We start from the raw sequence: 55,306 nt of genomic DNA, 5'->3' as shown, positions 1-55,306 counted from the left end.
AGTATTTGAAGCTGTACGCCTGAGCGTAGCGGACTTCGTCGACCAGCTTGAGCGTGTCTTCAAACTCGGCATCGGTCTCGCCGGGAAAACCAACGATAAAATCGCCTGACAGAGCGATGTCAGGGCGCACTTTGCGAAACCGCTCGAGCAGTTTGAGATAGCTCTCGGCGGTGTGCGAGCGGTTCATCGCCTTTAGCACGCGGTCATTGCCCGATTGCACGGGCAGATGCAGATACGGCATCAGCTTTGCGACTTCGCCGTGCGCCTCGATCAGAGCGTCATCCATGTCGTTGGGGTGCGATGTGGTATAGCGAATGCGCTCAAGCCCATCGATCCGCGCGATATCGTGGATCAGCCCGGCCAGACCAACCGCCCTGCCCGCATCATCCTCTCCGCTCCAAGCGTTCACATTCTGCCCCAGCAGCGTGATCTCGCGCGCTCCGGCATCAACCAGCTTGCGCGCTTCCTCGGTCAGATCGCTAAACGGGCGCGAAATTTCCGCGCCGCGGGTGTAGGGGACCACGCAATAGGTGCAGAATTTGTCGCAACCTTCCTGCACAGTCAGGAACGCATTGGGCGCGGTCCGCCGGCGCTTTGGCAAAGCGCCAAATTTCGCAATCGCGGGCATATCGGTGTCGGTCGCGCGCTCGCCCTTAACCGCCTTGTCCAGCATGTCTGGCAAGCGGTGATAAGCCTGCGGGCCCACCACCATGGAAACCGCCGGCGCGCGCGCCATGATCTCTTCGCCCTCTGCCTGAGCGACGCAGCCAGCCACCGCGATCATCGGCGCTTTCTTCTGCGTCTTACCCTTGGTCAGGCGGCCGATGTCGGAATAGATCTTCTCCGCTGCCTTTTCGCGAATGTGGCACGTGTTGAGCACAACCAGATCGGCATCCTCGCCCTCTGGCGCGGGGGTGATGCCTTGTTCGCTCAGCAATTCGCCCATCCGATCGCCATCATAGACGTTCATCTGGCAACCGAAGTTTTTGACGCGGTACGTTTTGGGAGGGTTGGTCGGTTTCATCGCAGCGCGCTTTAGTTGGCCAATCGGTTTGTGTCGAGCAACGAAGTACGGCCGAGACAAACGAATTCGCGTGGACGTCCGCATCTGGGCTGCGGCTTCTCGTCACGCTCGAGGGCAACCCTTAATCCGAAAGAGTAAGCAAGGGTTCAATGATTTAAGGCAAGAAACACCTCCTCAACGAAAGTCTTTTCACTATCCATTAAACCAGCATTGTTAGGACTAACTCCTGATTTTCGGAGTAGTTTGATGAGTTTCTCGGAAATTGACCCCTTGGATGAGATGATTTCAAAGGAGGTCTTACTTGCCTGGGCCCTGACGATATCGTTTTGGATTTTGATGTATATCACAAGTATGTCTTACGTTATCGGTGCCATCCTTATCTTGCCAGTCGTGGCTGCACTGGCACCGTTTATCCCACATTCCATCAGTCTTGAAGCCAGCTTTGCAGCCCTGACTACCATTCTGATGATTTGCATGATTGCTGTGATGATCTTCAGTCAAAAAACAAAAAATAGAGCGCTTTTCTGCCTTAGCGGAATGGCCGGAATAAGTGCAGTCGGGATAATCCTGTCAATTTTGCAAGGAGGCAAGTTCTGGACAGAGTTTGCTTAACCTTAACAAGAGCGCCAGAACGCAATTAGCGGTTCGCTCTTTTACAAGAAGGGTCAGAAAAGTTGATGCCTTCACGCCGCTTGGCCCTAAAAAGCACTTTGGCCGCGCGTGTAGCGGGAATACGCGCTGCGTTCAATCACTCGTCGTCAGCATCCTCATCGCGGCGGGCGATATGCACGCATGGCTCGGTTTGCGCGGTGCCGGGGCCAGGGTGCTTTTTGCCGTCATCGCCGCACTCAACCGCCGGTTTGCGCACGTCGTTTGCTTTGACGACGCTTAGGGCATCCTTGCTCTCATAAGCGGCGATCCAGGTGATGCAGTCGGCTAGCGGGCGGATTTTATGCTTGGTGAAACGGCCCGCTTGCGGTGTGCAATTGATCACGAACAGATCGGATGCGGGGGCCGCGCGGAATTTGCGCAGGCTTCTGAGCGCCTCGCCGCGCTCGTTTATAACAGTGCGATTGCCGTCATTGACCATGGATTTGCCGCGATAAAATGGCGAGACGTTGAACATCCACGCCTTCACATCCGCGTGCCGGATCGAGATTTCCGCCGCCAATGCTCCCCCCAGCGAATGGCCCGTTGTGATCCACTTTGCGTCCGCGTCAAAACGCGCGCGCTCAAGGTCAAAATATTTGTGCGCCAGCTCCAGTTGGTCGTCGCGCACGGTGCCGTAGAAGATATCGGCCGGGCCATCGAAGTCCGTGCCGCGAAACGCCATGATATAGGCATCGGGTGCGCGCTTATCCGCATCGCTAGAGGCCTGACCCGGTGGAGGCGTGAACTGCGCAAAAACCTGATAATCAAATCCGGTGTCTGCATCGTCCTCGTCGATCGGCAGACGCTCCAATCGAACCAGAGAATTGCCCAGCTCAGCGTAGGTGTCGCTGTCGCCAACATAGGCATTGGTCGCGGCCAAAGCGTAAGGGTAGCTCACCTCCGCCGCTTCGCGCACAAAGCCGCACCACCCGCCCGGATCCATCCGGCACGGACTGCGCGATTGACTGATGTTGGGATAGGTGACGCAGCCGCTCAAAGTGAGCAGCAAAAGTGCCAATGCTGCGCGGCGTAGCGTCACCTGATCTCCTGTCTCGTGCTAGCTTAAGCGACCGTTGCTTTGACAATCTTACCCGGGCTCGCTGGCGGCTCACCCTTTGGCAGGGCGTCGACAAAGTCCATGCCTTCAGTCACTTGGCCCCAGACGGTGTATTGCCCGTCGAGGAATTCGGTGTCGCCAAAGCAGATGAAGAACTGGCTGTTCGCGCTGTCTGGCATTTGCGAGCGCGCCATTGAGCAGGTGCCGCGAACGTGCGGTTCTGAATTGAATTCTGCCTTCAGGTCAGGTTTGTCGCTGCCGCCCATGCCGGTGCCGGTTGGGTCGCCGCCTTGCGCCATAAAGCCATCGATTACGCGGTGGAAAATGACGCCGTCGTAAAAGCCTTCCGCCGCCAGCTCAGAAATGCGCTCAACGTGGCCAGGTGCCAGGTCCGCGCGCAATTTGATGACGACATCGCCGGTTTTGCCATCGCCGCAGTCGAGGGTGAATGTAAGTGTTTCGGCCATGTAATGTGTCTCCTGATGAATTTGGCCCTCGCTATACGCATATCTGAAACCGAGTCACCCCCCAGCATGGCGGTGGGCCAGCCGCCCCTACACGCTTGCTTTTGAAGCAGCGCAGCCTAGACCTTGCGTAAATGTCTGATGATGCACGCCTTGATGAAGACCTGTTGGTCGCCGATCTGCCGCAAGATGGCGGTGAGGATGGCGCGCACCCGGACGACCGGATCGATGATGAGCGGCACGATGAAGAAAACCGGCTGAAGCCGCGTTTTGTCCGCTCTGTGCGCCGCGCGTTTGAAGGCGGCGACAACACGGCTCTGCACGAGCTGGTTGAGCCGCTGCACCCGGCCGACGTTGCCGATTTGCTCGAGCTGTTCGATTCTGACGAACGGCAGGGCCTAGCGGGCGCGATGAGCGATCTGATGTCGAGCGAGGTGGTGGCCGAGCTCAACGATCACGTCCGCGAAGACATGATGGAAGCGCTCGAGCCGGAAGCGGTTGCGAGCATTGCCGAACAGCTTGAGACCGATGACGCCGTTCGGCTGCTCGAAGACCTGGACGAGGACGACCAGCGCGCCATCATCGCGGAACTGGAGCCGGAGACGCAGGCCGCCGTTACCAGCGCCCTGTCCTATCCTGAGGAAACCGCCGGGCGCCTGATGAACCGTCATTTCATGGCGGTGCCAGAACATATGACGGTCGGCGATCTCATCGATTTTCTGCGCGAAACCGGCGATCTGGAGCATGATTTCTGGGAGGTGTTCGTTGTCGATCAGCGCCACCATCCCGTGGGTACCTGCGCGCTCAATTGGATCCTCACCACCCCGCGCAATATCAAACTGACCGATCTGATGAAGCGCGACCAAACCCTGATCCCGGTGACGACGGATCAGGAAGAGGTCGCGCTCATGTTTCAGAAATACGCGCTGATTTCTGCCGCTGTTGTCGATGAGAGCGGGCGTTTGGTCGGCCAGGTGACGGTGGATGATATCGTCCACATTATCTCTGAGGAAGCGGGCGAGGACGCTCTGCTACTCTCCGGCGCGGGCGATGGCGACATCAACGAGCCGATCAGAGAGGCCTATTCCAGCCGGGTGCGCTGGCTGGTCGCGAACCTTGGCACCGCCGTCGTCGCGAGCGCGATTATCGCGTTCTTTGGAGCGGCGATTGAGAAGCTCGTGGCCCTCGCCATCCTCATGCCGATCGTCGCGAGCATTGGCGGCAATGCGGGCACACAGACGATGGCTGTGGCCGTGCGCGCGATTGCGACCAATCAGCTGACCCGAGCAAACACCTGGCGCACGGTGTGGCGCGAGGTTCGCGTTGCGATCCTCAATGGCGCGACAATCGCGGTGCTTATCGGAATTGCCGCCACCTTCCTGTTTAGCCCGATGATGGGCGCGGTGATCGGCGCGGCTATGATCATCAATATCGTGGTCGCTGGGCTGGCCGGTGTGCTGGTGCCGGTAATTTTCGAGCGCCTGCGCCAAGACCCGGCGGTGGCGAGCAGCGTGTTTGTGACAATGATCACCGACTCGATGGGCTTTTTGGCATTCCTCGGCCTCGCAGTTGTTAGCGGATTGGTGCCAGCCGCTTGAGCAATTCGCGCAGCGCCCTATCTTAGCCCTTATGCCGCTTCATATGACCAAGATCGCGTTCGGCGCGAAAAGCTGGGACGACCTTGCCGGTTGGTATGAGAATAGCCCCAATCCCAAATTGCTGACGACGAAATATCGCCCGACCCGCCATGCGGAAATGGTCGGCGGGTCACTGTTCTGGATTTTGAACCACTCGCTGGTCGCGCGCTCACCGATCATTTGCTTCTCTGAGACTGGCGATGGGCGCTGGAACATTGAGCTAGAGGCGAAGCTGATCCGCGTCCGCCAACAACGCAAGCGTGCGCACCAAGGCTGGCGCTACCTCAAAGAAGAAAACGCACCCGCCGATCTGGCTGAGGGCGAGGACGCTGGCGACGTTTTGCCGGGCAAACTCGCCGGTAAGCTGGAGCGGTTGGGCCTCATTTAAATGCGAAGTGAGTCAAGGACGCAAAATGCTCGCCTCAGAATATCTTTTCGACAAACAATTTGAGCCGTTTGAGGATGGCTACTTATACTACCCGTCGAGTAAATCAGGTGGGAAATTTGTGACTTCAGAAGAATATCAACTGCTTAAACAAGATGAAATTAGGCGCAATAGTGCAAAAGCTCACTGGAAGGTGATGCTCTTATGCCTATTTTTTGTATTCACTTACGTAGCACTGGAGGTGTATTTCCAGCTGCCAGAATGGACCATCTATCCAGCCACTTTAGCAATAATGGTTTTCATAGGCGCACCTATTTTTTGGCAAGCTTATGCACCCAATCGATTGGTCAGAGGAAGAGAGGAAGTTACCCCTCCGCGCAGCCCCTCCGAAGCTCGCAAAGCCGCAAGAGCATTAATGTCATGGACCTTCGTTGCTTCGGGTCTAGGCCTAGGCGCGATAGCCCTCTATTTCTCTCTGGCGAACCAACCTTCGACAATGGGGGATTGGGTCTTCGCCTTAGGCAGCGGAGCGATGTTCTGCTCATAATTGTGGACTGCATTTGCCAAACTCAAAGATAGCAAAAATTGAGTTTCAGCGCCCTACTCGGCAAACTAAATTGTTGTGACTGAAGTTAGTCAACTGGCTTTGGATAGCTTTGGCGGGCTCGGGATCAGCGCGGGCGTGTTCTTGCGGTATTCCTGATAGGCTGGATCATCGCCCCAGCGCTCTTTGGCTTGCTTTTCCTGCAGGTTTATACCGCTCACCTTGGTCAGCAATAGCGTCACGAAGATCGGTGAAATTACAACCAGCCAAGACCAGCCAGACAGCACCGGCAGGGCCATGATCAAAATGCCGGTCCAAAGGGTGATCTCGCCAAAATAATTGGGATGGCGCGACCACTTCCATAGGCCAACATTGATGAACTTGCCTTTGTTCGCGGGGTCTTTCTTAAACGCACTTTTCTGCGCATCGGCGACCGTTTCAAACGTTATGCCCAGCAGCCAAACCGCAGCGCCCAGCCAGAAGAACACACCGATTGGCGCGCGCTCCATTGCCGTGATCGCCGCCAGCGCCGCAGACGCGGTCAGCAGCACCCAAAGTCCCTGCAGCGTCCATGCAGCGAGGAATCGCGCAGGATTGACCTTGATCTTCTCGAACCGGCTGTCAGTCCCGCCCATGGCGTGAATGCGGATATAGAGGAAACTGCCCAGCCGGATGCACCAGATCGCGACCATTACGGCGATCACAATGCCGCGCCAATCAAGTGGCCACGCAGCCCAAGCGGCAAATGCGGTGACCGACAGATAGGTAAGCGCACCGGTCGTATCGTAAAACTTGTCGGATTTTGCCGCGGCGGACGGGATGAAAACCAGCCAGTTCACCGCCATCGCAAGGACCGCGCATAGGAAAAAGGCGGAAATTCCAAACGCCCCGGCACTGCCCGTTCCCGCTAAGGCGGCGAAACCAAATGCAAAGACCGCGACGACGATGACGACTAGAATGCTTTTCATAAGGTTTCCGAACGGCTTAGGACGAACTCGGTTCCACGGCGGCTTCGCGCTCTTTCATCGCCACTCGGCGCAGCGCGTTGACATAAACATCCGGCGCCTGCGCGCCGGGGATCATGAACTTCCCGTTCACGATCATTGCCGGGACGCCTGAAATGTTGAGATCCCAAGCTTGGCGTTCTTCTGCCTCAACCGCCGCGATCAGCGCCTCGTCGCCCAGAGCCGCCTTGGCAGCTTCCCGGTGCAGGCCGACGCTGGCAGCGATGTCGAGCAGGACATCACGATCAGACAGATTGCGGCGCTGGTTAAAATGGGCGGCAAACAAGGCGAGTTTCAATTCGGTTTGCACCTTAGGCCCGGCTTGCTCCAACGCCCAGGTCAGCAGCACATGGCAGGCGCGCGTGTTCCACATCATGGCCGGCGGCGCGTTGTCCGGGTCCTCGCCTTCATAAGCGAGGGAGACCCCTGCCTTTTCGGCAATCGCTCTCATCTGCCCGCGGATTTTCGCGCCCTCTTCGGCGGAGCGGCGATATTTGCGCTGGAGGTGCGCCTCTTGCTCTTCGCCGGCCTCGGGCATCTCAGGGTTAAGCTCAAACGGACGCCAGCGGACCTGCGCCTCAATCTCTCCGCCCAGCTCATCCAAAGCCTTAGTCAATTGGCCATAACCAATCGCGCACCACGGGCACATCACATCAGAATAGATGTCGATGGTCAGTTGATCAGGCGCACTCATTGCGTTTTCTCCAGCCACCATTTGAGCAGACTATGCGCAATCGCGGCGGGCGGCGGCGCGGAAAACGCAGTATCCTCTCCGCCGATATTGGCCACAGCATGCGCCACTTCGTCCCGCGTAAACCAGCGCGCTTCCTCCAGCTCTTCAACATCGAGCGTGATCTCGGTTTCGTCGGTTTGTGAGTAGCATCCGATCATCAACTGGCTGGGGAACGGCCAGGGCTGGGTCGCTATATATTCGACATCGCGCACGCGCAGACCCGCCTCTTCATGCACCTCGCGCGCCACCGCCTCTTCTATGGTCTCGCCCGGTTCGACAAACCCAGCCAGCGCAGAGAAATTACGCGGCGGGAAACGCGGCTGTCGCCCGAGTAGCAACCGCCCTTCGTTCTCCACCAGCATAATGGTGACCGGGTCGGTGCGCGGGAAATGCTGAGCGCCGCAGCCGCCTTCGTCTTTCGGCGCACAATTGCGCTGCCAGCCGCCCTTCGCCGGGCTGGTTGGCTGTCCGCAATTGGCGCAGAAACGGTGGCGTGCATGCCAGTCGACCAAGCTGCGCGCGCCGCCGTAAATCGCCAGATCAGGCGGGGAAAGCTGTTGGATCGCCTGCCACGCGCGCGGCATGGCATAGGCCGGACCGGTCGCGCCTTGTTCCGGAACGGCGGCAAAGCAGGCCTTGTCATCCATCAGGCCGAGGAACACCAATTCCGCCTCTTGCGGCACATCGGCCAGCGTGCCCCACATCAGCCCGCCCAACTCATCGATTTGCGGCAGAAGACCATCAAGCAGCAGAACCTTGGCGCGCCAATCCATCCGCGCGCCCAGCGCCTCCTTATTCACCCTGATGTGATCCGCGCGGTCTATCGGCGAACCTGCAAAAGCAATCGGGCCAGTGGCTGAAACGCTCGGCGCGGTAACGGGTTTATGCATCCGATTTAGCCGCCCGCCCCGCCGTTCATGTCAGCTTCGAGCGCGGCCAAGAATTCCTTGCGGATTGGGTACGCGGTGGTCGGCATATATTGCGTCCACAAGGCGACTCGCATTTGCTCGCCAAAATCGACGCTGGCGAGCGTGCCTGCCGCCCCGCCCCAGCCAAACTGAGTGCCGACGCTGCGGCCGCCCGCCCCGTGCCCTTCACCTGCGATCCACGAGTCCGAAGTGTCGACCGTGTCCGGCAACAAGTTGGAGGCGCCAATTCGCACCGACTCTTCGCTCATCACTTTGGTGCCATCGAGTGTCCCCATGCCCAGCAGCATACGCTGGAACCGGTCATAATCCTTAGGCGAACTGATCAGGCCGCCGCCGCCGGATGGGACGGTAGGCTCATCGAGATAGATCGAATTGGCCGCTGGATCGATCGGAATTGGGAAACCGCCCGCTATACCGTAATTGTCGGTCATCCGGCCCGTCTCGCTCTTTGGCAGAGTGAAATAGGTGCTGGTCATGCCGCACGGATCAAAGATTCGCGTTTGCAGGAAGCTTTCAAAACTTTGGCCAGAGGCGACCTCGATCACCCGGCCCAGCAGATCAATGCTGGCAGAGTAAATCCATTTTGTGCCCGGCTGCGCCATCAGCGGCAGCTCTGCCAGACGGTCCGCCCAAACCTCAAGACTTGGCGCTGGTGTCACCTCGGGAAGGCCCGGAATAGGGAAACGGCTCACGCGACCACCCACCAGACCTTGCTCGGCAAACGCCTCTAGCAGAGGCCCCTTGCTGGTGATCATATAGCCAATGCCGGCGGTGTGCGTCAGCAGATGGCGGATCGTGATCGGGCGCTCTGCCGGAACAGTGTCATCGAGAGCGGCTTCGGGATCGTTCAGCACTTGCATATCGGCAAAGGCAGGCAGGATTTCACCAACCGGCTGGTCTAGGCCCAGCTTGCCTTCATCGATCAGCATCATGGTCGCCATGCCGGTGATCGGCTTGGTCATCGAATAGATGCGATAGAGCGAATTTTCGTCGACCTGTTTGTCGCTTTGCAAAGACAATGTGCCGCCGCCAACGGTGTGCGCGTGATCTTCCTGAGCATTGCCGAATGTCACCATCATATTGGCAACCTTGCGGGTATCGACATAGTTTTTGATCATAGCCGACACATTCGGCCAGCTCTCGCTCACGTCATGGGCCAGCGCGATCCGGCCAAACGGCAAAGTCGCCAATGCGCTGCCAGCGGCGAGATATGCGCCGCCGCGCAGCAAAGCCCGGCGCGAGGTCGGGCCAGAGTGAAATTCGCGAAATGCCATGAGTGGGTCTCTCCAAACTTTGATTGCGCGCTGTTTGCGCGAGATAAGGTAGGTGGTCAATTAAGACTTGATCTGGGTCTTGAAACTTTAGGGTGTCATAGTCATATAATACACATGCTGAATTTTGTTTCTATACTCATCGGCCTGCTCTCGCTGGTCATCGTCATTCCAGCCACAATCCCGTTTCTGGGTTGGGCCAATTGGCTGGCCTTGCCATTGATTGCGATCGGGATTGTGGTGGGCGCGCTTTCATCGAAGGACAGCGGCCGCAATTTTTGTCTGATCGTGCTGCTAATCGCGGCGGTCCGGCTGACTTTGGGCGGCGGTATTATCTAATCCTTTCGGTGGCTTAGTCCTGCGCCAGCGCCAGCCGCGCCGCCTTGGCAAACAAGGTCGGTAGGCCGGCCTCATCCAGACGGTCAAGCGGCCACCATTCGCCTTTCCCACTCGGGGCCTGATCGCCTTCATAGCGCTCAAGCGTCAGGATTAAGTGGGCATGCGTGAATGTATGCCGAACAGCGCCAAGGTCGCGCCATTGGCCGCTTAGCGGACGCGGGTCGCTCCCGTCTTGGCTTGCGCTCCAGCCATTGTCCGGCAGCGCGCGCATTCCGCCTAGCATGCCAGTGCCTTCGCGTTTGATCAGCCAAACCTCTCGCGCATCATCCTCGCCCCGCTCGATCCAATAGGCTGTGCCGAGGCGCTCTGGCTTTTCCTTTTTGGCTGGCTTTATTGGCAGGCATTCCGGCTCCCCCGCCTGTCGTGCGGTGCAGTTACTAGCGAGCGGGCACAGCAGGCACTTGGGCGCTTTTGTCGTGCACAGGCTTGATCCCAAATCCATCATCGCCTGCGCAAAGTCGCCTGATCGCGCGTCCGGCGTAATTTGATCCGCGCATTCGCGAATGGCCTTGCGCGCGGCTGGCAGAGGCTCAGTGATATTGAACAGCCGAGCGGTCACGCGCTCCACATTGGCATCCACCACGACCGCCCGCTTACCAAAGGCAATCGCTGCAATTGCCGCCGCCGTGTACGCGCCCAGCCCCGGTAGCTTGAGCAATTCCGCCTCGGTGCTGGGAAAGCCGCCGCGTGCAGCAACCTCGGCCGCGCATTTCACCAGATTGCGAGCGCGTGAGTAATAGCCAAGCCCGGCCCATGCCGCCATGACGTCATCTTCGCTGGCCGCCGCAAGCGCCTCAACATTCGGCCAAGTCTCCGTAAACTTGGCAAAATAAGGTTTCACCGCCGCAACGGTCGTCTGCTGAAGCATTACCTCAGACAACCACACCCGGTATGGCCAGGCGGGATCTTCCGGCCGCGCGGCACCCGGCGGATTGCGCCATGGCAGCCGGCGCGCATGCGTGTCGTACCAATCCAGCAAATCGCCAGATATTTCGCCCACATTCGGGAAAGATTGATGCTTGTCGCTAGCGGTCACGCCAAGGCTATGGCAAAGGCTGGGCAAGATCGGAATGGGCATTGAGCAAAGACGCATCATCAGGTGGTGAAAAGCCGGGGAAATCTCCAGCCAAAACCCCGCAAAAGACCGCGGGGCGCAAGTACACGCGCAAACGCGGCATGGGCGCAAAGCCGATTGGCGAGCTGATGCCAGAGATCGGTCGCACGGCGTTCCGCCGGTTTGGCTTTGTGCAAAGCTCCGTCGTCACCCGCTGGCCAGAGATTGTTGGCCCGCACCACGCCAAGGTGTGCAGCCCTGAGGCCTTGCGCTTCCCGCCGGGCGAAAAAGCAGACGGCATATTGCAATTGGTGGTTGTGCCCGCCCATGCCCCGCTGATCCAGCAAGTGATCCCGGAAATTATGGAGCGGGTGAACCGTTTTTTCGGGTATCAGGCCGTCTCTCGCATCAAGCTGCGGCAAGGCGCGGTTAAGCCAACCCATGCCAAAGAACCTGCGAAAGCGCCGCCATCGCTAAAGCCGATCCCGATGGAATTGGGAGACAGCCTGCGCGATATTGGCGATCCTGAACTGCGAACAGTATTGGAATCGCTCGCCCGCACCCTCAGCGACGGCGAGAGAAGTGGGGAAGACGAGAAGTGAATTTGCTTAAGACAGCCGGGAGTGGTTCTGCCTTTGCATTGGCGCTAATGGCGTCGAGCGCGCCAGCCGCTGCGCAAGAACTGAATTCTGAAACGCAGACACGCTCAGGACCATGGCACACCGCCGCTGAACAAACCGAAGATGGGCACATCATCGGTAATCCAGAGGCTGAAACGCTGCTCAGCGAATTTGTTAGCTACACCTGCGGGCACTGCGCGACTTTCACAAAGCAAGGCGACCCAGTGCTCGACATCGTCTTCATCTCGCCCGGCAAATTGCGCTTTGAAATCCGGCCTTACATCCGCAATGCGCTGGACCTGACCATTTCGATGCTGGCCGCCTGCGGGGCTCCTGAGAAGTTCAAGGGCAACCACACGATGTTTATGCGCTCGCAAGGGGATTGGCTGCCCCGCGCTGCGGGCGCGCCTCAGTCTCAGCAAGCGATCTGGGGCCGCGGAGATCGCGCCGCGCGCGCCAATATGTCGAGTGCGCTTGGCCTAACCGACAAGATGATCAAACAGCGCGGCTATTCCGCAATTGAGGTCGACACGTGTCTGGCCGATGATGCGATGGCTCAAAAGCTGATGCAAAACACCGCTGACGATGCCGCTGAATTTGGCGTCCCGGGCACGCCGAGCTTTGCTATCGACGGCGAACTGCAAGAAAATGTGCACGAATGGCGGGCGCTGGAGCCGGTTTTGATCGCGCATATCAAGGCCAAATCAAAAGCTGACAAAGAGCCTCAGCTCGGCGAAAGCCATTTTGACTGATAATTTGTATGATTTCGGGACAATCTCGGCTCTACAATGCCTCCACTGACGGCAAACCCACACATTTGTGAACAGGCGGCCCTTAGGGGACTTTTCCGCCTGTTCCCCTTCGTATACGCTTCTCGACAAGACTTAAGGACAACCAACTCATGACCTTTTCCCGCCGCAATCTTGCCCTTGGCTGCGCTGCTCCATTGGCGTTGGCTCTTGCCGCCTGCAATGACACAGAGGCCAGCGACGATGTGCTGTCCGGCGAACCAATCGCCGCGATCCCAGCGCCAGAGGGCACGTCATGGACAGAGACCGTCGTCGTCACCGAAGAAGGCGGCTATCAAGTCGGCAATCCTGATGCACCGCTGAAACTCATTGAGTTCGCCTCGCACACCTGCGGTGCTTGCGCGAGTTTTGCTGCGACCGGCGTCGCTCCGCTGAAGGAAAAATACGTCACCAGCGGCGTCGTCAGCTTTGAACTGCGCAATTTGGTGCGCGATCCGGTCGATCTCACCATCGCCACTCTGGTGCGCTGCGGCCAGAAAGAAAACATGATGCCGCTGGCTGACCAAGCATGGGCTTCGCTGTCCGCCATTATGGGCAATGTTCAGGGGAACAACGCAGCCTATCAGGCCGCCGGTCAAATGCCGGTGGAGCAACGCTTTATCGGCATCGCAGAGGCCGCTGGCCTGATCGACTTTTTCTCCGCTCGCGGCCTCAGCGCGGATCAGGCGCGCACCTGCCTTGCCGATGGCGCCCGTATCCAAGCCATCGCCGACACATCCGCCGCGCAAGCGGAAGAGCTAGGCGTCAATGCGACGCCAACATTCTTCTTGAACGGTGCCAAGGTCGAAGCGCTTAGCTGGGACCAGCTTGAACCCGCGCTGCAACGCGCCGGCGCTCGTTAATCGAGCGGGATAGCCGGGGGGCACGCCGTATATGCAAATCAGCAAGCTAAAGCTCAGTGGTTTTAAGAGCTTTGTTGAGCCTGCTGAATTGCGCGTCGAACCCGGCCTCACCGGCGTCGTCGGCCCCAATGGGTGCGGAAAATCCAACCTACTGGAGGCAATCCGCTGGGTAATGGGCGAAAACTCGCCCAAGAGCATGCGCTCTGGCGGGATGGAAGATGTAATCTTCGCAGGCACCAGCTCGCGCCCACCGCGTGATTTCGCCGAGGTCGTGTTGCATGCCTCGGACGATGACAATGAAGAGCTGATCGTCACCCGCCGGATAGAACGCGGTGCGGGCAGCGCATACCGCGTTAATGGCCGTGATGTCCGCGCAAAGGATGTATCGCTGACCTTCGCCGATGCTGCCACGGGCGCGCACTCACCGGCCTTGGTCAGCCAGGGCAAGATCGCGCAAGTGATCGCAGCAAAACCGACCGAGCGCAGGCAAATGCTCGAAGAGGCCGCCGGGATCGCTGGCCTGCATGTGCGGCGCAAGGATGCCGAGAGCAAGCTGCGTCAAACGGAGGCGAACCTTGCCCGGCTCGAAGACCTAATGGCCGGTCTCGACACGCAGATGGCTTCGCTGCGCCGCCAATCGAAACAGGCCGAACGCTATAAGAAGCTGACCGATCAGATTCAGATCGCCGAGGCGCGCCTGCTCTTTGCACGCTGGCGCGATGCCGCCGATGCCGCGAAGGAAGCCCGCTCGGCGGCTCAGGGAGCCGATGACAAGGTCGCAGCCGCCAAAGAACAAGCCAATATCGCGCAGAAAGCGCAAGCAGAGGCTGCGGCAAAGCTGACCGAGGCCCGCGACGAGTTGGCCGATCGCCGCGATGACAGCAGCGCGCATGGTCACCGCATGGCTGCGCTGGCGGAGAAGCTGGAAGCGGCAGAGCAGCGGCTGGCCGACCTGGAGCGGCAGCGTGTCCGGCTGGAGGAAGACCGCGGCGATGCGGATCGAATGACCAGCGACGCCGCCGAAGCTCTGGAGCGCCTGACTCGCGAAATGGCGGCGAGCGATGCTGCGCTCAAGCGGGACGAAGAATTGCGCCCCGCCATGGCCGCAAAATCAGAGGACACCGAGCGCGCCAGCCGAACCGCTGAACTTGCTCTGGCCAAAGCGACTGCCGACCACGCCGGCGTTGAAGCGGAATGGCGCGTCGCGGAAGCAGCAATTGAACAGGCGGAGACCCGGTTTACTCGGCTGCGCAGCGAGCACGAGCGGCTTGAACGACAGCAGGCTGAGCTAACCTCAGGCAATGATCCAGAAGGCGAGGTCGCGGCGGCCAAGGCCGATGTATCGGCAGCCGAAGCCGCACTTACGAAACTGCGTGAGACGCTGGTGGCCGACCAAGCGCGCAAATCCGATCTACAGATTGCGCGCGATGATGCGGCAGCAGCGTTTGCAGCAGCGAAAGCAGAATTGGCCGGGATCGAGCGCGAATATTCCGCGCTGACGCGCGACCGCGATGCAAGGGCCAAGCGCACCAAGGACAGCGCTGGCCTGCCGCAAGCGCTCGAGAAGGTCGCGGTGGAGCGCGGCTATGAGCGCGCCATGGCCGCCGTGCTGGGTCGCGATTCCAAATCGCCACTCGGCTCTCCTGAAACAGGCAAAGACGGCCGGTTCTGGGCGGGCGGCACCGCTCCAAAGCCAGTCAAAGACAGCCTGATCGACCACCTCACCCATTGCCCGGAAGAGCTGCGCGCGCGCCTCGCTCTGGTGCATGTGGCGGACGAAGACGATGGCCGAACGCTTAATCCCGGCGAATGGCTCGTCACAAAAGCGGGCCATTTGCGCCGCTGGGACGGATTTGTTGCGCGCGGCGAAGGCGCAGCTGAGGCCGCCAAGCTGGAAGCAGCAAACCGGCTCGCTGAACTGGAAGGCATATTGCCCGGATTGCGGGATGCCGCTGAAAAAGCAGAAGGCGAAGAGCGCAGTGCGCGCGAGGAACTGACGGCGCTGCAAACGAGCCTCGTCGCCCAAGAACGCGAGATTGCGGGCGCAATCGAAGAAGAACGCCATGCTCTGCGGCGTCTTGACCAAGCCGAGGCCGCCAAAGAGCGGATCGCCGCGCGGCTTGAAGAATTGGCGAGCTCCCGCGCGGAACTTGGCGAGCAAACAAGCGCGGCCGAAAATGACCTAGCGAGCGCCAAGGAAAAGCGCGACACCCTGCCCTCGCCCGACACTGGCCGCGCGGGTTTAGAGGCGGCGCAGGCGAAGCACGAGGCCGCGCGCTCTGCCGTCCAAGCGGCGATGGCCGAGCTTGCCGCGCATGATCAGGGCCTCGCCGTGACGCGCGAACGCAATGCGGCCCAGCAGGCAGACCGTGCGAACTGGGAGGCACGCTCTGGCGAGGCCGCACGGCGCATGGCCGAGGCCGGACGGCGGCTGGAAGAGATCGAGCAAGAGCGCAAAGTCTTCGCAGACAAGCCCGCGTCGCTGATCGAAGAGATTGAGCAAGGCGATGCGCTGCGCACACGGCTGGGCGAGGAACTGGCCGTGGCCGAGGCGGCGCTGGCAGAGTGTCAGGCGGCGATGTCCACTTGCGACAGCGCGCTGGCCGAAGCAGGCGAGGCGCTGACCGTCGCGCGCGAAGGCCGGGCTACCTTGGCAGCGCGCGCAGAAAGCCAAGAGGCGCGGCGCGGAGAAATGGCGCGGATCTCTGGCGAGCGGTTCCAATGCCCGCCGCCAATGCTGGCTGAGCGCTTTGAATTTGACGCCGAGACGGTGCTCGACGCGACCGCTGAAGGCAATGAGATGGAACGCCTCACCGCCAGCCGCGAGCGCATTGGCCCGGTGAACCTGGTGGCCGCAGAAGAACTGGAAAAACTCGAATCCGAGCATGGCAGCAGCGCTAGTGAACAGGCGGAATTGACCGAAGCGGTGAACCGCCTGCGCGGATCGATCGGCAATCTCAACCGCGAGGGCCGCGAACGCCTGCGCGCCGCATTTGAAGAGGTGGACGGACATTTCCGCGAGCTCTTCACGCGCCTGTTTGAGGGCGGCCAAGCGCATTTGGCGCTGATCGATAGCGACGATCCGCTGGAGGCAGGCCTAGAGATTTACGCCCAGCCGCCAGGCAAGCGCTTGCAATCCTTGTCGCTGCTATCCGGCGGGGAGCAGGCGCTGACCGCAACGGCCCTGATCTTCGCGCTGTTCCTCACCAATCCAGCGCCAATCTGCGTGCTCGATGAGGTCGATGCACCGCTCGATGATGCCAATGTGGAGCGGTTCTGCGATCTGCTCGATCTCGATGATCCAGAACACGCAAACGCGCTATCTGATCGTCACCCACAATGCTGTTACGATGAGTCGAATGCACCGTCTGTTCGGTGTGACCATGGCGGAAAAAGGCGTTTCGCGCCTCGTCAGCGTCGACTTGGGTGAAGCGGCCTTGATGGTCGCGGAGTAGCTTGAACAGGCATGCGCGCGCAGATTAGCGCGGCAAAGCTTCGATCAAAAACTAAGCTTCGATGGCTGTCGCAAGGCGCGAACGGATCGACTTAAGCTTCGCAATCGCTTCGCTGAAATCCTTGGCTGGAGCCGCGGCAATACCGCCGCTGCCATCATCACCATCGGTGCGGCGATCACCAACCCGGCGATCCAGACCGCGGCGATCTCCACCAGCGCTGTTGCTTGCTCGAAGAGCCGCCTGCGCGCCCTTCAGCGTGTAGCCTTCTTCATTGACGAGCTGATTGATTTTCTCAACCAGTTCAACGTCTTCAGGCCGGTAATAGCGCCGACCACCACTGCGTTTCAGGGGTTTGAGAGCCGTAAATTGCTGCTCCCAATAGCGCAGCACATGCGGCTTAATGCCCAATCCATCACTGACCTCGCCGATAGTCCGAAGCGCACTTTCGTCCTTGCCATCGTCAAAGTCAGTCATTGATTAAGCGCCTTTCGCGATTTGCTCTTTCAGCAATTGGCTAGCGCGGAAGGTCATCACGCGGCGTGGCGTAATTGGCACTTCGACACCGGTCTTAGGATTACGGCCAATCCGCTCGCGCTTATCGCGCAGAACGAAACTGCCAAAGCCGGAAATCTTCACATTCTCGCCATCCGCGAGAGCGCCGCACATCTTGTCGAGAATTGCCTCAACCATGTCAAGCGATTCAGAGCGGCTAAAGCCCATACGGCGGTTAATCGTTTCGGCCAGATCGGCGCGGGTAAGAGTGCCCACTGAACGCATCATGCAATTCCTCCTTGTAGGTGCGACCACAAAGCGTGGCCTAGTAATAGAGTTATCACGCAATTTTCGCAACTTGCCGGTGAATATTGCTGCAAAATTGTGCACATTGTCTGAACGCCAGACGGCGAAAAGACTAAATCCGGATCAGGCTAGCGCCCCAAGTAAAGCCGCCGCCCATCGCCTCCAACATGACCAGGTCACCATCCTTAACCCGGCCATCGCGGCGCGCAGCATCCAGCGCGAGCGGAACCGAAGCAGCGGACGTATTCGCATGCTGATCGACCGTCACCACGATTTTTTCAGCCGGCAAACCAAGCTTACGCGCGGTCGCATCAAGGATCCGAGCGTTGGCCTGATGCGGGACCACCCAATCAATATCATCGGTGGAAATACCAGCATCTTCAATGACTTCATGCAGAACACTGGCGAGATTGACGACAGCGTGGCGGAACACTTCGCGGCCCTTCATGCGCAAATGCCCAACCGTCTGTGTCGTTGACGGCCCGCCATCCACATACAGCAGATCGTGTTGTGCGCCGTCGGCATGCAAGCGGGTGGAAATGATGCCAGCCGCGTCAGCGCTGTCGCTGGAGCTTGCGTCATCGCGCTCGATCACGATTGCTCCCGCACCATCACCAAACAGTACGCAAGTGGTGCGATCTTCCCAATCAAGAATGCGGCTGAATGTTTCCGCGCCGATCACCAAAGCGCGCTTTGCCATGCCCGATTGGAGCATCGAATCGGCAGTCGCGAGCGCATAGAGAAAGCCGGAGCAAACCGCCGCGACATCAAAGGCGATGCAGCCATTGCAGCCCAGCGCATTCTGAACCTTGGTCGCGGTTGCAGGAAATGTGTTGTCCGGTGTGGCGGTGGCCAGAACGATCAGATCGATCTCACTTGCCGCTATGCCCGCGTCATCCAGCGCGGTGCGCGCGGCTGCAGTTGCCAGCGTTGCAGTCGTCTCGCCGTCTGACGCGATGTAGCGCTGGCGAATGCCGGTGCGCTCTACAATCCATTCGTCGCTGGTGTCGACACGCTCGGCGAGCTCTGCATTGGTGACCACGGTAGCCGGCAATGCCGACCCCGTGCCGCGTAGGCGGGAACGCGTCACGCAGGGGCCTCACTATCGGGCTTTTCCGCCTTCACGGTGCCATTCCCATTTTCTTTGAGTGCATCTTCGCCAAGCTCAGCCAGCCCTTGCGAAATCCGCTGTGTCAGGTTGTTCTTCAGCAGGCTGGCGGTCACAGCGACGGCATTGGCAACGCCCGCTGCGTTCGCGCTGCCATGGCTCTTCACCACAACGCCATTCAGGCCCAGAAATACCGCGCCATTATGATTGTTCGGGTCGAGATGATGCCTCAGCAGCTCCGTTGCAGGTCGTGAGACCAGAAAGCCGATCTTGGATCGCAGTGAGCTGGTGAAGGCATTGCGCAGCAGGTCAGTAACGAAGCGCGCCGAGCCCTCGATCGCTTTCAACGCGATATTGCCGGAGAAACCGTCGGTCACAACCACATGGGTTTCGCCGCGATTGATCTTGTCGGATTCGACAAACCCATCAAATTGCAGCGCCAGCCCGCCATCGCTGGCTTCGCTCGCTTCTTGCAAACGAGCGGCCGCGTCGCGCAGAGCGTCTGTGCCTTTGATTTCTTCGGTGCCGATATTGAGCAGGCGGACCTTCGGACGTTCAAAGCCATTGACGATCCGCGAATAAGCCGCGCCCATAACCGCATATTGCACCAGATTACGAGCATTCGCCTCGGTATTTGCGCCAAGATCGAGCATCACGACATCGTGTTCTTCAAGTGTGGGAAGCAAAGCTGCCAAGGCAGGCCGTCCAATGCCTGGCATGGTCCGCAGGGCGATTTTACTCATCGCCATCAATGCCCCGGTGTTGCCCGCGCTGACCGCGGCGCCGGCATCGCCGACTTTCACCGCGTTGACGGCCAGCCCCATGCTTGTGGTCTTTGCGCGGCGGATGGCACGGCTTGGCAATTCATCGCCGCCGATGACATCATCGCAATGCAGGATCTCAGAAGCACTGCGCAGGGCAGGATGCGCCTCGAGCGCGGATTCGATCCGCGCCTGGTCGCCTACCAACAGAAATTGAAAGCCTTCATGACGGCGGCGCGCCAGCGCAGCGCCTTCAACCATTACGCGCACGCCTTCATCACCGCCCATCGCATCAATAGCGATACGCGACAGGCTCATGGCTGGTTCTCCGTCAAAGTCACTGCCGCCTAAACGACTGCGACAACCTCACGCCCGTTGTAGAACCCGCAGTGCGGGCACAGATTGTGAGGGCGTTTCAGCTCGCCACAATTGTTGCATTCGTGAAACGCTTCTACTTTCAGCGAATCGTGTGCGCGGCGATTGCCGCGGCGATGTGGGGATACTTTTCTCTTAGGGACAGCCATTCCGGCACCTGTTTCTCAAATAAACTGTGTCTTTGCGCAGTGTTACGCATCAATATGATGATCCCTTAGGGTAGGCCATCGTGCCGCACAAGTTTTCCCTCGTACGAAAATCCAAGCCAATACCGCCGGGCAAGCCGCGCGCTATAGCGCAAAAATCGCACGTTGCAAGCCGCTCTTGACCCGCCTAGCACCCGAATAACACGTTTTGAGGGAACTATTTATGATTACGCTTCCTGTGACTTTGGCCGCCGCGGCGGCAGCTGCGATCTTGAACATTTGGCTGTCGATCCGGATTGGGCAAGTGCGAAACGCAACGCAGGTTTTTGTTGGCGATGGCGGAAATGAACAAGTCCAGCGTCGGATGCGGGCACAATTGAACTTTGTTGAGAACACGGCCTTTGTGCTGATCCTGGTCGCCGCGATTGAACTTTCCGGCAGAGGCGGAACATGGCTCGCCTATGTCGCGGGCATTTATATGCTCGGCCGCGTGGCGCACGGGTTTGGCATGGACGGCGGTAGCCTCAGCAAGGGCCGGTTTATCGGTACGATCATCACGCTGCTTACACAGCCGGGTTTGGCAGTCGCCGCGACGCTTGTTGTGCTTCGGGTGATTTAGAGCCCGCCTGTATTAAGACAGGACGTAATCGCTCACAAACTGGTTCGTTTTGCGTTCCTGACCAAAGGTGCTGGTCGGGCCGTGCCCGGGAATGAACATCACATCCTCGCCCAAGGGCCAAAGGCGCTGTGTGATCGCATTGATGAGGTCCTGATGGTTGCCGCGCGGGAAGTCGGTCCGCCCGATTGAGCCCTGGAACAGCACATCGCCGACGACCGCAAACCGGCTTGGCTCGTGGAAAAACACCACATGGCCAGGGGTGTGGCCAGGGCAATGGATCACATCCAATGTCAACTCGCCCACGGTGACGGTATCGCCATGCTCCAGCCAGCGATCCGGCTCAAAGCTCTTGGCCTCCATGCCATAGCGCGCGCCGTCATTGTCGAGCTGCTCGATCCAGAACAGGTCATCTTTATGCGGCCCTTCGATTGGCAGGCCCAGTTCCTCAGCCAGCATCCCGGCCTGGCCGCAATGGTCGAGATGGCCGTGAGTGATCAGGATTTTCTCCAGCGTCACGCCGGCCTTCGCCACGCCATCTTTCAGCTTGTGCAGATCGCCGCCCGGATCAATCAACGCCGCGCGCATCGTCTTCGTGCACCAGATCAGCGAGCAGTTCTGCTGGAGCGGCGTCACCGGAATAATCGCGGCTTTCATCGGGGGAGTTTTGGGTTGTTCGGTCATGGCTGAAGATGTGGCTTATGATCGCAATTAAAACAAGCGCTCAGAAAGTTCGAGAACACTAAGGATCAGAGCGACCACAGGCACAGCAAGCCAAGCGCAAAACATACTGACGATCAGCGTCCAACCAATAGCCTCATCGCGACTCACGCCCCGGCCAGCACCAAGGATGCTCAATAACGCCAGCACCCAAACTACGAACGCCAATGCAATCTGCAACCAACTTGCACCAAGGACTAATCTAGAGATTAGAATGGCTGGCATGGTGACAATGGCAGCAAGCACAAAACCATCGCGTATATTGCGTCAGGGATTTTTCAGTTGCTTCAAATCCGCCCCCTTTCCAAACCACGCGGCCGATAATCTCACATTCCTCTGCCGCCACATCAATCGGCGGGTAGGCGAGATTTTGCGAGATCAACGCCAGCCGACCCGGCCCAGCACTAGCCACGCGCTTCACCATCAGATTGTCGCCCAGCCGCACGACATGCACGCCGTCTCTGAAAGGACGCTCAGCGCGGTCGACCAGGATTTCGTCACCATCATGCAGCAGCGGCTCCATCGAATCGCCCGTTACAGTAATCGCGGATAGCTTGGCCCCCTCAAGCCCTTGCTCGGTGAGCCAGCGGCGTGAGAATTGGAACGCATCATAGGGTTCTTCTGAATCGGGCAACGTACCCGGTCCAGCAGAGGCCCCAATATCAAGCCGCGGCACATCGACCCACGCTTTCGCGCTCGTGCCCCTGTCCAATTGCCCCGCCGCAGACGTTGTGTAGGATTTTTCCTTCGAACCACCAGGCAAAGCACCCAGTTCCGTCTCAGCAATGCCAAAGAATCGCGCCAGAACGCGGCGGTCATTTTCCTCAAGCTTCCTAGGCGAGCCTTTCGTGATGAATTGCTGCAGATAACTCGCGTTGCGCCCCAGCATTTTCGACAGATTCGCAAGGCTCGCGCCCCGCTCCTTTGACAAGTCCTGCAGGCGCTGACGCGGGTCGGATGAATTGTTTTTATCTGAGTTCCTCATTTTTCCTTCCTACATGCAAGATTTTTCCTAGACAAGTAGGAAATTGAATGGAACATTTAATGAACATTGAGCGATTCGAAGCAGGATGATTCGCTCTTTTGGTGTCAGATGAAGGGGAAATCATATGCTGATCAGAGTGATCGAAAAGTTCCTGAGGGACCACGATATGCCAGCCACAAAATTCGGACGGTTGGCTGCGCATGACCCGCGCTTTGTGCTTGATTTGCGGATGGGCCGCACACCGCGCGCCGCCACCGAAGCTCGCACGCGCCAGTGGATGTCGGACTATGTCGGCGCGGCCACCGAGGGCGCAAACGCTCCGGCGGAATTTAAGGCAACACCCGGCAGTTTTCGTCCCAGCAGCGGCCTAGCCCCAAGCTATAGCGCCGGAAAGTTCGGCATGAAACTCGCTCAAAACCTCGGTCAGGATATCGCCCATGCTTATTGAAACCAAATCCGCCGACAGCGGCCAGATCGATGTTCCAGCGGATATGATCGACACGCCGCCAGCCACGCAGAGTGCGCAGGCCGTACGGCGAGCGCGGCGTTACCGCCCCCGGCGCACAACCAGCGACCGGGTGCGCGAGGCGTTGCTCAAACTCGCAGGTGGGCGCGGCAACCTGCTCACGCACGAAGAAAAGCCCTGGGCATCGATCACCTTTTCCGGCTCACGCCACGAATTGGTGCTCGAATTTGACGGGATCGCCGCCTGCAAGGTCGGGGAAGAATTTATCGCCGCGCTGCCCGAGCATGAGTTTTCCATACCCAGCCAGCTTGTCGCCGATGCAACGATCTCGAGCGTTGAGAGCAATTACACGCCGGAGCCGCAAATGCAGGTGACGGCGGTGCTGTTTTATTGCTCGAGGACAGCCGACGGGCCGTCAGGCCCGAAGGGCGCCCGCCCGCCCGCAGGCGCACCGTAGCGAAGCGGAGGAGCTGCGCCGAGGACGCTGGCCCGGATGGGCCTGCGCAGTTCAATTAATTCCGCCTTACCACAAGGTTCCGGATTTCGCTCATATCTTCCATGGCAAACCGGATGCCTTCGCGGCCCAGACCTGAATCTTTCACCCCGCCATAGGGCATGTTGTCGACACGGTAGCTCGGCACGTCATTGATGACGACACCGCCGACATCAAGCTCGTCCCAGGCGTCGTACATCTTGAACAGGTCGCGGGTGAAGATGCCCGCTTGCAGGCCAAATTTGGAGCGATTCACTTCGTCCAGTGCAGCATCAAAGTCGGTGAATTTCTGAAGGATCGCGAGCGGGCCGAAAGCCTCTTCATTGATGGCCGCCGCATCGGGATGGACATTTTCGAGCAGCGTCGCCTCGAGCATATTGCCGTTCGACAATCCGCCACCGGTCAGCAAATCCGCCCCGCCCTCGACCGCATCGTCGATCCAGCCCTTAAGGCGCGTCGCCTCACCTTCTGAGATCATGGGGCCGATAAACGTGTCACGGTCTTTCGGGTCGCCCGCGATCAGCGTCTTGGTTTTTGCGACCAGCATATCCTTGAAGCGGTCATAGATATCGGCGTGGATGATAATCCGCTGCACGCCGATGCAGCTTTGCCCGGATTGGTAAAACGCGCCAAAAATGATCCGCTCCAGCGCATCATCCAGATCAGCGTCATGATCGACAATGACGGCGGCATTCCCGCCGAGCTCCAGGATAACCGGCTTCTTGCCAGCCTTTGCTTTAAGATCCCAGCCGACGCCCGGCGAACCGGTAAAGCTGAGCAGTTTCAATCGCCCATCAGTGGTGAACAGATCCGCGCCATCGCGGCTCGCCGGCAGGATCGAAAACGCCCCTTCAGGCAGCACATCGCATTCGGCCAAAACCTCGCCCATGATGATTGCGCCAAGCGGCGTCTTGCTCGCGGGCTTCATCACGAATGGACAGCCCATGGCGATGGCGGGCGCAATTTTGTGCGCAGCGAGATTGAGCGGAAAGTTGAACGGGGAAATAAAGCTGCAAGGCCCAATCGGCACGCGTTTCCACATCGCCTGATAGCCTTTAGCACGCGCCGATATATCGAGCGGCATAACCTCGCCATAATTTCGCACAGCCTCCTCGCCTGCGATGCGAAAGGTATCGATCAGGCGGGTGACCTCGCCCTCCGCATCATTGATCGGCTTTCCCGCCTCGACGCACAGCGAATAGGCAAGCTCGTCAAACCGCTCCTTGAACCGCGCAACGCAGTGCATCAGCACGTCTTGCTTCTCATAACTGGCGAGCTTCGCCATTGGCGCGGCCGCGCGCACGGTGCCTGCAATCGCCTCATCAATCACCTCAGGGGTGGCGAGCGCGGTGCGGAAGGCGACCTCGCCTGTGTATTTGTCGGTCACCGCCAGATCGGTATTGGGCTGCGCAGCCTTATTGTTGAGATAGAGCGGATAGGTGTCTTTAAGCTTTGGCATGGGGATATCCTGATTGGGGGCTTCGGCTCAGAGCTTCGCGCTCAATTCCTTGATCTCATGGTTCAAAATGTGATCATTTTCGCTGTAGTCGACTGGGCAATCGATCAGATGGACGCCCGGCGTATCGCGCGTGTGGGCAAGCAGATCAGTCAAATGCTCGCTGCTGATCACGCGATGACCATGCGCGCCGTAGCTTTCGGCATATTTCACAAAGTCGGGATTGCCATAGGTCAGGCCGTAATCCTTAAAACCCATATTCGCCTGCTTCCAGCGGATCATCCCATAGGCATCATCGCGCAGGATCAGCACAGTCATATTGAGGCCCAGCCGAACCGCTGTTTCCATCTCCTGACTGTTCATCATAAAGCCGCCATCGCCGCAGATCGCCATTACCTTGCGATCCGGATATAGCATCGCACTCATCATCGCTGACGGCAGGCCAGCCCCCATGGTCGCCAGCGCATTGTCGAGCAAGACCGTGTTCGGCAGATACGCGGTGTAATTGCGTGCAAACCACAGTTTATAGACCCCATTATCGAGGCAAATGATGCCATCATTGGGCATGCTATCGCGCACTTGGCGCACCAGATGCGGCGGGAAGATGGGGAAGCGATTATCCGCCTCTAGCGGCTTGGAATGGGCGACCTCTGCCCCGCGATATTCCAGCATGCGTTCGCACAAACAACCATCGCGTTTGGTCGCGCCCTCTTTGATTTGCCAGATCGCATTGGCAATATCGCCGATCACTTCGATCTGAGGGAAATAGACCGGGTCGACCTCTGCGGTCTTGGTTGAGACATGGATCACGGCCGCGCTGCTGTCGGTCATGAAGAACGGCGGCTTTTCGATCACATCATGGCCGACATTGATGATGAGATCCGCGTCCTCAATCGCGCGGTGGCAGAAATCACCAGCGGACAAGGCAGCGCAGCCGAGGAACAGCGGATGCCGCTCATCAATCACGCCCTTGCCCATTTGCGTGGTAACAAAGGGGATCTGCACCTTCTCAATAAACTCGCCCAGCATATTGCTGGTCATCTTGCGATTGGCACCGGCACCGATCACCAGCACTGGGCGCTGCGCAGCGTCCAATGCCTCCACCGCCATACGCACGGCTTTGACCTCCGCCGATGGCCTGCGCGCGACCGAGCGGGCGATCGGCACAGAATCGGTTGGCTCCTCAGCGATGTCCTCAGGCAATTCGAGGTGCGTCGCGCCGGGCTTTTCCTCTTCAGCCAGACGAAACGCCTCGCGCACGCGGCTGGGAATATTGTCGCCTGCGTGCAGCCGATAGGCGTATTTCGTGATCGGCCCCATCATGTCGACCACGTCGAGGATCTGGAACCGGCCCTGCTTGGATTTCTTGATCGGCTTTTGCCCCGTGATCGCCAGCGTTGGCATGCCGCCGAGCTGCGAATAGGCGATCGCGGTGACCATATTGGTCGCACCTGGCCCTAGTGTTGCCAGAAACACGCCGGTCTTACCCGTGTGCCGCCCATAGGTCGCGGCCATAAAGCCGGCGCCTTGCTCGTGCCGGGTCAACACCAGCTTGATCTGATCGGAGTTCGACAGGCTCTCTAGAAAATCGAGGTTTTCCTCGCCCGGCACGCCAAAGATGTACTCAACACCTTCCGCCTCCAGACATTCGATAAAAAGGTCGGAGGCTTTCTTGGTGTTGGTCATCGCTGCGTTCTCCTGAGAGCTTCAAAACACAATGGCTGAAATTGCCTATTGGTTCAGCAGTTGTTGGCGGTGCCTAAGACGGACTGCAATCAATACCCACGCACCGGATCAAAAATCGGCGTAACCGGTTCTCCGCGGCGATATTTCGCAAGATTATCAAGGAAACGCGCTGCGCTGCGAATGAACATTTTGTCCTGAGCACGGCCAGATAAGTGCATGGAGATATGCGCATTGTCGAGCGTCCACAGCACGTGATCCTCCGGCAGCGGTTCGGGCGTGGTGACATCCAAGAACGCCCCGCCGATTGTCTTGGCTTGTAGCGCCTCGATCAAAGCCGGCTGGTCGATCACGGCGCCGCGGGCGATGTTTACAATGACTGCGTCCGATTTCATTGCCGCAAGCTCATCTGCGCCGATCATGCCGTCGGTTTCAGACGTGGCCGGGACCGCCAGAATGACCCAGTCAAACTCACCCAATTTTGCGCGCCAATCATCCGGGGTCAGCACGCCCTCCCCGCCGGAACGGCGCACCACGGTCACATCGACATCGAAGGCCTCGAGGCGCGGTTTGATCAGTTTGCCAATCGCACCATAACCAAGCAGCAAAGCCCTTGATCCGTGCAGCTCGCGCTTGCCCGGGCTGTCCTGCAACCATTCGCGTCGTTCCTGCGCGCGGACAACATCGCGGTAGCCCTTAGCGATATTCAGCATGCCCATTACGACATATTCAGCGATGGTTATGGCGTTGATCCCGGCCCCATTGGTGACCGTAACCCCGCGCTCAATCAGGACATCGAGCGGCAGAAAATCGAGCCCCGCATAGATCGAATTAAGCCATTTCAGCTTTTTCGCGGCGCGCAAAGTGTCGGCCATCGCCGCCTGATCATACATGTCGAACCAGCCGATCTCCGCCTCGGGCACGGCCTCCAGCGCCTCTTCGTGTGTCATGAACCAGCGGATATCGACATCACTCGGCAATTGCGGCTCAAGCAGGGGGCGGATCAGGCCGGAAATGGCGAGGATAGTCATGATGGAAACTCTTTGACGAGAAGCATCCATTCCCAGCCCAGTGGATCGCCGTCCATAACGTTGACGAAGCTCGATTCTAGACCGATTCTGATTCTGTCTGCTTCCTCGAAATCCTTTTCAGCTTTGGCCTTTTTGCGCTGTTCGATCTGTCGATTAATCTCGGCCTCGGTGATCTGCGCATCCTTTGGGCGAAGGCGCAGTTCAGTGCGGGTGAGGTCGAACAGGCCGAGGCCCAAGACATTCGCCATCATCGCCGCGAGGGATATCTTTTTACTCAAATCCACTTTCTTGGTCGCAAGGACGTCCTCAAGCACAGTCAAAGCAATCGCCGTGTTGAGGTCATCAGCAATGGCCGCCTCAAACTTATCAAGCGAAGTCTTCAATTTGCCCCAATCGTCACCCTGAACTTGTTTCAGGGTCCATCCTTCCGCCATCTCCCACGGCTCATCCCCGGCGATCGATGCTGAACCAAGTTCAGCATGACGGGATTTGAGAGCTTCGACTTGCATGACCATCCGCTTCAGCCGCGTCAGAGCCGCTTTCAGCCCCTCCCACGAAAACTCCAGCTCGCTGCGGTAATGCGCTTGCAGGCACATCATTCGATAAGCGAGCGGGTGATAGCCTTTGTCGAGCAACAATTGCAGGCGCAGGAACTCGCCGGAAGACTTCGACATCTTGCCTGAGCGCTCGACCAGGAAGTTGTTGTGCATCCAGATATTCGCACCAGAATTGCGCGCATCGGATAACCCGCCGCAGCCGCAGAACGCTTGGTTCTGCGCAATCTCATTGGGATGGTGGATTTCGCGGTGATCAATCCCGCCAGTGTGAATGTCGAATGGAAAACCAAGCAGTTTTTCGCCCATGACCGAGCATTCAAGGTGCCAACCGGGAGCGCCCTTGCCCCACGGGCTGTCCCATTCCATCTGGCGCTTTTCGCCAGCGGGTGTCTTGCGCCAAATGGCGAAATCGGCCGGATTTCTTTTGTCCTTAACTGGATCAATTCGCATATAATCCAGGGCACCTTCGGCAATCAGCTCTTGTGCGTGCGGTCCAGCCAGTCTTGCATAATTCTGCACGGTCGAAACATCGAAATAGAGCCCGCTATCCAGCTCATAGCAGTGCTTGTCCGCAATGCTTTTTGCGAACTCCAGCATCTCTTCGATGTAGTCCGTCGCGACCGACCATTGGGCAGGTTGGCGGATATTGAGCGCCTTCACATCCGCCCAATAGGCCTCTGTGTAATGCTGCGCGATGTCCCAGATGCTTTGCGCCTTTTCAGACGCCATCTTCTCCATCTTGTCCTCGCCCGCATCCGCATCGTCGGTCAGATGGCCAACGTCTGTGATGTTGATAATGTGCGTGAGGCTATAGCCCTTGTGAGACAGGGTCCGGCCCAGAATATCGGCGAACACATAGGCGCGCATATTGCCGATATGCGGATAGTTATAGACCGTCGGGCCGCAGGTGTAGACGCGCGCCTCGCCGTCATGGACGGGGCGGAAGGGTTCGATTTCGCGGGTGAGCGAGTTGAAGAGCTTGAGGTCAGTCATTTCGCATCGCGCTTTGCCTCTTGCGTCACCCCAGCGCAAGCTGGGATCTCAGGCGGCTATGTTCAGCTTTGCAGTTTTAGACCCCAGTTTTCGCTGGATTGACGAATGCTCAAAACCCCAAAAACTTCACATGCTCGTCCAGCGGCACACGCTCTCGCTCATAATTGTTGAGCGGTGCGTCGGGATCGCGGTATCCAATCGCCATCCCGCAAAACAGCATATAGCGCTCGTGATCGAGGCCCAAATGCTCGCGGATCACATTGGCATAGAGCGCCATGTATTCCTGAAAACAGCCGTCGAGTCCCTCCTCACGCAATAGCAACGCAACCGTCTGGAGCCACATGCCCGTGTCCGACCACTGCGGCTCTTTCATCAAGCGCGGAAAGTAGACGAACATGACCGCAGGTGCTTCAAAACTGGTGGCATTGCGCATCATCGCTTTCATCCGCCCTTCGCCATCTTCGCGCGCGATGCCCATCGCTCCAAACATGCCTTTTGAAACAGCGTTCAGGCGCTCCTTATAGGCTTCTTCCTGGCCCGGCGCGGTCCAATCATATTCGGCCTCTTGCGGCGGGGTGGTGGTGATTTTGGCCTGCAGGTCCGCCAGCGGTTGGCCGGTAAGCACGCTCGCCTCCCACGGCTGATAATTGCAACCAGAGGCCGCCCAGCGCGCGGTGTCCATAACGCGGCGGATGGTTTCCAGCTCGACCGGCTGGTCGGTGAATTGACGCACAGAGCGACGGGATGTGACGGCTTCGGTTACGTTCATTTTCATTCCCTATTCACGGGCGCAGCTACCCAAGGTACATCCATCCCCAGATCTCGCTGCACTGTGCGGAGGACCCAGAGATTACCCCAGTAAGGCATGGTGATTCCTTCTCGCTCCCATGCTTCGTTCGATGCAAGTAGGCTATCTTCAAACTGGACTGCCTGTTGGGGAGTGCAAACTTGATTCCACTCCCGGATTTGTTCGAGAATGTATGACATCCGCTCAGGCTCGCTCATGCCCTCCAACTCTGGGACTTGCTGAAGAATAAGGTTTTCATCTCGAGCCAAAGCGATCGACTCTCTCTGCCGAGCATCTTCGTCTCGCTTTTGTCGCCACCAGCTCAGAAGACCCACATTAGACTCCTCATCGCCCTCGCCCCCTGCCCGTTCCCTTCTCATCCTCAAACAGCTCCGCAAGCTGCTCCATGATCGTGCCACCGAGTTGCTCGACATCCATAATCGTCACCGCGCGGCGGTAATACCGCGTCACATCGTGGCCGATGCCAATCGCGACGAGCTGGACCGGTGAGACGTTCTCAATCCACTCGATCACACCGCGCAAATGCGCCTCCAGATAGCCCGCCGAATTCACGCTCAGCGTGCTGTCATCAACTGGCGCACCGTCAGAAATCACCATCATGATGCGGCGATCTTCGGGCCGGTGGATCAGGCGGGAATGCGCCCACATCAACGCCTCGCCATCGATGTTCTCTTTTAACAGCCCTTCCCGCATCATCAGGCCGAGATTGCGGCGCGCACGGCGCCACGGCTCATCCGCCTGCTTGTAGATAATGTGGCGCAAATCGTTGAGACGTCCCGGCCCCTGCGGTTTGCCATCGGCCAGCCAGGCCTCACGGCTTTGCCCGCCCTTCCAAGCGCGCGTGGTGAAGCCCAGGATCTCTGTTTTGACCCCGCAGCGCTCCAGTGTGCGCGCCAGAATGTCAGCGCTGATCGCAGCGATGGAAATCGGCCGGCCGCGCATCGAACCGGAATTGTCGATCAGCAACGTGACGACAGTGTCGCGAAACTCAACATCGCGCTCGACTTTATAAGACAGCGCGGTGCCCGGTGAGATCACCACGCGGGCCAGCCGTGCGGCGTCTAAGATGCCCTCTTCCTGATCAAAGTCCCAGCTGCGGTTTTGCTGCGCCATCAGGCGGCGCTGCAACCGATTGGCGAGCCTTGTGACCACACCTTGCAGGCCGGTCGGCTGGCTGTCGAGATAGGCGCGCAGGCGGTCGAGTTCTTCCGCATCGCAAAGCTCCGGTGCCTCGACTTCCTCGTCGAATTTCTCGGTAAAGGGCTTGTAGTCCAGCCCATCAGGAATGTCGGCCTGCGGACGATTTGGGCGAACAGGCGCATTGCTGACATCGCCGTCTTCACCCGGTTCGCCGTCCTGCATTTCCTCTTCGCCTGACAGCTCGGTATCAGCGTCGCCGTCGCCATCACCTTCCGCCTGTTCGCCGGCCATATCGGTGGCCTGCGGATCAGCGTCGCCCTCTTGCTGCTCGTCGCCTTCTTGCTCGTCGTCGGCGCCTTCTTCCTCGTCGCCGTCGTCATTATCTGCCTCATCCGGCGCATCTTGCGGGCGGGTGAGATCGAGATCGCGCAGCATATCAAGCGCAAGCTTTTGAAACGCCTGTTGGTCACCAAGCGTATCGGCGAGGCTGCTGAGATCATCACCAATGCGCTCTTCGATGAATTCGCGCACCATTTCGACCCCGGCTCGCGCCTGCTCTGGCACCGCCAGACCGGTCAACTGCTCGCGCACAATTAGCGACAGCGCGCTTTCGAGCGGAACCTCGCTGTTATTTTGAGCCCGGGCAATCGGATCGGTTGCGGTCCGCTGCTCCACCGCCGCATCAAGATTGGAGCGAATGCCCCCGAATGCGTTCGAGCCCAGCGCCTCATAACGCACCTGCTCAATCGCATCATAGCACGCGCGCGCCACCGGCTCTGGCGGGCTGCCACTGGCGTGCAACCCGGCGTTATGATGACGCAATTTGAGCGAGAAGCTGTCGGCGAAGCCGCGCGCCTCGGTGACTTGCTCAGCGGGCAAATCGCGGCCCGGCAAAGGCACGCGAAAACGATTGCCCGCAGAGCCCGGAACATCCGCGCTCCACGCAACCTCCACCTCCGCATCGCGCGCAATTGCGCGGCTGGCGCCGGTCAGCGCCTGCTTAAACGTGTCGAGAGGGGATTCTTCAGCCATTCCAATCCTATTGTGAACTCCCACGAAGGCGGGAGTCCCAAGCACAAATGAGGAGATCCCCGCCTGCGCGGGGACTCACACTCCTAAACGATCTTCTGACCCGTCTTCGCCCAGTCCGCCATAAACGCATCGATGCCCTTGTCGGTCAGCGTGTGATTGAACAGAGCTTTGATCACTTTCGGCGGTGCCGTCATGACGTCAGCTCCGATCTTCGCGCTTTCGAGCACGTGGGTGACGTGGCGCACGCTGGCAACCAAAATTTCGGTCTCAAACATGTAATTGTCATAGATCAGACGGATGTCTTCGATCAGGTCCATCCCGTCAAAACCATTGTCATCGTGCCGGCCCACGAATGGCGAGATAAAGCTCGCCCCAGCCTTTGCTGCGAGCAGCGCCTGATTGGCCGAGAAACACAGAGTCACATTGACCATAGTGCCGTCCGCGGTCAGCGCTTTGCAGGTCTTCAGACCATCAATCGTCAGTGGCACTTTGATGCAGACATTGTCGGCGATTTTGCGCAGCACCTCTGCCTCGCGCATCATGGTTTCGTGATCGAGCGCGACGACCTCGGCCGACACAGGACCATCGGTGATCCCGCAAATTTCCTTCGTCACTTCCATAAAGTCGCGGCCCGACTTGTGGATCAGCGATGGATTGGTGGTGACGCCATCTAGCAGGCCGGTCGCAGCCAGTTCTTTAATGTCGTCAATTTCGGCGGTGTCGGCAAAGAATTTCATCTCGTCTCAGGCTCCTGATGGCAGATCACGAATCGCCAGACCTGATTGGCATAGCGCGGACACGCTGACCAGCCACGCAGACGCCTGCTCTCCACGGTAACGTCAGCAATATGATGATTATTGCGCAGTCGCACCTTGCCGATGGTCGTCAGCCGCGCCCATATTAAAGGCCAATCATGAACCGCGTCCGCCTCCTTGTCCTCAATGCCGCGCTTGGCCCGCTCGATTACAAGCTGCCTAAAGGGGTGAGCGCGCCCGCTGGAACGGTAGTGTTAGCCCCGCTCGGCCCGCGCACGGTCACCGGCATTGTCTGGGATGAAGGGCGCCTGCCCGGCCGCGAATTTGACCCCAGCAAGCTGCGCGCGATCCGAGAAATATTGCCGGTCCCGCCGCTGTCAGAGCCGCTGCGCAGGCTGATCGAATGGACTGCGGATTATTACTGCGCCGCGCTGGCCAGTGTGGCGCGCATGGTCCTTTCCAGCGGAGGTGCCCTGGGCGGCCCTGCCACCATGACCGAATACCGTTTGAGCGGATCGGAAGGCTCGGGCCGGATGACGCCTCAGCGCAAGCTGGCACTTGAGACATTGGCGGGCGAGCAAGGGACCATCCGCGAGCTCGCCGGGATCGCCAGCGTATCGGAAGGCGTGCTGCGCGGAATGGTGAATGCGGGGCTGATTGAGCCAGTGACGGTCGCGATTGATCGCCCCTTCCCGCCAGCCAATCCGGAGTATTGGGTGCCCGACCTATCTCCTGATCAGACCAAGGTTTCAGACCGGCTATTGAAAGCGGTGGCAGCGCGGGAATACGCGCCGTTCCTGCTCGACGGGGTAACCGGGTCGGGCAAGACCGAGACCTATTTTGAGCCTGTCGCAGAAGCCATCCGGCAGGAGCGGCAAGTGCTTGTGCTGCTGCCCGAAATTGCGCTGACCGAAAACTTCCTGGTGCGCTTTGAGCAGCGCTTTGGCACGCCGCCCGTGCTGTGGCATTCATCGCTCAAATCCACCGAGCGCAGGCGGGCCTGGAGAGCCATTGCAAACGGCACGGCAAGCGTTGTTGTTGGCGCTCGTTCGGCGCTGTTTCTACCCTATGCGAACCTCGGCCTGATCATTGTCGATGAAGCGCATGAAGTTAGCTTTAAGCAAGACGAAGGCGTGCGCTACAACGCCCGCGATGTATCCGTGATGCGTGCCCGGTTTGAAAAAATTCCAGTGGTGCTGGCCAGTGCGACCCCAGCGCTGGAAAGCCTGCATATGGCATCAACCGGCATTTACGAGCGGCTGGAATTGCCGAGCCGGTTTGGCGGTGCGACTTTGCCCAAGATTCGCCTCGTTGACCTCACGCAGGAACAGCCGGGCAGCGGGCGCTGGCTGGCCCCGCCTCTTGTCGCTGCGCTCGAAGATCGTCTGTCGAAGGGCGAGCAATCGCTCTTGTTTCTAAACCGCCGCGGCTTTGCCCCGCTCACCCTGTGCCGCAATTGCGGGCACCGCTATCAATGCCCCAATTGCAGCGCGTGGATGGTGGAACATCGCCTGTCCGCACGTCTCGCCTGCCATCACTGCGGGCACGAAACAGCGGTCCCAGACAAATGCGCGGAATGCGGGGAGCCGGATTGCCTCGTCGCCTGCGGGCCAGGCGTTGAGCGCATCGCGGATGAAGTCGCAGAGCTGTTTCCAGAGGCCCGCGTGGCCGTCGCCACGTCCGACACTTTGGGATCGCCCGAACGCGCCGCTGAGTTCATCGCTCAAGCAGAGGGCGGAGCGATTGACGTGATCGTTGGCACACAGCTGGTGACCAAAGGCTTCCACTTTCCAGAGCTAACTTTGGTCGGTGTGGTCGATGCAGATCTTGGCCTTGAAGGCGGCGATTTGCGCGCGGCTGAGCGGACCTATCAGCAGGTTGCGCAGGTCGCTGGGCGCGCTGGGCGCGGGGCAAAACCGGGCGAAGTTCTGATCCAGACGCGCCACACCGACGCGCCCGTTATCGCAGCGCTTGAGGCGGGCGACCGCGATGCGTTTTACGAGGCGGAAACCGAAGCCCGCAAAGACGCAGGCGCCCCGCCGTTTGGCCGGTGGGCAGCGATCATCTTGTCGAGCGAAGATGAGAGGGAAGCGCGCGCCGCGGCCATGCGGCTGGGCGATACGCGGCCAGAGCAGAACGACCTCTACATTCTCGGGCCAGCACCTGCTCCGCTGGCTCTGCTACGCGGCCGATACCGCTATCGTTTCCTCGTCAATGCGCGGCGCTCCGCCAATCTGCAAAAGGTCATTCGCGGCTGGCTGGATGCGCATGATTTCCCGCCGGGCCTGCGCGTTGGCGTGGATATCGATCCCTATAGTTTTGTTTAAACAAACAGTTCGGCACTTTTTGTACACCTGCGCATTAGAAGCTCCATGGCATCCAACCCAATTCTCATCCCAATTCTCGGCGACCAGCCGACCCGCACGCTCGCCAGCCTGCGTGGGCGCACCAAGAACGATAGCGTCATCCTGATGATGGAGGTCTGGGACGAGGCGACATACGTCAAACATCACAAGCAAAAGATCGCGCTCATCTTCTCCGCCATGCGCCATTTTGCCGCAGAGCTGGAAGAGGCAGGCTGGCAGGTCGACTATGTGAAGCTAACCGATGACGACAATTCCGGCAGCTTCACCGGAGAAGTCGCTCGCGCGATTGAACGGCACGATCCGCGCGCTGTGCACGTGGTTGAAGCAAGCGAATGGCGCGTCCAGCAATCGATCGAGGAATGGCCAGACAAGTTCGCTTGCGAAGTCGAGATTCTGCCGGACGACCGCTTCCTATGTTCGCATGCCGAATTTGAGGATTGGGCCGAGGGGCGCAAGCACCTTACCATGGAGCATTTCTACCGCGAGATGCGCCGCAAAACCGGCCTGCTAATGCTGGACGATGGCAAACCGAAAGGCGGCGAGTGGAACCTCGACAAGCAGAACCGCGAACCGCCCAAAGGTGATATGGACGCACCTGCTCGGCCCAAGTTCGAACCCGACGAAATCACACGCGAAGTACTGGCGCTGGTCGAGGACAAATTCTCTGACCATTTCGGCGATCTGGAACCCTTCGAATGGCCGGTGACCAGCGCCGAGGCAGAGCAAGCCGCCGATGCGTTTTTCGCCGAGCGGATTGAGAATTTCGGCCCCTATCAAGACGCCATGGTCTTCGGCTCAGACGACCTCTACCATTCCATGCTCTCAACCAGCATCAATTGCGGACTGCTCGATCCGATCGCTCTGTGTGAGCGCGCTGAGCAAGCCTATGAAGATGGCCGCGCGCCGCTCAATTCGGTTGAAGGCTTCATCCGCCAGATCATTGGTTGGCGCGAATATATTCGCGGGTTCTACTGGCACTTTATGCCGGGCCTTGAAGAGGCCAACGATCTGGAGGCGACGCGCGCCCTACCCGAGTTTTTCTGGACCGGAGAGACGGACATGCGCTGCCTGTCGGATTGCATTCGCTCGACCAAGGAAAATGCCCACGCGCATCACATTCAGCGTCTCATGGTGCTTGGTAATTTTTGCCTGCTGGCGGGGATCGATCCGCGCTCGGTGCAGGATTGGTATCTCGCGGTTTATGCCGATGCCTATCAATGGGTGGAGCTGCCCAATGTCTCCAGCATGATCCTCTATGCCGATGGCGGCGCGCTGGCGACGAAACCCTATGCTGCGAGCGGCAATTACATCAATAAGATGTCCGATTACTGCAAAGAATGCAGCTATTCCGTGAGCAAGAAAACGGGCGACGGCGCATGCCCGTTCAACCCGCTCTATTGGCACTTTATGGACCGTCACCGTGACCGGCTGTCGAGCAATCACCGCATCGGCAGGATCTATGCGACGTGGGACCGGATGGGCGATGAGAAGAAACAGGATTATCTCTCTAGTGCAGAGAGCTTCCTTGAGACTTTGGAGCCCGCTCGCGATGGCTGGGCGCGCGATTAATCGACAGAATTATCCGGCAGAAAGCGCCTTTATAAGGCCCGCCGCAGCCGCCGTGTCGACATATTCGCGCAACACTGTGATCTTGCCATCGGATACCTCGCCAACAACGCACACCATCAGGTCGAGCTGGCTGCCATCGGGCAAAGTCCCGCGAACCCGGTGCTCTTCGACAAAGCCCGTTTCAGTCGCGGAACGCACCGCTTCTTCATAGCGAAAATCAGGAACAACCGCATTCACCATTCCAGTGAACTTCAGCAGCCGATCGCGGTCCATTTCGGGTCCGCCGTTTTGTGATCCGCGAAAGTTCTCAGCGCAGCATGCGCGCGCGCGCTCCAGATCGTTGTTCTCAAATGCGGTGAACAATTGCTTGGCAAGGTCGGGTCCAGTCATGACGGCGATGGTAACCGGCATTGTGGTGCTTGAGAAGCACCAGCATACGAGGTGCCAATCGCGCACATCACCACAAAAGGCTCGACAATCCTAACGCCTAGCGCAAAAGCTCGCCGCACAAACATTGGGGGCTTATTTTCATGCTGACTGTCCATCACCTTCGCATTTCGCAATCCGAACGCATCGTTTGGCTGTGTGAAGAGCTGGGACTTGAGTATGATCTCAAGCTTTACAATCGCGATCCAGAAACGCGGCTGGCCCCGGCGGAATTGAAAGCGCTGCACCCGATGGAGATCGCCCCGCTGATCGAGGACAATGGCACGCTGCTAGGGGAGAGCGGAGCAATCGTCGAATACATCATCGGCAAATATGCGCCCGGCACTAATCTGGTCCCAGGCGCGGACAGCCCCGATTTTGCCGATCACCTCTATTGGTTCCACTTTGCCAATGCGACGCTGATGACAAATGGCATGATGAGCATCGCTGTAAATGCGGTTGGCGCCGAAATGCCGCCGTCTCTGATGAAGCGGATCACCAATGCCTGGGCCGCGATTGAGCGGCGGCTGGGCGAAGCGGATTACTTTGGCGGATCGCAGCTCACGGCGGCCGATATTATGATGGGCTTCTCGCTTACAACGGCGCGCGCTTTCAACGACATGAGCATTGACCATATGCCCAATCTGAAGGCCTATTTGCAGCGGATCGGTGCGCGCGATACCTACCAAGCGGCTATGGCCAAAGCAGAGCCGGGCTTTCCACCAAAACTCGACTAACCAGCAAAAGCCTCCGCAGCAGCCGCCTCGACGGTCGCCATCGCCTCGCGCCAAGGTCCGGGACCATAGCTGATCCGCGATACCCCAAGCGCAGCTAGCTCTGCGTTGGTCACCATGCCAGGCAGGCGCATGGCATTGATCGGAATGCTTGTCTCTTCGCACATCCTTTCGATCAAAGCAGGATCGCTTAGGCCCGGCACAAAAAGGCAACCTGCCCCAGCCTCGTGATAGGCCTGCGCACGCACAATCGCTGCATCCACTAACTCGTCTTGATTGGGATCCCCGCCTGCCATCAGAGGTCCGAGGAAAGTGTCAGTGCGCGCATTCACAAACAGGCCCGCGGCCGAGACTACTGCAATACGCGCCGCTTGCTCAGCCACATCGCGCAGCCCCGCGCCATCGATCAAGCGGTCCTCAAGATTGCAGCCGATTGCCCCTACCTCCGCCAATGCCGTCGCATTGTCTGAGAGCTGGTCCAGTGTCGCAGCAAAACCGCTCTCAATATCCACACTCAAGGGCAGTCCAGAGGTCGCCGCAGCAATCTGTTTGGCCGTCACGATCAGCGCGTCAAACGGGATCGCCTCGCCATCATCAAACCCTTGCGCGCCAGCCAGCCCGGCGCTGCCGGTTGCAATCACTTTCGCGCCTGCTTTGGCAACCGCTTGAGCGCTCGCCGCGTCCCAGATGTTGAACAGGATCAGCGGCTCGCCCGCGATATGGAGCGCGGCAAATTCAGACTTTGTCATGTTAAAACAGTTCCTCTTGATCGCTGCCGCTTTCCGCGCCTTCACGCTTGAGCAGCTCCGCCTTAATCTCCGGCCCATAGGCATAGCCGCCGATTGAGCCATCAGCCTGGACCACCCGGTGACAAGGAATCAGCACAGCAATATTGTTCGCGCCGTTTGCGCTGCCGACCGCGCGGCTCGCCTTTGGGTTGCCAAGCATGGCCGCCTGCTGCCCATAGCTACGCGTTTCGCCAGCGGGAATTTCGCGCAAGGCCTGCCAGCAGCGCTGCTGAAATGCAGTGCCTTTCACATCAAGTGGGATATGCAGATTTTCCAGACTTGGATCTTCGACGACCTTCACGACCTGATCGAACAGCGCTTTGAATGGCTGACCAGCTTCGACCAGTTCGGCGTTGGGAAAACGCCCGCGCAGCTCAGCCTCGCCCTCGCCAAAAGCAAGACAACAAACACCAACTTCAGTCGCCGCGACGAGCATCTCGCCAAGGCTTGTTGCAATTACGCTCCAATGCACCGTGCGGCCTGCGCCGCCATTCGACCAATCGCTAGGCATCATACCCATCTTGTCTTTCGTCCCATCGTAAAACCGCGAAGGCGCCGAATAACCCGCCTCATAGACCGCCTCAGTTACCGTAGAGCCCTCGGCTAAGGAGGCTTTCGCTCGCTCCTCCTTGAGCGCGCGGGCATACGCTGCGGGAGACAACCCAAGCGCGCGCTTAAAAACGCGCTGAAAATGCGTCGGCGAATAGCCCGTGAGCTCAGCCAAATCGTCCAAAGTCGGCCTGCCTTCAGAGGCCTTCATCTCGTCAATTGCGGCCAAGACCGCCGCCTCGTCGCGGCCAACATCATCAGGCAGGCAGCGCTTGCACGCCCTCAGCCCAGCATCGCGTGCCTCTGCCCCACTCGCGAAAAAACGGACATTTGCAGGCGAAGGATGACGAGCCGCGCATGATGGGCGGCAATAAATGCCAGTGGTGAGCACGCCGGTCACAAACCGCCCGTCAAAACTGCGGTCGCGCTGCGTCACGGCAGTCCAGGCTTGTTCAAAGGGGATTTCGTTCTCGCTCATGCCATCTGTCTTAGCCGAATGCGCAGATAGTCGCATCCCGAAGCTTGCGGTCAAAGTGAATGCCCGGCAAATACGCGGGCATGAACCGCATTCTCTCTGCCCTGCTGGGCTTCTTTATCCTGCTCACTCCTATCAGCGCTCAGGCCGATGCCGGCGATGTTGACGCCGCTGCCAGAGGCGTTGTGCGCGTGGTCATTATCGGTAGCGATGGCGAAGAGGTGTTCCCGATCAGCCATGGCAGCGGCTTTGCCGTTAGCCCGACGAAGATCGTCACCAATGCTCATGTCGTGCGCGAGGCGCTTCAGGATGACACATTGCGGATCGGCATTGTCCCGACGGAGGGCGAAGAAGGCGGCTTTGGCCGGGCGATTGCGGTTAGCCCGCGCAATGATCTGGCGCTGATCGAGATTACCGAAGGTTCGCTGCGCCTGCCCCCGCTGACGCTCGCGGGCGCGCGCAGCAGCGATATGGGCGAGGTCTCAGCCGTCGGATATCCGATGAACGTCGACGTTGCTCAGGGGCTAGAGTTCAGCGACATCTTCCGTGCGCAACCGCCGGTAAAAAGCCGAGGCTTCTTATCGGGCGAGCGCCCCAGCCGACAATTTGACACGATCCTGCACACCGCCCCAATTGCGCGCGGCAATTCTGGCGGACCGCTGCTCGATGGCTGCGGCCGGGTGTTGGGTGTCAACTCCTTTGGCGCAGATTCGGATGGGTCGGATGCGGAGTTTTACTTCGCGGTGTCCTTGCGGGAATTGCTCCCCTTCCTACGTGCCAATGACATTGAGCCGCGCACCAATGCCTTGCCCTGCCGCTCGATCGACGAATTGAACGCAGCCGAACGCGACCGCTTCGAGCAAGAGCGCGAAGAGGCCCGCGCATTGGTCGCCGCGCGCGAGGCTGAGCTCGCTGACAAGCGCGCCGCCGCCATGCGTCAGGCACAATTTGAAGTGATGGAAGAACGCGACAATGCAATGGCTTTGGCCATGCTGTTCGCGGTCGTCGCGCTTGGATCTGGATATATCGCCTATCAGGCGCGCCGTGACGGTGCGAAGGGCAATAAGGTCATGATCGCCGCGGGAATTGGTGGTGCAGCTCTGATTGGCACGATGATCGTCTGGGTGACGCGCCCTGCGTTCTCCGAGATTGAAGAACGGGTCGCCGCCGCGATGGAAGAAGCAGAAGCGCCCGCAAGTGATGACCCCTCCTCGCTGGCTGATGATGGCACTCTATTGTGTACCTTCATTCCTGAGCGCAGCCGCGTGACCGGCGCCCGGACTGATGATGTTGAGTTTGATTGGGCCGCAGACGGCTGCGTCAACGGCCGCACACAATATGGCATGGCGGGCGGAGAATGGTCACGCGTGTTCGTTCCCAATGACGAAGCGGCGGTCTCTGTAAATTCCTACGATCCGCAGACCCGGATATTCCAAACTGACCGGTACCTCTTGCGCCGAGGCCCAATGCAAGAGGCCCGCGAGGCGCGCTCTAAATACAAGCCTGCGTCCTGCGGCGTTACCGATGCGGCGAGCCAATTGGGAGAACAGCAATCCGCCGTGCTGGCGCTGCTCCCGGATCGCCCGAATGAGCGGCTGGTCTACACCTGCGAATCTCGCGCCAGTTCAGCGGGCACGACCGGCGGTGATGCGGTGGAGGGAGAGGAGTAAACCCTCTCCCCGCAGCGGCGAGCAGACTAAGCCGCTAGCGCTTCGCCGCTCAGCGTAATGCGGTGCATCTCGCGGCGGTGGCCGGCGTAATCGTTGATCGCGTTGTGCCAGCTCGTCCGGTTGTCCCAGATTGCCACTGTTCCCGGCGCCCATTGCAGGCGGCACTGATTGTCATCCGTGAGCGCAGCATCGAGCAATTTGGTGAGCAAAGGCAGGCTTTCTTCGCGTGTCTGCCCAACGAAATTGATTGTGAAGCCGCTGTTTACATAGAGCAGCTTTCGGCCCGTTTGAGGATGCCGGATCACAACCGGATGGATCGCGCCTGTCTTCAGGTTTTGGCCGCGCAGATGCTCTCCCATATCGGTCTGAGCGTACAGACCGCCTTCTTCATAGACATGGTCTGCGGTGTGATACGCCTCTAACCCTTCGATCTCGGCCTTCAGATCATCGGGCAGAGCATCATAGGCGGCGCCCATATGTGCCCACATTGTGTCTCCACCTTTCGGAGGAAGTTCGCGCGCCACGAGCACCGAACCCATCGCCGGGATTTGGTCATAAGAATGATCGGTGTGCCATGCACCGCCAATATTGGTCGATTGATCGGCCTCTTTCTTCACCACTGCGATCTCATTGAAATCTTCCTGCAGCGGGAAATAGTTGTTCACATCAATACCGCCCCACCGGCGACCAAACTTGATGTGATCCTCTGGCGAAAATTCCTGATCGCGAAACACCGCAACGCCGTGCTCATAAATCGCCAGCTTAATCTCCAGCAGCTCAGCATCGCTGCAATCCGCCAGCGAAATGCCGGAAACCTCCACGCCGCATTGCGGCGCCATCTTTGTATGGTGCATGTTTGCCTCTCCTCCGATCCGTTTCTAAAAGAAATTGATCTGAGCGCAAGTTTGCCCCGCCAAGCCACCTAGCGCTTCACGCCAGACACACGCTGTGTAGACAGAGCGCGAACTAAAGTTGGGAAACGACGCAATGCTAAAGCTCGCCAAGGTGCTGATCGGTCTGATTGCCGCCCTTCACATATACATTGCATGGTTTGAAATTTTCGCGTGGGAAACGCGCGGGTCGTCCGTCTTCCCTACGTTTCCGGCAGAGCTCTTCTCGCAGACAGTCTCTATGGCTGCGAACCAGGGACTATATAATGGGTTCTTGGCGGCGGGCCTGATCTGGTCGCTGATGATCAAAGATTCGAAATGGCAAGCGAACGTCGCTTTTTGCTTTCTCTCGTTCGTGGCAATAGCGGGCATCTTTGGCGCATTCACCGTGTCCCCACGCATCGCGATAATCCAAACACTGCCTGCAATTGCGGCGATGATCTGCCTGTTTGTCGGGCGACTGAAGGCAAAGTCTAAACTGTCGTAAAGCGAAAGCACGCAAGCACGTTTGCACAAGATGCAACCAATAAGAGCGGACTCGGCTTGCATCACCTCACACCCGATGCTAGGCGCGCGCCAGCTTTGCCGGAAGACCAATTTGGGCTCTGGAACAGACAAAGCGATGCATCGTTTTTTCGATAGACCTAAGAGGACTTTAAACGCGTGGATATTTCCGCCGGTATTCAGGCTAGCCTTGCAGGACGTTACGCTTCAGCTCTTTTTGAGCTGGCGGCAGAAAACGGGACTGTAACCGCTGTCGAGACAGACCTTGAAGGTCTTGCCGCCGCGCTCACCGATTCGGCTGAGCTGCGCGCTGTCACAACCAACCCAGAGCTTTCGCGTGGCCAGCAGGCCGCAGCGATTAAGAGCGTCGCGGGCCACCTCGGCCTCAGCGAGCTTACTCAGAACTTTCTCGGCGTGCTCGCCGGCAATCGCCGCCTGTCGGCTTTGCCCGACATGATCCGCGCGTTTCAGATGATCGCTGCGGCTCAGCGCGGCGAGGTTACCGCCGATGTCGCCAGCGCTCACCCGCTCAGCGCCGAACAACTTTCCGCCCTCAAGGACAAGCTGACCGCACGCGAAGGCCGCACTGTTAAAGTGAACCCCAGCGTCGACCCAGAGCTTCTTGGCGGGCTTGTCGTCACTATTGGATCGCAGCGCATTGATGGCTCGATCCGTACTCGTCTCAATTCTCTCGCCCAGGCAATGAAGGCCTAAAGGACTACGAACATGGAAATCCGCGCAGCAGAAATCTCTAAGGTCATCAAAGATCAGATCGCCAATTTCGGCACCGAAGCTGAAGTGAGCGAAGTCGGCTCCGTTCTCTCCGTTGGTGACGGGATCGCCCGTATCCACGGCCTCGACAAGGTTCAGGCCGGTGAGATGGTAGAATTCGCCAACGGCGTTCAGGGCATGGCCCTCAACCTCGAGGCGGACAATGTCGGTGTCGTGATCTTCGGCTCTGACGCAGAGATTAAAGAAGGCGACAGCGTTAAGCGGACCGGCACCATTGTGGACGTTCCAGTTGGCCCAGGCCTGCTTGGCCGCGTGGTCGACGCTCTCGGCAACCCAATTGATGGCAAGGGCCCAATCGAAGCTGCTTCGCGCCAGCGCGTCGAAGTAAAAGCGCCGGGCATCATCCCGCGCGAATCGGTTAGCGAGCCAGTACAATCCGGCCTTAAAGCGATTGACGCTCTGGTGCCCGTTGGCCGCGGCCAGCGCGAACTCATCATTGGTGACCGCCAAACCGGTAAGACGGCTGTCGCGATCGACACCTTCATCAACCAAAAGAACATCAACCAAGGCGACGACGACAAGAAGAAACTCTTCTGCGTCTATGTTGCCGTTGGTCAGAAGCGCTCGACCGTTGCTCAAATCGTGAAGCAACTCGAAGAAAACGGCGCGATGGAATATTCAATTGTTGTCGCCGCGACCGCGTCTGAACCTGCTCCGCTGCAATATCTCGCGCCTTACACCGGCTGCGCCATGGGCGAGTATTTCCGCGACAACGGCATGCACGCCGTGATCGTGTATGATGACCTCTCCAAGCAAGCTGTGGCTTATCGTCAGATGTCACTGCTTCTTCGCCGCCCACCAGGCCGCGAAGCCTATCCTGGTGACGTTTTCTACCTTCACAGCCGCCTGCTAGAGCGCGCCGCGAAGATGAACGGCGACAATGGCGGCGGTTCGCTTACCGCTCTGCCGATCATTGAAACACAGGCGGGCGACGTGTCGGCTTATATTCCAACCAACGTGATTTCGATCACCGATGGTCAGATCTTCCTTGAAACCGACCTGTTCTATCAAGGCATCCGTCCTGCGATTAACGTGGGTCTCTCGGTGAGCCGTGTTGGCGGCGCCGCTCAGACGAAGGCGATGAAGAAGGTTTCTGGCTCGATGAAGCTGGACCTGGCGCAATACCGCGAAATGGCTGCCTTTGCTCAGTTCGGTTCGGACCTCGATGCCTCCACGCAAAAGCTGCTTAACCGCGGCGCGCGCCTGACCGAGCTGCTCAAGCAAGCTCAGTTCTCGCCAATGCCCTTCGAAGAGCAGACCGTATCGATCTTCGCTGGCACCAATGGCTATATTGATGATGTGCCGGTTGAACGCGTGAACGATTACGAAGAGCAATTGCTTGCCTTCATCCGCAGCGAGCATGCCGACATCCTCAGCGACATTCGCGAGAGCAAGAAGTTCGAAGGCGATGTGAAGGATAAAACCGTCGCAGCGCTCGAAGCCTTCGCTAAGCAGTTTGCGTAGGACACAAAGGAGCAAACCTACAAACCCGTTCGTGCTGAGCCTGTCGAAGCACTGCATTCCTTTTCGGACGAACGTCAAAAGTGAAGAACAGCCCTTCGACAAGCTCAGGGCGAACGGATTAGGGACATAAAATGGCAAGTCTCAAGGAACTTAAGGATCGGATCGGGTCGGTTAAATCGACTCAGAAGATCACCAAGGCCAAGCAGATGGTCGCAGCGGCGAAATTGCGCCGTGCACAGGCCGCTGCTGAAGCTGCGCGCCCTTATGCAGAGCGGCTCTCAGCCGTTATGGCCTCGCTCGCCAGCAAGGTGAGCGGCGACGGTGCACCGCGCCTGCTCGCTGGCAATGGCAAGGACCAGCGTCACATGCTGGTGCTGGTCAACACAGATAAGGGCCTCTGCGGCGGTTTGAACTCAAACCTCGTCAAAGAGGCGAAGATTCAGGCGAAAAAGCTAATCGCCGAGGGCAAAGACGTCTCGTTCTACCTCGTCGGCAAAAAGGGCCGCGCGCCGATCAAGCGCGAATATCCCAATGGCATTGCCAAGCATTTCGACACTTCAAATGTCCGCACCCCGGGCTTTGAAGAAGCAGATGCGATTGCCGCTGAGCTGGTCGAGATGTTCGATGCTGACGCATTTGACGTGGCCCACCTGATCCGCCCGGACTTTCAATCGGCGCTGGTTCAAAACCCAACCACCACTCAGCTTATCCCAGTTCCCTCGCCTGAGGTTACCGAGGACAGCGATGCTGTGGTTGAGTATGAGCCAGGCGAAGAGGAAATCCTCGAAGAGCTGCTGCCGCGCTATGTTAAGACGCAGATATTCGGCGCGCTGCTTGAGCGTGAAGCATCCGAGCAAGGCGCCTCGATGACCGCTATGGACAATGCGACCCGCAATGCCGGCGAGCTCATCAACTCACTGACAATTCAATACAATCGCAGCCGTCAGGCCGCGATTACCACCGAACTTATCGAAATTATTGCTGGCGCAGAAGCGCTGTAAGAATCACAGGCTAAGGAAACACCATGGCTACCGCACCCGTCCTCAACCAGACCACTAATGGCACGATCGCCCAGGTCATCGGCGCTGTCGTTGACGTACAGTTCGAAGGTGAACTGCCAGCGATTTTGTCCGCACTCGAGACCAAGAACGGCGACAACACGCTCGTTCTTGAAGTTGCTCAGCACCTCGGCGAGAACACCGTTCGCACCATCGCAATGGATGCGACCGAAGGTCTCACACGCGGCAGCGAAGTGATCTCCACCGGCAAGCAAATCTCTGTGCCAGTTGGACCAAAGACGCTTGGCCGTATCATGAATGTGGTTGGCGAAGCGATTGACGAGCGCGGCCCAATCGGCGCGGACATGACCGCTCCGATCCACGCAGAGGCCCCGGCCTTCATCGACCAGTCAACCGAAGCTGCGATCCTCGTGACCGGCATTAAGGTTATCGACCTTCTCGCGCCTTACGCAAAGGGCGGTAAGATCGGCCTGTTCGGCGGCGCTGGTGTTGGTAAAACGGTTCTTATTCAAGAGCTGATCAACAACATCGCAAAGGGCCACGGCGGCGTGTCCGTGTTCGCCGGTGTTGGTGAGCGTACCCGCGAAGGTAACGATCTCTACCACGAATTCCTCGACGCAGGTGTTATCGCCAAGAACGACGCTGGCGAAGCCATCAGCGAAGGCTCCAAAGTGGCCCTCGTGTTCGGTCAAATGAACGAGCCTCCCGGCGCGCGTGCCCGTGTTGCTCTGTCCGGCCTGACCATGGCGGAATATTTCCGCGACCAAGAAGGCCAGGACGTGCTGTTCTTCGTCGACAACATCTTCCGCTTCACCCAAGCGGGTTCGGAAGTGTCCGCTCTGCTCGGCCGTATTCCTTCGGCGGTGGGCTATCAGCCAACCCTGTCGACCGACATGGGTAACCTGCAAGAGCGCATCACCTCGACCACCAAGGGTTCGATTACTTCGGTTCAGGCCATCTACGTGCCTGCCGATGACCTTACCGACCCTGCGCCAGCAACCTCGTTTGCTCACCTTGACGCGACGACCACGCTGAACCGCGCGATCTCTGAGCTGGGCATCTACCCAGCGGTTGACCCGCTCGATTCCACCAGCCGCGTTCTCGAACCGCGCGTTGTTGGCCAAGAGCACTATGAGACCGCTCGTAAGGTCCAAGAGACCCTGCAGAAGTACAAGTCGCTGCAAGACATCATCGCCATTCTCGGCATGGACGAGCTTTCTGAAGAAGATAAGCTGACCGTTGCCCGCGCGCGTAAGATCCAGAAGTTCCTTTCGCAGCCGTTCCACGTTGCTGAGGTCTTCACTGGTATCCCAGGCTGCTTCGTGCAGCTCGAAGACACCGTTGCTTCGTTCAAGGCCGTTGTCGAAGGCGAGTACGATCACCTTCCAGAGCAAGCCTTCTACATGGTTGGCGGCATCGAAGACGTGGTCAAGAAAGCCGCTGAAATGGCTGAGGACGCCTAAGGGCGCTTAAAGGTAAGTCTGATGGCTCTCCACTTTGAACTCGTAACCCCTGCCCGTCAGGTCCGTAGCGAAGACGTCCACATGGTCGTCGTTCCCGGTGCCGAAGGTGAATTCGGCGTCTTGGAAGGCCACGCGCCTTTCATGTCGACCATTCGCGATGGCGCTGTGCAGATCTACAAGACCGAAGGCGCGGAGCCGGAAACCATTGAAGTCAAAGGCGGTTTTGCCGAAGTTGGCGACGCTGGTTTGACTGTACTAGCGGAGCACGTCGAGGTTTAAGCAAGAGCTGACATCACATGAATTTTGAAAAGGGCGGCTCTAACGGGTCGCCCTTTTTCGTATGGGCACAGCTTCTTTCGCCGTGTCAGTCTGCTAGGTTCAGCGAATGACAGGCTGGCACCTCAAGGACACCATCGAAACGCGCTTTGGCCGGATCGCCTCTGGCCAGGCGGGCAACGGGCCGCCTTTGGTGCTCGCGCATGGTTGGCCATGGTCGTCCTATTCCTGGCATCGGATCATTCCCGAGCTGGCAAAACGCTTCACGTGCCATTGGTATGATATGCTCGGCTATGGACGGTCAGATATGCCGAACAGCGCCCCAACCTCGCTGGATGTTCAAGGCGAGCTGTTCGCAGAGATGATCGAGCATTGGCGGCTGTCGGCGCCTACCGTGCTCGCTCATGACTTCGGCGGAGCGACAACTTTGCGTGCACATCTGCTTGGCGAGGTCGACTATGACCACCTCATTCTGATGAATGTAGTCGCGGTTCGGCCATGGGGCTCTGATTTCTTCGAGCATGTCGGGCGTCATGTGGAGGCTTTCACAGGCCTGCCGCCGCATATTCATGAAGCGATTGTCCGAGCCTATATCGGCGGAGCCTTGGTGAGTGATTTGCCTCAAGAGGATTTGGATGCGCTGGCCGCGCCTTGGCTATTGGAGAATGGCCGTACCAGCTTTTATCGGCAATTTGCACAAGCGGATGAGGGACTTACCGAAGTCCTCGAGCCCCTGTTTGGATCGGCCCGATGCTCGGTTGATATTTTGTGGGGGGAGGAAGATCCCTGGATCCCATTGGCCCGCGGCGAGCAACTGCATCGCTACATCAGCGGCTCCAGCTTTACCTGCCTGCCCGGTCTTGGTCATCTACCGCAATTGGAAGGCCCCGAGGCGGTCTTAAACGCGCTCGAAAGCCTAGGTCTATGATCCAAGCCGCGATTTTAAGCAGCTTCATCCATCAACGCGCTGGCGCATTGCGGCATTGGCATAGCGCGCTCTTCGAGTTCGTCGAGAGTCTTATCGATGCCTGCACCCGGCATTTCTTGCGCGATAAAATCGATCAATGAACGCTGGACACGCTGCTCAAATTTCAGACTGGCATGATTGCCGTACACGCTGCGCACGCGCAGCGGCAGGCTGAGGAAGCCAGCGACCAGCAGATACATCTTTTGGTTCGCTTGCAGGTTCAGGCTGTCATCAACGATGATCTCAGCATCGGTTTGCGTAAGCCAGACAATCACAGCGGATTCTGATTTGCCGTTGATCATCAAGGAAAGGCTCGTCGCCTTTGCGAGTTCGTGATTGTCTGCCGTGTGCATCATGTGATCCTTCGTGTTTAGAAGTTCGCGTCTGCGTGTCGTTAGACGGCAAAAAAGTTAACGCGAATTAACTTTGGTCTGTAAAATGATGTAAATCTCTTGGCCCGTCGCAGGAGTTGAGGCGCTGCTAATTTCGCGATCTTTTCGCTTCCCATATGGGCTGCAAATCGCCACTCTCCGCGCCAACAATCTGACGTGAATTCTCATTGGAGAGGACAATTGAAACTTGTTTCCAAATACGCAATTTCAGCCGCGCTTGCCGGAGTGCTTGCGATGACCGCCGCAAACCCAGCCGCAGCCGACGGACACGCCGATGAAGCTCAGCCCGCCGCCGACGGCGTGCCCGGCCCAGAACAAGATCCTTACATCTGGCTGGAGGAAGCGCGCAGTGACGAAGCGCTGGAATGGGTCGAGAATGAGAACAAACTGACCCTCGCCGCGCTCGAAACCGATCCTCGGTTCGAACAGTTAAAAGCAGAAGCGCTCGCGATCTATGACAGCGAGGACCGCATTCCCTATGTGAGCTTCCGCCCGGATGGCCTCTACAACTTCTGGCAGGACAAGGAGAACCCTAAGGGTCTGCTGCGCCGCACGACGTTGGAGAGCTACCAAAGCGATGAGCCTGAATGGGAAACCATTTTGGACGTAGATGCGCTCGCCGCCGCCGAAGGTAAGGAATGGGTCTATCAGGGCTCAACCTGTCTGCCCCCTGCCCTCAACAAGTGCATGATTGCGCTGTCAGACGGCGGCGAAGATGCCACCATCATGCGGGAGTTCGACACCTCTACGAAGAGCTTTGTAGACGGCGGCTTCGCCATCGAAGAGAAAAGTCAGGGCGGCGTCGGCTGGATTGACCAAGACACGCTTCTGGTTGGCCGCGACTTTGGCGAAGGGACGCTGACGGAAAGCGAGTATCCATTCACTAGCCGCGTCTGGAAACGCGGCACTGAACTCGCCGAGGCTCCCGAAGTGTTCCGCGGCCAAGCCAATGATGTATGGGCTGGTGCAAGCCTGCTGCGCGACAGTTCCGGTACGATCCACGCCATGACGGCGTTTCGCGGTGTGAGCTTTCACGAGAGCGAGTATTTCGTCTCGATCAACGAAGACTGGATCAAACTCGACATCCCGAAAAAGGCGTCGCCTTATGGGATCGTCGATGGCCACTTGCTCTACTCAACCGATGTTGATTGGGAAGTGGACGGCCAAACCTTCCCGGCAGACAGCCTGATCGCGGTTGATCTGGAAGAATGGAAAGTTGATCCGAACGGCGCAGCCAAAACTCTGGTTTGGGCGCCGGCAGAGCGCCAGACCAAGCGCGGCGGAGCCATCACGGGCAATGCGCTGTTCGTAACAATGCTCGACAATGTCGTCGGCAAGGTTTTGCAGTTCAACTTCAAAGACGGCGAATGGGTCAGCGAGCAGGTCGACCTGCCAGACAATGCGACACTCGGCATTGCGGCCTCGTCATCAGAAACCGACCAGATCATGTTCACCGTCACGGACTTCCTGAATCCGACGACGCTCTATTACTCCGATGGCGGCGCTCCTGAAGTGCTCAAGACCTCCCCCAGCCGGTTCGACAAGACCGGTATGGAAGTTGAGCAGCATCAGGCAACCAGCGCCGATGGCACAAAAATCCCTTACTTCATCGTCAAACCCAAAGGCATGGCGATGGATGGCAGCACACCGATCTTGATGAGCGGCTATGGCGGCTTCCAAATCCCTCGTCTGCCTGGATATATGGGCACCACGGGCAAGCTGTGGCTGGAGAAAGGCGGCGCTTATGTGCTCGCCAACCTGCGCGGCGGCGGCGAATTTGGCCCTGGCTGGCACCAAACGGCCATCCGCGAAAACAAGCAGCGCACCTGGGACGATTTCATCGCAGTGGGCGAGGATCTCGTTGGGCGCGGCTTTACCTCGCCTCAGCATCTCGGCATTCAAGGCGGATCGCAAGGCGGCTTGCTGGTCGGCACGGCCTTTACGCAGCGACCAGACCTGTTCGGCGCAGCAATCGTCGCGATCCCGCTGTTCGATATGCTGCGTTACCATGTGATCGGGCGCGGCGCCTCGTGGATCGGTGAATATGGCGATCCGCGCAGTCCGGAGCAGCGCGCCTGGATCGAAGGCTACTCGCCCTATCAAAAGATTGTTGATGGCGTGGACTACCCCGCCCCGTTTCTATGGGCTTCAACCGCCGATGACCGCACGCATCCGGCCCACGCCCGCAAAGGCGCGGCCAAGCTGAAGGCGCTGGGTCAGCCTTATTATTATTTTGAAGACATGACCGGCGGCCACTCCGGCGGGGTCGATAACGAACAGCGCGCCAAGCTCCAAGCATTGCAATATGTCTACCTGATGCAGCGCCTGATGGATGAGCGCGAAACTGAGGCTGAAAGCGCCTCTGGCGGCTGAATTTCAGCATCCTGACGAGTCTCTAAACGAGGGCGATCGGTGCACAAAACGCATCGGTCGCCCTTTGCGCATCGGGCTGTGTAAGCGCATCCGACACTTTTCCAACGGTTCGTCGCGCAGACAGAACCTATAAGGTGGTTAGGTCAAAATTAACCATGTTTGAAAAGACGGAATTAAGTCTCTGAGGCTCAATTTTCTATCACCGGGGGCGGTAATAGGAGATTATTTAATGGCTTATCCGCGCGACATATCCATCGCTGAGGCAATCAAGCGTGCAGGCTTGCCCCACTCACACCGGGTGCACTGGTCAAAGGCCCGCAAGGCGGACGTCGTCCGTGCTGTGCGCGAAGAAGTGATCAGTTTTGATGAAGCCCGCGAGCGCTATTTGCTCAGCCGTGCAGAATTTCAGCAGTGGGAACGCGAGACAGGCGGAAACGTCTATCGCATCCGCTCGCTCGAAGAGGCGTAAGCCTTAACTTACTGGTCTAGTCTTCGACCTGGTGATGAACGTTGCGGTGGAGCCCCCTTACTCCGCCGCAACTTCAACCATCACCTCATTTCGGCGCAGTGGCCCTGGCACCATCGGCGCATCGTAAAAGGCATGCTCAAAGCCGCCAATTGGCTTTAGCCCTTCGCTCGCAACCCAATTGCTAAGCTCTGTTTCCATATCGGCCAAATCGCCTGCTCGGGCGTTTCCGCTGAACCTGACCGCAGCGATCCTTCGCCCCGGCACCTGAGTTAGGGTGATATCCGCGGGCGCAGCCGGCAACGTTTCCAGTGTATATTTCGATGGCATGACAAAGCGCGTGCGCCACTGATCCGCCTCTGGGCTGTCGCGCATGACAGGAGCGGTCATCGCAATCGCTTCGTCTTGATCAACCGCGCGGTCTTGCATGACCGGCGCGGTCATGGCGATGTCTTCGCCGCCTGTTGGGCGGTCCTGACCAAAGATGTAAGCAGCCAGGCGGCGGAAGCCTTCGCCGCGCGTGCGGCTTTGATCGCCAGTGTGAGTGACCTCGGCAACGATCATCGGCTTGTAATCGCGCAGCTCGAAAGGAGCTTCCGCTTTCACGACCTGATAGGCAGGCTCTTCAATATCGCGGTATTGCGCATAAACGGCAGCCGCTCCGATGGCTGCTACACCAACGCCCGCTGCGATCCATTTCTTAAAACCCATGCCTTTGGCCCCTGTGCGTGGCTGTCTATGTAGCAGTTACGCGGGCCAATGGTTCCCGGATGCTGTGAGTTTCGGAGGCTCAGAGGCCTCTGAGGCGCGCGTCAGGCGGCTTGGGCGTCTACGTTCAACCCAACGGATCCAGTGCGCTGATCGCTCTTATTCCAAGCCGCGCGCATTTCGTCGATGCAGCCTTGAAGCTCGCGCGAGATCTGAATGTTCTCAGCCGAGCCTTCGATCGCAGCGATGGTATCATCCTTGAGCTTGCCCATGCCTTCAGTGATTTGAGAGAGCTGTTCCAGATGGGCAGATGACGCGGCATAGGTCGAATCTGCTAGCGAAAGCGACTTGTCGAGATTGCGGTCCACGGTCTTGAGCACCTCAATGCTCTTCTTGCCGCTTTCAGTGCTGCTGATCATTCGCGATTCCAGGCTGCTGCAACTGGAGACCAATGATCCAACATCGTTTGTCAGCCCAGAAATCGTGCTGGAGATGCTGCTGGCGCTGTCGCTGGTTAGGTTGGCAAGCTCGCGCACTTCCTGGGCAACGACGCCAAAGCCATGCCCGTGCACGCCCGCTCGGCCAGCCTCAATCAAAGCATTGATCGAGAGGATATTGGTGCGGCTGGCAACTTGTTGGATCGCTTTGGACACGCTTTCAACTTCGGCAAATCGACTCTGGAATTCCGCTAGACGGGAAGACAAATCTTCGATCTGTTTCAGCGCATTATCGAGCGTTTCAACGATGCCGTCGACCTCGTTCGACATATTGTTGGTTGCTTGAGAAGCGTTGTTGAGCGCATCGCGCGCGTTCTCATTTTGCGCACGCAGCGAGCCGATGTCCTCGCCAATAGACTGCGATCTCTCGGTAAGATTATCGACGAAGGCAGCACGCTCAAGCGAGGCTGCATTAACGCGCTGTGCGTTGGAAAGCACTTGCTCGACCAACATCTTCGCTTGCCGATAATTTTGATCGCCCCCTTCAGTCATCCTAAAGGCTATAGTGCCAGTTGCTTAAGGAAATTCTAACCATGATGGCACCGGCACTACGCACCGACACTAGGCGAACCGGTACGGCGAACATTACCGGCGGGTTGGTGCGTAAAAATCGGGCGGTTTGCTCGATACCCAGTTTACGAATTTTCCCACTTTGGGATGGGCACGGATAGTTGGCGCCTCGTCGCCAATACGGGCAAGCTCTGCATTGGTGAAATTGGCATGGATCGCACGGTGGCAGAACGGATGAACTGGGACGGTGCCCCGTCCCTTCTTCGATTTAGGAACCGGGTGATGCCACTGGATCAGCGTGCCAAACGGACGCTCGCACAGCCAACAAGTGAGATCCTCGCCTTCACTCACCCCTTGTTCTTGGCCGCCTTCTTCTTTTTCATCGTGTCGTGAAAGCGGTCGGCCCAGCCGGGTTTCACGAATTGCTCAGCCCGCACCATGCGCAGCTCTCCGTCGGCAACATCACGGCTAACCGCGCTGCCCGCCGCAACGATTGCGTCGGCGCCAATGGTAACCGGCGCGATGAGGGCGCTGTTTGAACCGATAAAGGCGCGCTCGCCGATCACGGTCTGATATTTGAAATAGCCATCGTAATTGCAGGTGATCGTGCCAGCGCCGATATTTGCGCCCGCGCCGACGGTCGCATCGCCAAGATAGGTCAGGTGGCTTGCCTTAGCGCCAGGCCCAAGCGTCGCCTTCTTCATCTCGACAAAATTGCCAACAAAGGCGCCCTCTTCCAGCACCGCACCGGGCCGGAGCCGCGCAAATGGGCCGACCTGAGCATTGCCCCCGACAGACGCGCCCTCAATGTGGCTGAACGCCTTGATATGCGCGCCGTCCGCCACAGTAACGCCGGGGCCAAACACGACATTGGGCTCAATCGTGACATCGCGGCCCAGCTTAGTGTCATAGCTGAAGAACACCGTCTCAGGCGCGCGAAGGCTGGCGCCATCGACCATCGCCTGTTCGCGGCGCGCCACTTGCCAGCGCGCTTCTGCTTGGGCGAGTTCGCTGCGCGAATTGATGCCCGCCACTTCATCAGGATCATCGGTGCCAACCACTGCGCAAACCCGGCCATCAGCAATCGCAATATTAACGATATCGGGGAGGTAGTATTCGCCCTGAGCATTGTCATTGCCGACCCGGTCCAGCAGAGCAAACATGTCCTTGGCGCTCGCCGCCATCAGGCCAGAATTGCACATCCGGCACGCGCGCTCCGCATCGCTCGCATCTTTAAATTCGATCATCTTGCTGATCGCTCCGTCGCCATCCGCGATCACCCGGCCATATTGCAGCGCATCCTCCGGCTCAAAGCCCAGCACCACTACCGCAGGCGTATCATCCTGATGCAGCCGCTTCAGCATCGCCTGCATGGTTTGCGCTCGCACAAAGGGGACATCACCGTAAAGCACCAGCACATCGCCGTCGAAGCCGTCTAGCGGTGCCTGCGCCTGCTGCACCGCATGGCCTGTGCCGTGCTGCGGCTCCTGCAAAGCGGTGTCGGCTCTGCCCGCCACAGCGGCCTCGATTTGCTCCTTACCAGCGCCAACCACGACCACGCGCCGCGCGGGGCTCAGCTCATCAACCGAGGTCATTAAATGGTCGAG

Annotated in this window: 55 protein-coding genes and 1 pseudogene (2 of these 56 only partly in view); 25 read left to right on the top strand and 31 right to left on the bottom strand. The window is 58.6% G+C overall.

The genetic code is table 11. The features are described from left to right. Window positions 1-1,024, bottom strand: partial view of a tRNA (N6-isopentenyl adenosine(37)-C2)-methylthiotransferase MiaB gene (gene miaB / locus AC0V6M_RS10580; protein ID WP_486138766.1) — the 5' portion only. It extends 308 nt beyond the left edge of the window; 1,024 of the gene's 1,332 nt are visible here — the first part of the coding sequence; it begins with the start codon at window positions 1,022-1,024; its stop codon lies beyond the left edge, outside the window. A gap of 246 nt (window positions 1,025-1,270) precedes the next feature. Here miaB and AC0V6M_RS10575 point away from each other — a divergent pair, with 246 nt between their 5' ends. After that, window positions 1,271-1,636, top strand: a complete 366-nt coding sequence (locus AC0V6M_RS10575) for a hypothetical protein (RefSeq protein ID WP_486138765.1) — start codon at window positions 1,271-1,273, stop codon at window positions 1,634-1,636. A 136-nt stretch (window positions 1,637-1,772) separates the two neighbouring features. Here AC0V6M_RS10575 and AC0V6M_RS10570 read toward each other — a convergent pair whose 3' ends face one another. Continuing rightward, entirely contained in the window at window positions 1,773-2,714 is a 942-nt protein-coding gene (locus AC0V6M_RS10570) for an alpha/beta hydrolase family protein (protein WP_486138764.1), read from the bottom strand. A 23-nt stretch (window positions 2,715-2,737) separates the two neighbouring features. Next, window positions 2,738-3,199 carry a peptidylprolyl isomerase gene (locus tag AC0V6M_RS10565; RefSeq protein WP_472645606.1) on the bottom strand — a complete coding sequence of 154 codons (462 nt, stop codon included), beginning with the start codon at window positions 3,197-3,199 and terminating at the stop codon, window positions 2,738-2,740. A gap of 131 nt (window positions 3,200-3,330) precedes the next feature. Here AC0V6M_RS10565 and mgtE point away from each other — a divergent pair, with 131 nt between their 5' ends. From mgtE to AC0V6M_RS10550, 3 genes are read left to right on the top strand one after another with little or no spacing between them, the layout of a single operon-like run. Further along, window positions 3,331-4,794, top strand: coding sequence for a magnesium transporter (mgtE, locus tag AC0V6M_RS10560; RefSeq protein WP_486138763.1), 1,464 nt, complete (start codon window positions 3,331-3,333; stop codon window positions 4,792-4,794). Between the two features lie 31 nt (window positions 4,795-4,825). Continuing rightward, window positions 4,826-5,221 (top strand): DUF1489 family protein, encoded by a 396-nt coding sequence (locus AC0V6M_RS10555; protein ID WP_486138762.1) that lies wholly within the window; start codon window positions 4,826-4,828, stop codon window positions 5,219-5,221. Between the two features lie 25 nt (window positions 5,222-5,246). Beyond that, the gene (locus AC0V6M_RS10550; RefSeq protein ID WP_486138761.1) at window positions 5,247-5,765 is read left to right on the top strand and encodes a hypothetical protein; all 519 of its coding nucleotides are present in this window, start codon (window positions 5,247-5,249) and stop codon (window positions 5,763-5,765) included. Between the two features lie 89 nt (window positions 5,766-5,854). On the opposite strand, the gene AC0V6M_RS10545 is transcribed toward AC0V6M_RS10550, so the two are convergent. The 4 genes from AC0V6M_RS10545 to AC0V6M_RS10530 are packed head-to-tail and all read right to left on the bottom strand — an operon-like array spanning window position 5,855 to window position 9,702. Further along, the gene (locus AC0V6M_RS10545) at window positions 5,855-6,730 is read right to left on the bottom strand and encodes a DUF1295 domain-containing protein (protein ID WP_486138760.1); all 876 of its coding nucleotides are present in this window, start codon (window positions 6,728-6,730) and stop codon (window positions 5,855-5,857) included. A 16-nt stretch (window positions 6,731-6,746) separates the two neighbouring features. Beyond that, entirely contained in the window at window positions 6,747-7,460 is a 714-nt protein-coding gene (locus tag AC0V6M_RS10540) for a DsbA family oxidoreductase (RefSeq protein WP_486138759.1), read from the bottom strand. Further along, the gene (nudC, locus tag AC0V6M_RS10535; protein WP_486138758.1) at window positions 7,457-8,389 is read right to left on the bottom strand and encodes an NAD(+) diphosphatase; all 933 of its coding nucleotides are present in this window, start codon (window positions 8,387-8,389) and stop codon (window positions 7,457-7,459) included. The genes AC0V6M_RS10540 and nudC overlap by 4 nt, the downstream gene beginning before the upstream one ends. A 5-nt stretch (window positions 8,390-8,394) precedes the next feature. Then, window positions 8,395-9,702, bottom strand: a complete 1,308-nt coding sequence (locus tag AC0V6M_RS10530; RefSeq protein WP_486138757.1) for a serine hydrolase domain-containing protein — start codon at window positions 9,700-9,702, stop codon at window positions 8,395-8,397. A 114-nt stretch (window positions 9,703-9,816) separates the two neighbouring features. Between AC0V6M_RS10530 and AC0V6M_RS10525 the strand changes: the two genes are divergently transcribed. Beyond that, on the top strand, window positions 9,817-10,038 hold the full coding sequence (locus AC0V6M_RS10525) for a hypothetical protein (protein WP_486138756.1): 222 nt from the start codon (window positions 9,817-9,819) through the stop codon (window positions 10,036-10,038). A gap of 13 nt (window positions 10,039-10,051) precedes the next feature. Here the strand turns inward: AC0V6M_RS10525 and AC0V6M_RS10520 are convergent, their stop codons facing one another. After that, a complete protein-coding gene (locus tag AC0V6M_RS10520) occupies window positions 10,052-11,176 on the bottom strand; it encodes an A/G-specific adenine glycosylase (protein WP_486138755.1) in 1,125 nt (374 codons plus the stop codon). Between AC0V6M_RS10520 and AC0V6M_RS10515 the strand changes: the two genes are divergently transcribed. The 4 genes and pseudogenes from AC0V6M_RS10515 to AC0V6M_RS10500 all read left to right on the top strand — a co-directional run bounded on the left by AC0V6M_RS10515 (window position 11,176) and on the right by AC0V6M_RS10500 (window position 16,878). After that, window positions 11,176-11,754, top strand: coding sequence for a DUF721 domain-containing protein (locus AC0V6M_RS10515; RefSeq protein WP_486138754.1), 579 nt, complete (start codon window positions 11,176-11,178; stop codon window positions 11,752-11,754). The two genes, AC0V6M_RS10520 and AC0V6M_RS10515, sit on opposite strands and share 1 nt — an antisense overlap. After that, the gene (locus AC0V6M_RS10510; protein WP_486138753.1) at window positions 11,751-12,524 is read left to right on the top strand and encodes a DsbA family protein; all 774 of its coding nucleotides are present in this window, start codon (window positions 11,751-11,753) and stop codon (window positions 12,522-12,524) included. The genes AC0V6M_RS10515 and AC0V6M_RS10510 overlap by 4 nt, the downstream gene beginning before the upstream one ends. Window positions 12,525-12,673: 149 nt before the next feature. Continuing rightward, complete coding sequence (locus AC0V6M_RS10505) at window positions 12,674-13,423, top strand: DsbA family protein (RefSeq protein ID WP_486138752.1); 750 nt, start codon at window positions 12,674-12,676, stop codon at window positions 13,421-13,423. 31 nt (window positions 13,424-13,454) lie between these two features. Further along, a pseudogene (locus AC0V6M_RS10500) lies at window positions 13,455-16,878 on the top strand (chromosome segregation SMC family protein). Between the two features lie 51 nt (window positions 16,879-16,929). Here the strand turns inward: AC0V6M_RS10500 and AC0V6M_RS10495 are convergent. The 5 genes from AC0V6M_RS10495 to rpmF form a co-directional block, all read right to left on the bottom strand. After that, window positions 16,930-17,352: a MerR family transcriptional regulator gene (locus AC0V6M_RS10495; RefSeq protein ID WP_486138751.1), complete on the bottom strand. Its 423-nt coding sequence runs from the start codon at window positions 17,350-17,352 to the stop codon at window positions 16,930-16,932. A gap of 3 nt (window positions 17,353-17,355) precedes the next feature. Then, a complete protein-coding gene (locus AC0V6M_RS10490; protein WP_472638387.1) occupies window positions 17,356-17,658 on the bottom strand; it encodes an integration host factor subunit alpha in 303 nt (100 codons plus the stop codon). Window positions 17,659-17,788: 130 nt separating this feature from the next. Then, the gene (locus AC0V6M_RS10485) at window positions 17,789-18,766 is read right to left on the bottom strand and encodes a beta-ketoacyl-ACP synthase III (protein ID WP_486138750.1); all 978 of its coding nucleotides are present in this window, start codon (window positions 18,764-18,766) and stop codon (window positions 17,789-17,791) included. After that, window positions 18,763-19,863, bottom strand: coding sequence for a phosphate acyltransferase PlsX (gene plsX, locus AC0V6M_RS10480; protein ID WP_486138749.1), 1,101 nt, complete (start codon window positions 19,861-19,863; stop codon window positions 18,763-18,765). Before plsX ends, AC0V6M_RS10485 begins: the two co-directional genes overlap by 4 nt. 29 nt (window positions 19,864-19,892) lie before the next feature. Then, a complete protein-coding gene (gene rpmF, locus AC0V6M_RS10475; protein ID WP_486138748.1) occupies window positions 19,893-20,069 on the bottom strand; it encodes a 50S ribosomal protein L32 in 177 nt (58 codons plus the stop codon). Between the two features lie 220 nt (window positions 20,070-20,289). Here rpmF and AC0V6M_RS10470 point away from each other — a divergent pair, with 220 nt between their 5' ends. Next, window positions 20,290-20,685, top strand: coding sequence for an MAPEG family protein (locus tag AC0V6M_RS10470; protein ID WP_486138747.1), 396 nt, complete (start codon window positions 20,290-20,292; stop codon window positions 20,683-20,685). A 12-nt stretch (window positions 20,686-20,697) separates the two neighbouring features. On the opposite strand, the gene AC0V6M_RS10465 is transcribed toward AC0V6M_RS10470, so the two are convergent. Both AC0V6M_RS10465 and AC0V6M_RS10460 read right to left on the bottom strand, forming a co-directional pair. Continuing rightward, window positions 20,698-21,339, bottom strand: a complete 642-nt coding sequence (locus AC0V6M_RS10465) for an MBL fold metallo-hydrolase (protein WP_486139611.1) — start codon at window positions 21,337-21,339, stop codon at window positions 20,698-20,700. A 265-nt stretch (window positions 21,340-21,604) separates the two neighbouring features. Next, window positions 21,605-22,387: a S24 family peptidase gene (locus tag AC0V6M_RS10460; RefSeq protein WP_486138746.1), complete on the bottom strand. Its 783-nt coding sequence runs from the start codon at window positions 22,385-22,387 to the stop codon at window positions 21,605-21,607. A 166-nt stretch (window positions 22,388-22,553) separates the two neighbouring features. Here AC0V6M_RS10460 and AC0V6M_RS10455 point away from each other — a divergent pair, with 166 nt between their 5' ends. Next, window positions 22,554-22,835 carry a hypothetical protein gene (locus AC0V6M_RS10455; protein ID WP_486138745.1) on the top strand — a complete coding sequence of 94 codons (282 nt, stop codon included), beginning with the start codon at window positions 22,554-22,556 and terminating at the stop codon, window positions 22,833-22,835. Continuing rightward, a complete protein-coding gene (locus tag AC0V6M_RS10450) occupies window positions 22,825-23,310 on the top strand; it encodes a hypothetical protein (RefSeq protein ID WP_486138744.1) in 486 nt (161 codons plus the stop codon). Before AC0V6M_RS10455 ends, AC0V6M_RS10450 begins: the two co-directional genes overlap by 11 nt. Window positions 23,311-23,365: 55 nt before the next feature. Here the strand turns inward: AC0V6M_RS10450 and AC0V6M_RS10445 are convergent, their stop codons facing one another. From AC0V6M_RS10445 to fsa, 7 genes are all read right to left on the bottom strand, one after another. Further along, the gene (locus tag AC0V6M_RS10445; RefSeq protein WP_486138743.1) at window positions 23,366-24,805 is read right to left on the bottom strand and encodes an aldehyde dehydrogenase family protein; all 1,440 of its coding nucleotides are present in this window, start codon (window positions 24,803-24,805) and stop codon (window positions 23,366-23,368) included. A gap of 27 nt (window positions 24,806-24,832) precedes the next feature. Beyond that, on the bottom strand, window positions 24,833-26,488 hold the full coding sequence (locus AC0V6M_RS10440) for an acetolactate synthase large subunit (protein ID WP_486138742.1): 1,656 nt from the start codon (window positions 26,486-26,488) through the stop codon (window positions 24,833-24,835). An 89-nt stretch (window positions 26,489-26,577) separates the two neighbouring features. Continuing rightward, window positions 26,578-27,516, bottom strand: coding sequence for a D-2-hydroxyacid dehydrogenase (locus AC0V6M_RS10435; protein ID WP_486138741.1), 939 nt, complete (start codon window positions 27,514-27,516; stop codon window positions 26,578-26,580). Next, window positions 27,513-29,066 (bottom strand): cysteine--tRNA ligase, encoded by a 1,554-nt coding sequence (cysS, locus tag AC0V6M_RS10430; protein ID WP_486138740.1) that lies wholly within the window; start codon window positions 29,064-29,066, stop codon window positions 27,513-27,515. Before cysS ends, AC0V6M_RS10435 begins: the two co-directional genes overlap by 4 nt. A 109-nt stretch (window positions 29,067-29,175) precedes the next feature. Then, window positions 29,176-29,835 (bottom strand): nitroreductase, encoded by a 660-nt coding sequence (locus AC0V6M_RS10425; protein ID WP_486138739.1) that lies wholly within the window; start codon window positions 29,833-29,835, stop codon window positions 29,176-29,178. A gap of 363 nt (window positions 29,836-30,198) precedes the next feature. Continuing rightward, window positions 30,199-32,046, bottom strand: coding sequence for a cobaltochelatase subunit CobT (cobT, locus tag AC0V6M_RS10420; RefSeq protein WP_486138738.1), 1,848 nt, complete (start codon window positions 32,044-32,046; stop codon window positions 30,199-30,201). Window positions 32,047-32,129: 83 nt separating this feature from the next. Beyond that, a complete protein-coding gene (gene fsa, locus AC0V6M_RS10415) occupies window positions 32,130-32,783 on the bottom strand; it encodes a fructose-6-phosphate aldolase (RefSeq protein ID WP_486138737.1) in 654 nt (217 codons plus the stop codon). 176 nt (window positions 32,784-32,959) lie between these two features. Between fsa and AC0V6M_RS10410 the strand changes: the two genes are divergently transcribed. Then, a complete protein-coding gene (locus tag AC0V6M_RS10410; protein WP_486138736.1) occupies window positions 32,960-35,128 on the top strand; it encodes a primosomal protein N' in 2,169 nt (722 codons plus the stop codon). Window positions 35,129-35,173: 45 nt separating this feature from the next. Beyond that, complete coding sequence (locus AC0V6M_RS10405; RefSeq protein ID WP_486138735.1) at window positions 35,174-36,736, top strand: cryptochrome/photolyase family protein; 1,563 nt, start codon at window positions 35,174-35,176, stop codon at window positions 36,734-36,736. 9 nt (window positions 36,737-36,745) lie between these two features. Here the strand turns inward: AC0V6M_RS10405 and AC0V6M_RS10400 are convergent, their stop codons facing one another. Next, a complete protein-coding gene (locus AC0V6M_RS10400) occupies window positions 36,746-37,147 on the bottom strand; it encodes a nuclear transport factor 2 family protein (RefSeq protein WP_486138734.1) in 402 nt (133 codons plus the stop codon). A gap of 119 nt (window positions 37,148-37,266) precedes the next feature. Here AC0V6M_RS10400 and AC0V6M_RS10395 point away from each other — a divergent pair, with 119 nt between their 5' ends. Next, a complete protein-coding gene (locus AC0V6M_RS10395) occupies window positions 37,267-37,899 on the top strand; it encodes a glutathione S-transferase family protein (RefSeq protein ID WP_486138733.1) in 633 nt (210 codons plus the stop codon). Here the strand turns inward: AC0V6M_RS10395 and AC0V6M_RS10390 are convergent. Together AC0V6M_RS10390 and AC0V6M_RS10385 are read right to left on the bottom strand one after the other, a co-directional pair. Beyond that, the gene (locus AC0V6M_RS10390; protein ID WP_486138732.1) at window positions 37,896-38,645 is read right to left on the bottom strand and encodes an isocitrate lyase/PEP mutase family protein; all 750 of its coding nucleotides are present in this window, start codon (window positions 38,643-38,645) and stop codon (window positions 37,896-37,898) included. The genes AC0V6M_RS10395 and AC0V6M_RS10390 overlap by 4 nt on opposite strands. Before the next feature lies 1 nt (window position 38,646). Continuing rightward, window positions 38,647-39,711, bottom strand: a complete 1,065-nt coding sequence (locus AC0V6M_RS10385; RefSeq protein ID WP_486138731.1) for a bifunctional transcriptional activator/DNA repair enzyme AdaA — start codon at window positions 39,709-39,711, stop codon at window positions 38,647-38,649. A 59-nt stretch (window positions 39,712-39,770) separates the two neighbouring features. Here AC0V6M_RS10385 and AC0V6M_RS10380 point away from each other — a divergent pair, with 59 nt between their 5' ends. Further along, complete coding sequence (locus tag AC0V6M_RS10380; protein WP_486138730.1) at window positions 39,771-41,378, top strand: S1 family peptidase; 1,608 nt, start codon at window positions 39,771-39,773, stop codon at window positions 41,376-41,378. 26 nt (window positions 41,379-41,404) lie between these two features. Here the strand turns inward: AC0V6M_RS10380 and AC0V6M_RS10375 are convergent, their stop codons facing one another. Beyond that, complete coding sequence (locus AC0V6M_RS10375) at window positions 41,405-42,232, bottom strand: TauD/TfdA dioxygenase family protein (RefSeq protein ID WP_486138729.1); 828 nt, start codon at window positions 42,230-42,232, stop codon at window positions 41,405-41,407. 133 nt (window positions 42,233-42,365) lie between these two features. Between AC0V6M_RS10375 and AC0V6M_RS10370 the strand changes: the two genes are divergently transcribed. The 7 genes from AC0V6M_RS10370 (at window position 42,366) to AC0V6M_RS10340 (ending at window position 48,714) form a co-directional block, all read left to right on the top strand. After that, window positions 42,366-42,755, top strand: a complete 390-nt coding sequence (locus AC0V6M_RS10370; RefSeq protein WP_486138728.1) for a DUF1304 domain-containing protein — start codon at window positions 42,366-42,368, stop codon at window positions 42,753-42,755. 176 nt (window positions 42,756-42,931) lie between these two features. Next, a complete protein-coding gene (locus tag AC0V6M_RS10365; RefSeq protein WP_486138727.1) occupies window positions 42,932-43,486 on the top strand; it encodes a F0F1 ATP synthase subunit delta in 555 nt (184 codons plus the stop codon). A gap of 12 nt (window positions 43,487-43,498) precedes the next feature. Next, window positions 43,499-45,028 carry a F0F1 ATP synthase subunit alpha gene (gene atpA, locus AC0V6M_RS10360; protein ID WP_486138726.1) on the top strand — a complete coding sequence of 510 codons (1,530 nt, stop codon included), beginning with the start codon at window positions 43,499-43,501 and terminating at the stop codon, window positions 45,026-45,028. A gap of 131 nt (window positions 45,029-45,159) precedes the next feature. Then, entirely contained in the window at window positions 45,160-46,029 is an 870-nt protein-coding gene (locus AC0V6M_RS10355) for a F0F1 ATP synthase subunit gamma (RefSeq protein WP_486138725.1), read from the top strand. 23 nt (window positions 46,030-46,052) lie between these two features. Next, a complete protein-coding gene (gene atpD / locus AC0V6M_RS10350; protein WP_486138724.1) occupies window positions 46,053-47,510 on the top strand; it encodes a F0F1 ATP synthase subunit beta in 1,458 nt (485 codons plus the stop codon). 21 nt (window positions 47,511-47,531) lie between these two features. Next, window positions 47,532-47,789, top strand: a complete 258-nt coding sequence (locus AC0V6M_RS10345) for an ATP synthase F1 subunit epsilon (RefSeq protein WP_486138723.1) — start codon at window positions 47,532-47,534, stop codon at window positions 47,787-47,789. A 106-nt stretch (window positions 47,790-47,895) separates the two neighbouring features. After that, the gene (locus AC0V6M_RS10340) at window positions 47,896-48,714 is read left to right on the top strand and encodes an alpha/beta fold hydrolase (RefSeq protein WP_486138722.1); all 819 of its coding nucleotides are present in this window, start codon (window positions 47,896-47,898) and stop codon (window positions 48,712-48,714) included. Window positions 48,715-48,728: 14 nt separating this feature from the next. Here AC0V6M_RS10340 and AC0V6M_RS10335 read toward each other — a convergent pair whose 3' ends face one another. Further along, a complete protein-coding gene (locus AC0V6M_RS10335; protein WP_486138721.1) occupies window positions 48,729-49,109 on the bottom strand; it encodes a hypothetical protein in 381 nt (126 codons plus the stop codon). Between the two features lie 216 nt (window positions 49,110-49,325). Here AC0V6M_RS10335 and AC0V6M_RS10330 point away from each other — a divergent pair, with 216 nt between their 5' ends. Together AC0V6M_RS10330 and AC0V6M_RS10325 are read left to right on the top strand one after the other, a co-directional pair. Next, window positions 49,326-51,518 (top strand): prolyl oligopeptidase family serine peptidase, encoded by a 2,193-nt coding sequence (locus tag AC0V6M_RS10330; RefSeq protein WP_486138720.1) that lies wholly within the window; start codon window positions 49,326-49,328, stop codon window positions 51,516-51,518. Window positions 51,519-51,747: 229 nt separating this feature from the next. Then, entirely contained in the window at window positions 51,748-51,987 is a 240-nt protein-coding gene (locus AC0V6M_RS10325; RefSeq protein WP_486138719.1) for a DUF1153 domain-containing protein, read from the top strand. Between the two features lie 57 nt (window positions 51,988-52,044). On the opposite strand, the gene AC0V6M_RS10320 is transcribed toward AC0V6M_RS10325, so the two are convergent. The 4 genes from AC0V6M_RS10320 to glmU form a co-directional block, all read right to left on the bottom strand. Further along, on the bottom strand, window positions 52,045-52,695 hold the full coding sequence (locus tag AC0V6M_RS10320; RefSeq protein WP_486138718.1) for an SOUL family heme-binding protein: 651 nt from the start codon (window positions 52,693-52,695) through the stop codon (window positions 52,045-52,047). A gap of 101 nt (window positions 52,696-52,796) precedes the next feature. Further along, window positions 52,797-53,681 (bottom strand): methyl-accepting chemotaxis protein, encoded by an 885-nt coding sequence (locus tag AC0V6M_RS10315; protein ID WP_486138717.1) that lies wholly within the window; start codon window positions 53,679-53,681, stop codon window positions 52,797-52,799. 93 nt (window positions 53,682-53,774) lie between these two features. Then, window positions 53,775-54,050 (bottom strand): HNH endonuclease, encoded by a 276-nt coding sequence (locus tag AC0V6M_RS10310; protein ID WP_486138716.1) that lies wholly within the window; start codon window positions 54,048-54,050, stop codon window positions 53,775-53,777. Further along, window positions 54,047-55,306, bottom strand: the 3' portion of a protein-coding gene (gene glmU, locus AC0V6M_RS10305; protein ID WP_486138715.1) for a bifunctional UDP-N-acetylglucosamine diphosphorylase/glucosamine-1-phosphate N-acetyltransferase GlmU. Its footprint extends 99 nt past the window's final position; only the last 1,260 of its 1,359 coding nucleotides appear in the window; its start codon lies beyond the right edge, outside the window; it ends in the stop codon at window positions 54,047-54,049. Before glmU ends, AC0V6M_RS10310 begins: the two co-directional genes overlap by 4 nt.

This window comes from Erythrobacter sp. JB3-1, from assembly GCF_057364995.1.
This window is presented reverse-complemented; position numbering and strand designations above follow the sequence as displayed.

What these genes read in the sequence shown, in the direction of transcription:
- AC0V6M_RS10575 (WP_486138765.1), top strand. Translation starts at nt 1,271, where the DNA reads ATGAGTTTCTCGGAAATTGACCCCTTGGATGAGATGATTTCAAAGGAG.
- AC0V6M_RS10565 (WP_472645606.1), bottom strand. Translation starts at nt 3,199, where the DNA reads ATGGCCGAAACACTTACATTCACCCTCGACTGCGGCGATGGCAAAACC.
- mgtE (WP_486138763.1), top strand. Translation starts at nt 3,331, where the DNA reads ATGTCTGATGATGCACGCCTTGATGAAGACCTGTTGGTCGCCGATCTG.
- AC0V6M_RS10555 (WP_486138762.1), top strand. Translation starts at nt 4,826, where the DNA reads ATGCCGCTTCATATGACCAAGATCGCGTTCGGCGCGAAAAGCTGGGAC.
- AC0V6M_RS10550 (WP_486138761.1), top strand. Translation starts at nt 5,247, where the DNA reads ATGCTCGCCTCAGAATATCTTTTCGACAAACAATTTGAGCCGTTTGAG.
- AC0V6M_RS10545 (WP_486138760.1), bottom strand. Translation starts at nt 6,730, where the DNA reads ATGAAAAGCATTCTAGTCGTCATCGTCGTCGCGGTCTTTGCATTTGGT.
- AC0V6M_RS10540 (WP_486138759.1), bottom strand. Translation starts at nt 7,460, where the DNA reads ATGAGTGCGCCTGATCAACTGACCATCGACATCTATTCTGATGTGATG.
- nudC (WP_486138758.1), bottom strand. Translation starts at nt 8,389, where the DNA reads ATGCATAAACCCGTTACCGCGCCGAGCGTTTCAGCCACTGGCCCGATT.
- AC0V6M_RS10530 (WP_486138757.1), bottom strand. Translation starts at nt 9,702, where the DNA reads ATGGCATTTCGCGAATTTCACTCTGGCCCGACCTCGCGCCGGGCTTTG.
- AC0V6M_RS10525 (WP_486138756.1), top strand. Translation starts at nt 9,817, where the DNA reads ATGCTGAATTTTGTTTCTATACTCATCGGCCTGCTCTCGCTGGTCATC.
- AC0V6M_RS10520 (WP_486138755.1), bottom strand. Translation starts at nt 11,176, where the DNA reads ATGCCCATTCCGATCTTGCCCAGCCTTTGCCATAGCCTTGGCGTGACC.
- AC0V6M_RS10505 (WP_486138752.1), top strand. Translation starts at nt 12,674, where the DNA reads ATGACCTTTTCCCGCCGCAATCTTGCCCTTGGCTGCGCTGCTCCATTG.
- AC0V6M_RS10495 (WP_486138751.1), bottom strand. Translation starts at nt 17,352, where the DNA reads ATGACTGACTTTGACGATGGCAAGGACGAAAGTGCGCTTCGGACTATC.
- AC0V6M_RS10490 (WP_472638387.1), bottom strand. Translation starts at nt 17,658, where the DNA reads ATGATGCGTTCAGTGGGCACTCTTACCCGCGCCGATCTGGCCGAAACG.
- plsX (WP_486138749.1), bottom strand. Translation starts at nt 19,863, where the DNA reads ATGAGCCTGTCGCGTATCGCTATTGATGCGATGGGCGGTGATGAAGGC.
- rpmF (WP_486138748.1), bottom strand. Translation starts at nt 20,069, where the DNA reads ATGGCTGTCCCTAAGAGAAAAGTATCCCCACATCGCCGCGGCAATCGC.
- AC0V6M_RS10470 (WP_486138747.1), top strand. Translation starts at nt 20,290, where the DNA reads ATGATTACGCTTCCTGTGACTTTGGCCGCCGCGGCGGCAGCTGCGATC.
- AC0V6M_RS10465 (WP_486139611.1), bottom strand. Translation starts at nt 21,339, where the DNA reads ATGAAAGCCGCGATTATTCCGGTGACGCCGCTCCAGCAGAACTGCTCG.
- AC0V6M_RS10460 (WP_486138746.1), bottom strand. Translation starts at nt 22,387, where the DNA reads ATGAGGAACTCAGATAAAAACAATTCATCCGACCCGCGTCAGCGCCTG.
- AC0V6M_RS10455 (WP_486138745.1), top strand. Translation starts at nt 22,554, where the DNA reads ATGCCAGCCACAAAATTCGGACGGTTGGCTGCGCATGACCCGCGCTTT.
- AC0V6M_RS10450 (WP_486138744.1), top strand. Translation starts at nt 22,825, where the DNA reads ATGCTTATTGAAACCAAATCCGCCGACAGCGGCCAGATCGATGTTCCA.
- AC0V6M_RS10445 (WP_486138743.1), bottom strand. Translation starts at nt 24,805, where the DNA reads ATGCCAAAGCTTAAAGACACCTATCCGCTCTATCTCAACAATAAGGCT.
- AC0V6M_RS10440 (WP_486138742.1), bottom strand. Translation starts at nt 26,488, where the DNA reads ATGACCAACACCAAGAAAGCCTCCGACCTTTTTATCGAATGTCTGGAG.
- AC0V6M_RS10435 (WP_486138741.1), bottom strand. Translation starts at nt 27,516, where the DNA reads ATGACTATCCTCGCCATTTCCGGCCTGATCCGCCCCCTGCTTGAGCCG.
- cysS (WP_486138740.1), bottom strand. Translation starts at nt 29,066, where the DNA reads ATGACTGACCTCAAGCTCTTCAACTCGCTCACCCGCGAAATCGAACCC.
- AC0V6M_RS10425 (WP_486138739.1), bottom strand. Translation starts at nt 29,835, where the DNA reads ATGAACGTAACCGAAGCCGTCACATCCCGTCGCTCTGTGCGTCAATTC.
- cobT (WP_486138738.1), bottom strand. Translation starts at nt 32,046, where the DNA reads ATGGCTGAAGAATCCCCTCTCGACACGTTTAAGCAGGCGCTGACCGGC.
- fsa (WP_486138737.1), bottom strand. Translation starts at nt 32,783, where the DNA reads ATGAAATTCTTTGCCGACACCGCCGAAATTGACGACATTAAAGAACTG.
- AC0V6M_RS10410 (WP_486138736.1), top strand. Translation starts at nt 32,960, where the DNA reads ATGAACCGCGTCCGCCTCCTTGTCCTCAATGCCGCGCTTGGCCCGCTC.
- AC0V6M_RS10405 (WP_486138735.1), top strand. Translation starts at nt 35,174, where the DNA reads ATGGCATCCAACCCAATTCTCATCCCAATTCTCGGCGACCAGCCGACC.
- AC0V6M_RS10400 (WP_486138734.1), bottom strand. Translation starts at nt 37,147, where the DNA reads ATGCCGGTTACCATCGCCGTCATGACTGGACCCGACCTTGCCAAGCAA.
- AC0V6M_RS10395 (WP_486138733.1), top strand. Translation starts at nt 37,267, where the DNA reads ATGCTGACTGTCCATCACCTTCGCATTTCGCAATCCGAACGCATCGTT.
- AC0V6M_RS10390 (WP_486138732.1), bottom strand. Translation starts at nt 38,645, where the DNA reads ATGACAAAGTCTGAATTTGCCGCGCTCCATATCGCGGGCGAGCCGCTG.
- AC0V6M_RS10385 (WP_486138731.1), bottom strand. Translation starts at nt 39,711, where the DNA reads ATGAGCGAGAACGAAATCCCCTTTGAACAAGCCTGGACTGCCGTGACG.
- AC0V6M_RS10380 (WP_486138730.1), top strand. Translation starts at nt 39,771, where the DNA reads ATGCCCGGCAAATACGCGGGCATGAACCGCATTCTCTCTGCCCTGCTG.
- AC0V6M_RS10375 (WP_486138729.1), bottom strand. Translation starts at nt 42,232, where the DNA reads ATGCACCATACAAAGATGGCGCCGCAATGCGGCGTGGAGGTTTCCGGC.
- AC0V6M_RS10370 (WP_486138728.1), top strand. Translation starts at nt 42,366, where the DNA reads ATGCTAAAGCTCGCCAAGGTGCTGATCGGTCTGATTGCCGCCCTTCAC.
- atpA (WP_486138726.1), top strand. Translation starts at nt 43,499, where the DNA reads ATGGAAATCCGCGCAGCAGAAATCTCTAAGGTCATCAAAGATCAGATC.
- AC0V6M_RS10355 (WP_486138725.1), top strand. Translation starts at nt 45,160, where the DNA reads ATGGCAAGTCTCAAGGAACTTAAGGATCGGATCGGGTCGGTTAAATCG.
- atpD (WP_486138724.1), top strand. Translation starts at nt 46,053, where the DNA reads ATGGCTACCGCACCCGTCCTCAACCAGACCACTAATGGCACGATCGCC.
- AC0V6M_RS10345 (WP_486138723.1), top strand. Translation starts at nt 47,532, where the DNA reads ATGGCTCTCCACTTTGAACTCGTAACCCCTGCCCGTCAGGTCCGTAGC.
- AC0V6M_RS10340 (WP_486138722.1), top strand. Translation starts at nt 47,896, where the DNA reads ATGACAGGCTGGCACCTCAAGGACACCATCGAAACGCGCTTTGGCCGG.
- AC0V6M_RS10335 (WP_486138721.1), bottom strand. Translation starts at nt 49,109, where the DNA reads ATGATGCACACGGCAGACAATCACGAACTCGCAAAGGCGACGAGCCTT.
- AC0V6M_RS10325 (WP_486138719.1), top strand. Translation starts at nt 51,748, where the DNA reads ATGGCTTATCCGCGCGACATATCCATCGCTGAGGCAATCAAGCGTGCA.
- AC0V6M_RS10320 (WP_486138718.1), bottom strand. Translation starts at nt 52,695, where the DNA reads ATGGGTTTTAAGAAATGGATCGCAGCGGGCGTTGGTGTAGCAGCCATC.
- AC0V6M_RS10315 (WP_486138717.1), bottom strand. Translation starts at nt 53,681, where the DNA reads ATGACTGAAGGGGGCGATCAAAATTATCGGCAAGCGAAGATGTTGGTC.